This window comes from Alloprevotella sp. OH1205_COT-284 (assembly GCF_003859795.1).
Taxonomy (GTDB): domain Bacteria; phylum Bacteroidota; class Bacteroidia; order Bacteroidales; family Bacteroidaceae; genus Alloprevotella.
Map to the genome: position 1 here is coordinate 1 of NZ_RQYI01000012.1, position 57,671 is coordinate 57,671.

A 57,671-nucleotide genomic window follows, 5' to 3' on the forward strand; every position below is an offset into this window, starting at 1 on the left:
AAAATCACGGGATTTTCCAAACAAAATTGTCCAATCCGAGAAAAAGAACGGATTGGACAATTTTATAAGAGGATTTTGCAGAGGTCTCAAATCTTAATCTTTGGCATGTTTTTTTGATAAACCCTTCGTTTTTCATGACAGAAAACAAATCTCTCCCGAAGTCACCCTGTTTCAAACTACGATTTCCCCACTTTCCGGTCGTTGAAAACGGCCGGCGGCCGTCGATCGCCATTGCAAAGTTTGACGAATACAACATGGAGCTAAAAAAAACTGCCTCGCAGGTAGGAATTTCTTCCTCCAATGCCGTGACGTCCGCCTCTCTGCCAAAACGAAAATCGACCTTCTGCCCTCACGCGCGCGCGTGCGCATTCCCTTTATTGAAGTTTTTAGTTTCACTGCCTTCGCAAAACCTCATAACCGGCTGACTTCATGATGTTTATCTGTGAAGGCAAGTGAAGGCAAAACAAAAACGGAGTTTGCAATCCGCTGGAAAACAACGCATTGCGTCGATTTTTTGCCTTCACCACCCCCGAAAAGTGCATTTCTCGCAGGGAAGAGGCGGAAGGAGGTGAAGGCAAACCCCTTGTTTTGCCTTCACCGTAGTAATGATGATTTTCAGATAGTTGCATTTCCTGAAAAATGTTTGCCTCCGCTTTGCCTTCGCAAACAAGTCGCTGCTATTCAAGACGTTGACTCATTTTGCGGAGGCAAAAACGCAAAAACAACATTTTCGGGGTATATGATGCACAAAAACGGCGGTTTCATCGACACGTGCCTTTTCCCGACGGAGACGGCACGCATTCGTTCGATGAAAGCGGCCAGTTTTTGCTGTCGAGGGTTCTTTTTCGACCGAAAACAAGTTTTTTCAACATTTCTTTGCGAAAAATTTGGTCGTACCGTTGATAATGAGTAAATTTGCAGCGATATGAGTGAGGGGCTTGCAACAGGCTTCTCACTTCGTTTTTAAGACGCCGGGCAAAGACTTGCGTCTGACAACCACACTCGCAAACCCAAAATACAACAAAAAACGACACGCTGAATGATCAGTAAAGAAGTGGTTCAACAACTTGTCGACCGTTGGCTCGAAGGCAAAGACTATTTTCTGGCCGACCTTGCCATCAGTGCCGACGACCGCATCCTCGTGGAAATCGACCATGAAGAAGGCGTATGGATCGAAGACTGCGTTGCGCTCTCGCGCTTTATCGAAGACGGTCTTGATCGTGATGCCGCCGACTTTGAACTTGAAGTAGGCTCGGCCGGCATCGGACAACCTTTCAAAGTGCTCCGACAATACGAAATCCACATCGGCGACGATGTCGAAGTGCTCATCGCCGACGGACGAAAACTCATCGGACGTCTTGACAGTGCCGACGCCGACACCATCGCCGTCGTTACTCTCGAAAAAGTGAAAGCTCCCGGCGAAAAACGACCGCACATCCAAGAAGTGCGCACGGAAATCCCGATGAGCCAAGTGAAGTGGACGAAGCTCCACATCGACTTCAAATAAAAAAGAAACGCCACACACCTGTCGCATCCGTCCGACAAACAAGACGGAACACCTTGCGATCGGTCGGTGTACGCATCGGCGTGGCGGCCCCCGCATCGAAAAATAAAGAATACAACCTCATAATGGCCAAAAAGCAAACCGAAACCATTAGTCTCATTGACACCTTCTCGGAGTTCAATGACACAAAAAAAATCGACAACACGACCCTTCTCGGAGTCCTCGAAGAGAGCTTTCGCAGTGTCATCGCCAAAATCTTCGGCTCCGACGAAAACTTCACCGTCGTAGTCAATCCCGAAAAAGGCGACTTCGAAATCACGCGCAGCCGCGAAATCGTGGCCGACGGCGAAGTGGAAGACGAAAACAAACAAATCGCCCTCTCGGAGGCACAAAAAATCGAACCGGACTTCGAGGTGGGCGAAGAAGTGTCCGAACACATCGAATTTGCCAGTTTCGGACGAAGAGCCATTCTCACCCTGCGCCAAACCTTGGCCAGCAAAATTCTCGAACTCGAACACGACTCCCTCTACAACAAATACAAAGACCGCGAGGGCGAAATCGTTTCGGCCGAAGTCTATCAGACTTGGAAAAACGAAACCTTGCTCGTAGACGACGAGAAAAACGACCTGCTGCTGCCCAAATCGCAACAAATTCCGCGCGATTTCTATCACAAGGGCGAACATGTGCGCGCCGTCATCGACCGCGTAGACAACGCCAACGGAAACCCCAAAATCTATCTGTCGCGCACCAGCCCCATGTTCCTGCGCCGTTTGCTTGAACAGGAAATCCCCGAAATCGCCGACGGAGTCATTATCCTCCGCGGAGTGGCTCGCATTCCCGGCGAGAGAGCCAAAATTTCGGTCGAAAGCTACGACTCCAATATCGACCCCGTCGGTGCATGCGTGGGCGTGAAAGGAACGCGCATCCACAGCATCGTGCGCGAACTGAAAAACGAAAACATCGACGTCGTACAATACTCCTCAAACGCCATGCTCTACATCCAGCGCGCACTCAATCCGGCACGCGTGAGCAACATCGTACTCAACGAAGAGGAGAAAAAAGCCGAAGTATTCCTCCAACCCGATCAGGTCAGTTTGGCCATCGGAAAGGGCGGACAAAACATCAAACTCGCCTCCATGCTCACGGGCTACACCATCGATGTGTTCCGTGAAGTCGAGGGCGAACAAGACGTGGAAGACATCTATCTCGACGAGTTCTCCGACGAAATCGACCAATGGGTCATCGATGCCGTCAAAGCCATGGGACTCCGCACTGCACGCGAAGTGCTCAATGCACCTCGCGACATGATTGTCGAGAAGGCCGATCTCGAAGAAGACACCGTCGACCACATGCTTGGCGTATTGCGCGCCGAGTTTGAGGAGGGCGAGAGCTGACAGCATGTTTTGCCGACGAAAAACATCGTCGGCAAAGCTGCGTTTTAACAAGTTACGCGTTCCACCTCAATTTCACTCACTCCAAGAACATGAGATTAAGCAAAGCCATAAAAGAATTCAACGTCAGCCTCCAACGCGTGGTAGACACCCTCAAAGAGCAAGGCCACGAAGTCGAAGCCAACCTCAATTCCAAAATCAACGACGAGCAATACGAGTTGCTGAAAAAACTCTTTGCCGCCGACAAGGATCAGCGCACCGAAGCCGAAAAGCTCTTCAACCACCGACGCGAAGAAAAACGTGCGGAGCGGGAAGAAGAACGTGCCGAACGCGAAGCGGCCAAAGCCGCCGCACAAGAGGAAGACGACCGCCAAAGCGAAACGAAGACCGAGAGCGAGGCGAAACCAAAAGTTGCCGACGAACAAATGGAAAAACAAGAGCCGAAGAGCGAAGAAACCATAAAGGCCGAGGTGCCCGAAGAACTCCGCCCGTCGCTCCGCACCGTCGGACACATCGACCTCGAAGCACAAAAGGCACCCAAGGCCGCATCCAAAACCAAAAACCAAAAACAAGAAACGAAGACCGAAGTGAAAGCCGAAGCACCGAAAGAGGCGGAAAAGGCGGAAGCGAAGGAGGAAACGGAAACTGTTTCGAACACAAGTGATTCGAGTGCGGAAAAGAACTCGGTGGAAGCACGTGCAGCAGCCTTGGGAAGCGAAGACGAAGACGGCGTTTACAAACTCAACACCGAACCTCAACTTGCAGGACCCAAAGTGTTGGGAACGATCGATCTCAGTTCGATCAACCAAACCACACGCCCAAAAAAGAAAAGCAAAGAAGAACGCAAAAAGGAGCGCGACGAAAAACGTGCCTCCGGCACTGCCGACAAGAAAAAACGCAGTCGCATCGGCACGGAACGGGTGGACGTGACGGCCGAAGCCAAGAAAAACAACACTGCCGGCAGCGGAAATGCCAACAAAAACAACAAGGCCAACCGCAACGCCAACCAAAACCAAGGCAAAGGCAAAAAAGGCAAACACACACCGCCCGCAGCACCTTCGGACGAAGACGTGGCCAAACAAGTGAAAGAAACCTTGGCGCGCTTGCAAGCCAAAGGCGTGGGCAAGGGCAAAGGCTCGAAATACCGCAAGGAAAAACGCGATGCCGCACGCGAGCGTCAAGAGGAAGAACTCATGAAGCTCGACGCCGAAAGCAGCGTGTTGAAGCTCACAGAATTTGTGACGGCCAACGAGTTGGCCACGATGATGGACGTGCCCGTCAACAAAGTCATCGGAACATGCATGAGCATCGGCATCATGGTGTCTATCAACCAACGCCTCGATCAAGAAACAATCGAAATGGTGGCTTCGGAATTTGGTTTTTCCACCGAATTTGTTTCGGCCGAAGTGCAGGAGGCGATCATCGAAGAGGTCGACAACGAAGAAGATCTTCGCGAACGTGCCCCAATCGTGACCGTCATGGGACACGTAGACCATGGTAAGACTTCTCTTCTCGACCACATCCGCAACGCCAACGTCATTGCCGGAGAGGCCGGAGGTATCACCCAACACATCGGAGCTTACAACGTGCGCTTGAAAAACGGAAGAGAAATCACGTTCCTCGACACTCCCGGTCACGAAGCCTTTACGGCCATGCGTGCCCGCGGTGCACAAGTCACCGACATTGCCATTATCATCATTGCCGCCGACGACAACGTGATGCCCCAAACCAAAGAGGCCATCAACCATGCCGTGGCCGCAGGAGTGCCCATCGTTTTCGCCATCAACAAGGTCGACAAACCTGCCGCCAACCCCGATGCCATCAAAACCACCCTTGCCTCAATGAACTTCCTCGTCGAGGAATGGGGCGGAAAATATCAGTCGCAAGACATTTCGGCCAAGTCGGGACTCGGCGTCTACGAGTTGCTTGAAAAAGTATTGCTCGAAGCCGACATGCTCGAACTCAAAGCCAACCCCAACCGTCGTGCAGTCGGCACCATCATCGAGAGTTCGCTCGACAAAGGACGCGGTTATGTTTCAACGGTATTGGTGTCCAACGGAACGCTGCACCAAGGCGACATCCTCGTGGCCGGCACAAACTTCGGCCGCGTGAAGGCTCTCTTCAACGAACGCGGACAGCGTGTTGAAAAGGTGGCACCCTCGCATGCCGCCACCATTCTCGGTTTCAACGGAGCGCCGCAAGCCGGCGACCAATTCAATGTGATGGAAACCGAGCAGGAAGCACGCGAAATTGCCAACAAACGCCTGCAACTCCAACGCGAGCAAAACTTGCGAACCTCCAAAATGCTCACCCTCGACGAAATCGGACGCCGTCTGCAATTGGGCGACTACCAAGAGCTCAATATCGTTGTCAAGGGCGACGTGGACGGATCCGTACAGGCACTCAGCGACTCGTTCATCAAACTCTCGACCGAAACGATTGCCATCAATGTCATCCACAAAGGCGTGGGACAAATCTCGGAAAACGACGTCACTCTTGCCGCAGCATCAAAGGCTGTCATCATCGGTTTCCAAGTCAGACCTTCGGCAGGTGCAAGAAAACTTGCGGAAAAAGAGGGTGTGGACATCCGCCAATACTCCATCATCTACGATGCTATCGAAGAAGTCAAGGAGGCCATGGAGGGCATGCTCAAACCGATCGTCAAGGAAGAAATCACGGCCATGGTCGAAGTCCGTCAGGTGTTCCACATTTCCAAGGTGGGCTACATCGCCGGTGCCTATGTCGTAGACGGAAAAGTGTCGCGCCAAAACAAAGCACGCCTCATCCGCGACGGAGTGGTGGTGTTCACCGGAGAAATCGCCGCACTCAAACGCTTCAAGGATGATGTGAAAGAAGTGACGACCAACTTCGAATGCGGTATCTCGCTCCAAGGTTGCAACGACATCAAGGAGGGCGACGTGATCGAAACTTTCCAAGAAATCGAAGTGAAGCAAAAGCTCAATACTTAAACTGTGACACGACGAACCTCTCGTTCGTGTATAGTGCAAAAAAACAGCACCCATATCCTTGTGGTATAGGTGCTGTTTTTTATATCTGTGTGAGGAAATGGGTTTCGAGTTTCATCGCACGGCAAGACACTGTGGCAGTGTCCGAAAGACGGTGCCCGATAAAGTTTTCAGACAACAAAAACTTTATCGGACACCAATAGTAGAGGCGTTAACCGGCTTCAACTGCGACTTACCTGCAAACCTTTGTGAGAAAGTTTCATCTCGACAAAGCGAGAAGTGGGGGTGAGCGGAGATTCGTTGAGGAGAGTCTTGATACGTGCGGCGGCTTCGGGATCTTTGGCCACCATGTAGAGGTAGCCGCCCCCGCCCGCACCGGGAAGTTTGTAGCCGATACAGAGGTCGTCGATGCGGCGGCACAATTCGGCAACGGCAGGTGGCTCGGTGCCGGAATCGAGAGTTTTGTTTTGCTGCCAAGTTTTTCTGACAAGACGGCCGTACATGTCGAGGTCGCCGCGCTGCAAAGCGTCAAACATGTTGAGGGCGTGTTGCTTCATCTCGTCGAGCAGTTCCAGGTGCGTGGTGTTGTTGAGGAACATGCCACGCACGATTTCCGCCAAAATATGTTTCGCCGTTCGGGTGATGCCGGTGTAGTAGAGCAGATGACATGGGCGATATTCGGGGGAGGTAAAGAGGGTGTCTGGCAACCAGCGCGCCACGGGGCTTTGGTCGAAGCCGGAGGAGGTTTGAAGGAGTTTCACGCCGTGGAGCACGCCGCCGAACTGATCTTGCCAACCGCCGCCCGTGGTGAGCAGTTGTTCGAGAATGAGCGTTCTATTGCCTATCGTGGTCTTGTCCCAACCCAATCCGCAGAAATCGGAGAGTGCTCCCAACACGGTGGCGGCAAGGATGCTGCTTGTGCCCAGTCCCGAACCGGCGGGTATGGCGGCGAGCAGGGTGATTTCGATGCCACTGCCGAAAGCGGCGAGGCAATCGCGCAGAGTGGGGTGGGACTCCGTGGAAAACTGCGGTAGGAAGCCGCAAAGGGCGAGGGCGGCTTTGGGAATGGAGAAAGGAGAACCTACTTTGTTGAATTGCTGCAATTCCTCGAAGGTTTCGATCACTTCCAACGCACCGAGGTCGATGCTGCGACAGGTGATGTTGAGCATTTTCGAGGGTTTGACGTAGACTTGAAGCGGTTGCTGCCCGTTGAGCTCGATGGCGAGGTTCACCACATTCCCGCCGGCGTTGAGGCAATAGGGGGGCGTGTCTGTCCAACCTCCGGCCACGTCGATGCGAACGGCCGAACGTCCCCAAACGATTTGATCCTGACAGATGTCGAGATGCGGGGTTTGAAGGCTGTGGTGTGCGGAGGCGGTCAAACCGGTTTGCAGGAGTGAAAAAGCCCGTTGTTCCTCGGCTGTGCCGTCTTCTCCCCGAAGCACCTGCATGCGGGAGCGAAACATGGCGTCGCGTATTTGGTGGAGGAGCGCGACGTCTTCGCCCACGGGAGGCGGGAGTTCGATGTTGTTTTCAACAAATTTTTGAGCTGTGTCGTTGAGGTTGATCTGATAGAATACGCTCTTGCAATGATTTGTTGAAATCTGTATGAGGTTTTGTTTGCGGTAGGCGCGGCGTTGCTCTTCCTGTCGCAACAGGTTGGCTTCGGCGGCAATGCCGTCGGCACTGAGGCGTTTTTTGCTGCGCCACAGACCGGAGAGGTCTTCGAGAGGGCGGTCGGCCAGCATCCATGTCAGAAGTCGGTGCAGCTCGTCGGTGTCTTCGCATACGGGAAACAGAAGCGCGCTTTGAAGGTCGTCCGTGACGACTAAGTCCGAGGACGAAACGCCATGGGCTTCCAACCATTCGGGCATCGGGTGTCCGAGAAAATGAGTGGAGGGAGAAGTGACATCTCCTCTGAAAGCATCTTTGAAACCATAAGGGCGCAATACGTATTGGTGGGTGCCGTAGGGCAGAATGTCCACGCATTGCCCGGCTTTCAGGGTGAGCTTCCAGTTGTTTTCGGGCACGCCTGTTATGGCGTGACAGTTGGCAATCTTCCAGCCGGAAGAGATGTGGGAGTTTTCTATCCAGAGATGATTGTTGTCGGCCGTGAGGGAGATGTCTATCTTGGCGTTTTGGGTGAACATCGCGGGATGTTTCTTCACGTCTTTTTGAATGATGAGCCGCTGATCTTTCACCACGTTTTGAAGCGAGGCCGTGGAAGAGATGATTTCGGGAGTGGTGCCGAAGTGGTAGAACTCTCCGCCCGGCAGCGGCAGAATGGCCACCGAGAGGGTAGCGGTTTCGGCGTCGTGCCGTGTGGGGTGGGTGCCGAGAGAACAGCCGAATTCGGAATAGAGATCGTAGGGCGTGCGCCGGCCTTGCGGGTCGAGAGAGTGGCGACGGAGAATATCGACGGCTCTGTCGCTGAGTAACCAAATACCGATGTCCATCAGCGAGAGGTGAGTGGCGGTGAGTTCGGCAAGTTGCTCTATGCTCGGTTTTTGGAGCATGAAGGCCAAGCGTTCCGGACTGTTTCTATTCATCAGAAACACACCGTGGTTTTTGGCCAAAGACGGCTCTGCCCACAGCCCATAGCACACAACATCGGCTTGGGGAATGGCTTGTAGCGGCTCGGTCGAACGGATATAAACATCGCCGCTCGCGATGAGGGTGTGCAGCGAGTCGGGAGCTTGGTTCATGATCTTTTCATAAAGCGGCAATTGAAGATCAAGCAGGGTCTGATCGAGTTTCTGTCCTCTTGCCCAACGAAAAACGGGGATGGGCAACAAAACTTTTCCGCAAGAGGCATAGGCCGGCAGTCGGCGACTTTGTCCGCCGGCGTGTAAGAGTATCCTCTTCTCGCGGCCGAGCCATTGGAAGAAATCTTTTTCTTCGTCGGCTTTGAAGGCTTCGTCGAGCAACCATGTCGTGCCGCCGCCGCTTCCCAGCTTTTGGCCGACGGGGTCAGAAGTGCAGAAAAACTCATCGCGCGACAGACCGCTGATGTCGTGAAAATAATCGACAACGTTTGGAGGGAGAGATAGCAATTTTTGCATCATAGAGTCGTCTTTTTTGAATATGGCTACAAATTTATGTCTTTTTTGTAAAAGAGGCAAATTGTAGAGTTCTTATGAGAAGGGTGCATGTATTTTCATGGAGAAACGGGAAACGGAAAACGGTGCGTTTTTGGGAAAATCGAATATAAAAACGGTTGGGCAATCTGTTTTTTCACAGACTGCCCAACCGAGCCTATGAAAATAGGCTTAGAACTCTTTTACCAATTTGGGATCATAGTGAAATTCCACGAAATAGTGTGCCACTTCGGTGTCATCTTTCTGCAAGCTGATTTTCACCTTGTAGACATCGGCCGTGTTCACCTTTTCGTCCGAAATTAAATAGTGTACGGACAAGAATTGAGGGAAAGAAAGATTGTCGCCGATAGTGAAATCTTTGGTGGTTTGGGAGAAATCTTCGGAGGGGGAGCACAATCCTTCCGCGCATACTTCGGAAATGCCGCATTGCGCATCGTCGAGGTGGTCGAGCTTGGTGATGACGAGGCGGTAGCGTCCGTTTCCATGCACCTTGCCCGGATGCGGCACAAGTGCCGGCGTTTCTACCTGAGTTTGACCGAAACGTATCGCTTTTTCCGTCACTAAGGTTTCGCCATTGTAAAGCGATTGCGGATTTTCGCCCGTCGTCGAAAACCAAATGTTGTCATCTTTTTCCACTTCGGGTTTTACGGGAGGCTCCGGCGTTTCGGGAGTGTCTTCCAATATGCCTTTCCCAAGCGGACAAATGGCGGCTTCGAGCACTTCGCCCGAAACGCGATCGACCACAAAAGCCACGACCTTGGCATTGGCGGCCGCTGCCACGTTTGAAGGTATCGCCACACGGTGTTGCAGCGTCAAAGACTTTTCCGAGGAGGGAGTGAGCATCTCTCCCGACAGCCCGTTGAGCGCATCTCTGAACACGTTGTGATGAAAATAGTCTTGTCGCACTCCGCCGAGCGTGTATTGTGAGGCTCGTATGTCTTCCACCACCCAAAGCTGTAACGCTGCCGAATGCCATTTCGAACTGCGTCGCTGAATTTCGGTACGGATCTCAATCTGACCGTTTTTTATTTCTGCTTTCAGGTCGATGCGATAGTTTGCAGGAGTATGTACGGCGTGTAGAAGCGCACTTTCCCAAGCGGCTCGTTGCGTGAGATAGCGTTTTTCGCCATCAATCTTCTTGCGATTAAACGAAACGTGCGGAGCACTTTGGGGAATTTGAAGAGCCTTGGCGTAGTGGTCGGCATTCTTCGTTGCCAGCGCAGGGAGCGTTTGTCCCGACCGGGGGGCGTGCATACTGACGATGATGGCGTGTGGAGAGAGATTTTTGGCAATGCGTTGCAGTTCGGCAGCGGCTTCGGGGCAGTTGATGCAACGTTGCCCCGTAAACTCTTCCACCAAAATATGCGTGCGATCGGCCGAAGGAAGTTCCGTAAACGGTTCTTCCTCCCAACCTCCCGAAGTGTTGCAGGCAGCAAAGAGCAAAAGGGCTGAAAAGAAAAGGTTGAAAATTTTCATATGTGAGAGATCAAAGTTGAGTCTGACAAGATTTCATCTGTTTTTTTGAAAACAATAATCTTCCCGTCGGAAATTTAATGTAATCATTTTCAGAAGTATATTTGTCAGAGGTGATAATATCTCAATGTCAGAAATTTAGTGTGTAAGAAAGGTAAGCCCCTTCGGTGGCGGGCATGAGACGACATACTCCGCCGGAGCAATTGATGCCCTCGCGTGTTTTGCCTACTCCCAATTGCAGGCGGTGGGCTTTGTAAGTGCCTGCCACGGACAGCATGGGGTAGTGGCGGTTGCTCCGGCTGCTGTTCCATTGATCGGACACGGAAAACACCAAATAGGGTGCCACGGACAATTCCGCCATGCCATACAGCCAGTTGCCGTCTGCTTGTTTCGAGTGGAGATATTGGAGTTCGGTGCGCAGCGTGATTTTCTTGTTCAAGCGATGTTTGCCGTCATACACGAAAATATGGCTCTTCACGTGGTTTCCGTTGTCGGCATGCCCTTCAATGGCGCGCTGGTTGTAGTCCTGATGAGAATAGAGCGCGGTGAAAGAATAGGAGGCTGAAATCTTTTTGCTCACTTCAAACGTGAAGTCGTGAAACAGTTTTTCGCCGTGTCCGAAGTACGACGGTCTTCTGCCGTGGGTGTAAGCCTCTTGGCTTGTCGTTGCACGGTCGAGTGCATTTACGTAGGCCGCCGAGACTTTGAGCCGTGCACCATATCGACCGCCGAGAGCAGTCCCTCTTTTGAGTAAATATCGTCCTTCGGCCTGCCAAGCCCATTCGCTTTGCGGTTGTGTGGCATAGGGGTGCAAGGCAGCCAATGTGTATGATTGTTCCGGAGCAAAAGGAGGGAGGTGGTTGATGCGCTGGTCATTGCCCGTTTCCGTACGCAGGGAGTGGTTGTCGAAGTTGTCGGATCGTCTTGCACCCAGCATCACTCCCCAACCTCTGTCTGCATACGAAAAGGTCAGCATTTGCACCTGTCCGCTGCGCAGCGTGTAGAAATTTGCGGCGTTGGGATTTGCGGTTTTTGTGGCATGCTCGAAATAAACATCCGCTTTTCCGCCCGTGTATCCCAATCGTGCTGCCCATATTCCATGATTTTCCGGTTGCCGGAAGCGTTTTAACACACCGTTTTCAAATCGTTTAATCGGGGTTTGCTCCTCGTGCCAACCCACCATTGTCGCGCCCAAACTGAATTGTTGTCCGGACATTTCAAAACGATATTCGGCATCGGTCGCTCCGACGTATCCGCGTTGCGATTGAAAGATTTTTCCGTTGCGGTCGAAGTGCAAACGCTGTTGTCCGGCTAAACCTTTGAGTGTCAACCCTCGAAAGGGCATAATCACGATGCGACCGCCTCTCACGGCATTGTCGATGCCGAGCGCGCGGTCTTCGTAGGCTCTGAAAGCTATGCCGCTTCCCAATTGCTCATAGAAATCTCCTAAGGTAATTTCTCCCCAACCGCTGCGCCTCACTTTTGCATAGAGATGTGCCAACCCGTGCCCGCGTTCGGCTTCGTGTCCGGGTAGGGGTTGTGTGAGGTGTTCGTAGCGACCGCCGATTTCCACATATTTGTTTTGCACCGTTCCCACAACATAAGTATTGGCCGTGTTGCGCAGGGCATCTTTGCGTGTCGAGTGGTGCGCTTCGGCTTGTAGGCTTATGGCTGCATCCCATTTTGTCCACTCTCCACCTTTACGGTGTGTGGTGTCGGTTTGTGCAAACGCCGTTGTACCTAACACGAGTGCGAGAAAAAAAAAGCTATTCTTCATCGTTTCAGCGTTTTGCGAACTTGTGCAATGATTTCCTCTTCCGATCCTTCCGAATATCCGGAGTGGCGATAGACAATGTGTCCCTTTCCGTCGACTACGATCACTGTCGGAACCAACTGCACCTGCAATGCGCGTTTGAGATCGCTGTTGGGATCAAGTAAAACTTCATACTGCCAATCGAGCGATTGCGCCAAGGGTTTAACTTTCAGACTGGTTGCTCCCTCGTCGATCGAGACAGCTACCAATTTTACACCGGTTTCGGCTTGCCAATCTTCATACACCTCGTGAATGGCTGAAAGTTCGCGCAGGCAAGGTTTGCACCATGTCGCAAAGAAACTGATGATCACGGGACGTCCTTCTGTTGTGAGTTGCGATACATTCACTTCTTTTCCGCCGATGTTTTTGAGTGTGATTTGCGGAAGTTGTGCCCGTCCGGAGAGGGTGAAGAGCAAGAGAAGAAATAGAAACAAAGTTTTTTTCATGACGAACGATTATTTTCTAATGCGACGGATGCCGGTGGGAATAGAGGGAACATCGTGCGAACTCACACTCAACACTTTTTTGCTTTCAGCATCGAGCAGAATACCCAAAATCATGCAGTTCTCGAGGTTGATGGCTCTCCAACTATTCCCATTGTTGGTAGGATCTACTCTGAGATTTTTTTCGAACGTTTTGCCGAGTTGGTAGTGTTCTCCTTTATATCCATTCAGAGTGGCTCTGAACACGTTATGATGGGTGTAATTTGAGATGTAATTAAAACCATCTTTTTGTGATCCTATCAATTCTTTCTCGATCAACCAAAACATCACTCTCGTCTCAGGAGCAATTTCAGCACCTTCGAGACTTTTGCCTTTGAAAGTGGCTTTGACGGAGTTTTTGTCCAGACGTTCGAGTACAAAGCCTGAAATCACTTGCGGACGTTGGTTCAAAAGCATGTTAAAATCAGGGAAATGACCGATTTTTTGGTAATTGGTTACGACGTTGGGAAGTCCCCTGATTTTAAAAAAACCGGCATATTGTTCAGCATCGTAAGAATAAAAACTTGGAGAAAATTTGTAGAAGGGATGCATACTGACCAAAAAGATATTTTCATGCCCTTCTGCTGTTTCGCTTATTCTTTTTTGTAGTCCTTTCATAATAGGAGGACAATAAGGACAGTATTGCCCGGTGAAGTCTAATACCAAAATTTTACTTTTCCCATTGTTTTCCGATAGTTCGATGTCGCTTTGAGGAGTTACGGTGATGTCCGCATTTGCTTGTCTATTTTTTCGGATAGCAACTTCGTCGGTCATCTCTTTTTCACAAGCTGAAAATAAGCAGGTTGAGAGACCTCCGATAACGAAAAGAAAAAGGAAACGAGGATTGAGTGGTAAGTGTTTCATTGTCATAAATGGAAAAATGTATGCAGATGATTTTGGGGGGCGAAAGTAGTGTTTTCGTATCATCTTGCAATTTGAACTTAATGGTTGAAATAATAGAATGTTTTTTGTCTAAAAAGTGGCAGGAAAGACCACTTTCTTTCCTTTGATACGTAAAAAACAAACGCAAAAGTAGAACAATTTGCAAGATGGAGCAAGCTTCCTTCCGTTAAAAGGTGTTTTCCTTTAAGGCTTCTAAATGTTTGAAGCTCATGTTTTTTTGATTCTTTATTCGGAACGAAAATTATGTGTCGGGATTTTTTGTTGAGAATTGTTTTTGTATAATTATTGATACAAAAAACTATACATTACTTATTTTTCAAGGAAATAGCGATAAAGATAAAAAATGTCGCATAATTCCTGTTTTTTCTGCAAATAAATTTGGCTGAATCGATGAAAGAGTCTATATTTGCGGTATAAAATAAAAGAATGACAACCAAAAAACTCTTCTCTATACTGCTGCTCGGCAGCGTGCTTCTATCTTCGTGCAGCACACCGAGCAACGCTCTTACAGGTTCTATGTTTCAAAACACTGTGAGATCCGATTCCAAAGTGCAAAATACAGCAAAAACAGGCACAGGTATTTTGGAGAATGTCTTCTCTTCTTTACAAAGTGGTGTCGCGGTGACGGAGCAAGAACTTCTCGGCACATGGCATTACAATGGGGTTGATGCTGTGTTTGACAGCCAAAATCTGCTTGCGCAGGCAGGAGGAATGGTGATGGCGGCAAAACTCGAGAATCAGATTGACGAAAAGATGGAGGCTTTCGGTATTCGAAAGGGTACTACCACTTTCACTTTTAAAGCCGACAAAACTTTCACTGCCATTATGAACGGAAAAACATTCAGTGGCACCTATCAGTTGAACAAATCTGACAAAGTGTTGATTCTCTCCGCCATGGGAGGCTTCTTCATCTTTCGACCTCATATAGTGCGTACTTCCCGGGGGATCAGTCTCCTTTTCAAAGCCGACAAGCTGCTCGCTTTGCTCAATGCAACCTCCGGCCTGCTTGAACAGAGCGGTACGATCGCTTCCATGGGCGGTTTTACCTCTATGCTAAATAATTATACCGGTTTGCGATTAGGCTTGCAGCTCAAAAAGTAAAATCCTCCCCCCTCTTCAACATCGTCGACCCTCTTTTCACGAGGCGGCGTAATTTTTCTCAGAAAGCATTTCTCGTATTTATAGTTTCTTGAACGGACTCGTGTACAGTGGTACATCAGTTCCGTTCTTTTTTTTGAGAGAAAAAAGCGGTTTCTCGATTTTAACACGTACCTTTGCTTCGCAAAATTCAAAGAACCACAACATTATGTACGGTAAATTTCAGCAACATCTCCAAACCGAACTGTCCGCCATTCGCGAGGCCGGCCTTTACAAAACCGAGCGACTCATCGAAAGCCCCCAACAAGCCGAAATCAAAGTTGGTGGCAAGTCCGTGCTCAACTTCTGTGCCAACAACTATCTTGGCCTGTCCAATCATCCGCGCCTCATTCAAGCCGCCAAAGATGCCATGGACGCCCGCGGCTACGGCATGTCGTCCGTGCGCTTCATCTGCGGCACGCAAGATCTCCACAAGCAGCTCGAAGCCTCCATTAGCCGCTATTTCCGCACCGAAGACACCATTCTCTATGCCGCTTGTTTCGATGCCAACGGTGGTGTGTTCGAACCTCTCCTCACGGCCGAAGACGCCATTATCAGCGACGCCCTCAACCACGCCTCCATCATCGACGGCGTGCGCTTGTGCAAAGCCCAACGCTATCGCTATGCCAATGCCGACATGGCCGATCTCGAACGCCAACTCCAAGCCGCGCAGGCACAGCGTTTCCGCATCATCGTCACCGACGGAGTCTTCTCCATGGACGGCAATGTCGCTCCGATAGACAAGATTTGCGACTTGGCCGAAAAATACGACGCCCTCGTCATGGTCGATGAGAGCCACTCGGCCGGCGTAGTGGGTAAAACCGGTCGCGGCGTTTCGGAGTTTTTCAACACCTACGACCGCGTTGATATTTACACCGGCACCCTCGGCAAAGCCTTTGGCGGAGCCGTCGGTGGATTTACCACCGGCAAAAAAGAAATCATTGACATGTTGCGTCAGCGCAGCCGTCCCTATCTTTTCTCCAATTCCATTCCCCCTTCGGTCGTCGGTGCGGCCATCGAAACTTTCAAAATTCTCGACGAGAGCAATGAAATTCACGACCGTCTGGTCGAAAACGTCGATTATTTCCGCACGCGTATGCAGGCCGCCGGTTTCGACATCAAACCCACCCAAAGCGCCATTTGCGCCGTGATGCTCTACGACGCCAAACTCTCGCAGGTTTACGCCGCCAAGTTGCAGGAAGAGGGCATCTACGTCACCGGATTTTACTACCCCGTCGTGCCCAAAGACCAAGCCCGCATCCGCGTTCAGATCTCAGCCGGCCACACTCGTCCGCAGCTCGATCGCTGCATTGAGGCTTTCATCAAAGTCGGCAAGGAGTTGGGCGTATTGTCCTAATGTATTCTTCGGCATCAATGCCAATCTTCTCCGCATTGTTGTCCGTTCGGTGTTTATCTTTGCAAACACCCCTCACATTTTCGCGCGGCAAATCCCATGTGGGATTTGCCGCGCGAAAATCTTTTGGCCGTCCATCCGCTGCTTCCGCCCTTTCCTTTTGCCGAACCTGTTTCCGCTCTTGCTCACTCGCTCTTTCCGATGAAACCGCGCTTTTCGGGCGTTTTCCCACCCTGTTTTTTGTTTTTTGCCGTTTTGCCTTCGCAAAAACGCCTTTCTCTTTGACTGTCAACGTGTTCCTTGCGAAGGCAAGTGAAGGCAAACTTTTTTCGTGTATCGTAAGCTGCTGAAAAAGATGCTCTTACGGTGAAGGCAAAACTCTCTTTTGCTTTCACCTCCTTTCACCTGTTCCGCGAGAAAACCGCCCTTTTCGAGGATGGTGAAGGCAAAAAATCGACGCAACGGGGTGACTTTCAGATGATTGCAAAATAAAATTTCGTTTTGCCTTCACTTACCTTCGCACGAAAGTGTCAGAAAAACAGATAATTATCTCATTTTGCGAAGGCAGTGAAGGCAAAATTAAAACACAAGAAACGCGCGCGTGCGCGCGAGGGAGGAGTTTTCGCACGTTTGCCGACGAGGCAAAATTGTCTACCTCAAAGATAGAAACGCTTACCTCAGAGCCCGTTTTTTTTAGCTCCAATGCCGTGACGCTTTCTTCCCATTATGTTTTTGGGGTGGCTGCTTATGGTTTGCTTTTGCACTGTCTGCTCCCTGCCGCCGTCGGCGTGAACGCGTTGCGGAAACATCGGGGAAACGCTTCGGGAAGAGGCGCGTTGTTCACACGGAAGTTGCTGCCGGTGCGGCTATTCGCCCCAGTTGCCGCGATCGAGATTGCGGTAGCCGATGGCCTCGGCGATGTGCGACGGTTTGATGATGTCCGTCCCTTCCAAATCTGCGATGGTGAGTGCCACTTTGAGAATGCGCTCGTGCGCTCGTGCCGAGAGAGAAAGGCGTTGCATGGCGATGTCGAGGGAACGCCGGGCATGGTTGTCCAAGTGCACGAAAGTCTTGATGTGGCGTGCGCTCATCTGAGCGTTGCAGTGTACGCCGTCGATGTCGGCAAATCGTTTTGTCTGCCGTTCGCGTGCCGCCACCACCCGTTGGCGTATGGCGGCCGAAGGTTCGCCGTCGGGAGCGGTGGACAGTTCGCTGACCGAAACGGGCACCACTTCCACTTGCAGGTCGATGCGGTCGAGCAGGGGGCCGCTGATGCGGCTCATGTAGCGTTGCACCTGACCGGGGCGGCAGGTGCAACGGTGCGAAGGGTCGTTGTAGTAGCCGCAGGGACAAGGGTTCATGGCGGCAACGAGCATGACGGAACAGGGCAGGGTCACGTTGTAGCGTGCGCGGGAAATGGTGAGCTGTCGGTCTTCGAGGGGTTGCCGAAGGGTTTCGAGCGCATTCTTGCCATATTCGGGAAATTCGTCTAAAAAGAGCACGCCGTTGTGGGCAAGGCTCACTTCGCCGGGCTGCATGGTGGAGCCTCCGCCGATGAGTGCAACGTCGGAAATGGTGTGGTGAGGGGCGCGAAAGGGGCGTGTGGCGATGAGCGTGTCGCCTCGTTGAAGTTTTCCGGCCACGGAGTGTATTTGTGTCGTTTCGAGGCTTTCTGCCGGTGATAGCGGCGGCAGTATGGAAGGCAGGCGTTTGGCCATCATGCTCTTGCCGCATCCGGGACTGCCGACGAGAAGAATGTTGTGGCCGCCGGCTGCTGCCACTTCAAAAGCCCGTTTGGCGGCCGGTTGGCCTTTGACTTCGCTGAAATCGTGGGGAAAGTCGGTTTGTGCGGCGTAAAACTCGGCGCGGGTGTCTACCACTGTGGGGCGAATGAGGGTTGTGCCTTCCAAGTGTTGGACGACCTCGGAGAGATTGCGCACGCCGAACACTTGCAAGCGATCGACAACGGCGGCTTCACGCACGTTTTCTTCGGGTACGAAAAGGGCTTCGTAGCCCATGCGGCGTGCCAATATGGCCGTGGGCAACACACCTCGAACGGCGCGGAGCGTGCCGTCCAAACCCAATTCGCCGACAAACATGAACCGCTTCATTTGATCCGGCTCGCAGTGGAGAAGACCGTGTGACAAGAGGATGCCGATGGCCAGAGGGAGATCGTAGCCGCTGCCTTCTTTTCTGATGTCGGCCGGTGCGAAATTGACGGCCACATCGGCCGCTCCGCGAATGGAATAGCCGCTGTTTTCCATGGCCGAACGCACGCGGGTGCGACTTTCGCGGACGGCATTGTCGGGAAGGCCGACCATGAGGAAAAGCGGATCGCGAACGCCTTCGGTTTTTGTGACATTGACTTCGATCAACACGCGCGAAGCGTCAAGACCGTTGATGGAAACGGTGTGGATGGTGGAGAGCATGAGCAGAAAGAGGAGTGGGTACGAATAGGAGAAGCGAAGAAAGAGACGCCGGCAAAAATGCCGATGGGAGCTAATCGAAGAGGGGGGAAGAGGGGGGAGATTCCCGCAAAACGTATTGTTTGTAGTAGGCCACGAGAATGGTGGTGGTCGGCAGGGCGATGATCAAGCCGACAATGCCCAGCAGAAAGCCCCAGACGGAGAGAGAAAGAAGAATGACAGCGGGAGATAATCCCATGATCTTACCCATGATTTTGGGAGTGACAAACACGTCTTGAATGACTTGAACAACGACGTAGACGAGAAGCACCAACAGCATGATCAACCAAAAGGAACGTCCCGTTTCGGCCATTTGGAGCAAGGCCAAAAGAGCTGCCGGCAAAAAGCCGAGCACTTGAACGTAGGGAATGAAACTGATCAATCCCACAAAGCAACCCATGCCGATGGGCATCGGCAGGTCAATGAGCCAAAAACCAATGGAAAACATCACGCAGTTGGACAAGGCGATGAGTGCCTGTCCGCGAAAATAACCGCGCATGCCCGAAGCAACGTCGGAGGCCAAACGCGACAAGAAAGGCCGGTGGGCAACCGGAACGAAGTCGATCCAACCCGTGGAGGTGCGCTCATAGTCGATGAGGAGGAAGATGAGATAGAGCACGGCAATGGTGGAGGCGACGAAGCTGAGCAGAATGTTGGCCGTGGAGAGCACCATGTCCCACATTTGGGGAAGGGAATTGCGCACCACGTTGAAAAGGTTGTTTTCACGCAACACCTCCTCTACTTTGAGGGCGGAAAGGAGTTCGGCCACGTAGTGATCCATCCAGTCGGGAAGGTGCAGGGCATGGCTGCCGCTTTGAAGATAGAGCAAGGTGGCATCTTTGATGTGGGTGATGCTGTCGATCATCATCGGGACGAAAAAGCGAAGCACGCCCAACGTGGCCGCCGTCACGAGAATGAGAGTGACGACCACCGACAGCGCACGAGAACGAAGACGACACCGAAACTGGAAGAAACGCACGACGGGAATGAGTATCCAAGCACCGACCCACGCCACCAAAAAGGGAATGAGCACCGGACTCAGGTAGCGGAGAGTGTACAGAATGATGCCCGCGACGGATAAATACAAAATGCCACGCACGAAACGATCGAAGGTGATTTCCTGACGTAAAAACTGCATAACAGACAAGGGATTGTAACTCCTGCAAAGATAGCGTTTTTGAAAGCTCCGATGAAGTTTCACCCGAAATATTTGCATCAAACGGAAGAATCAATTATTTTTGCACACATGAAAAAGCGTGAAAGGCCATTAGGAAAAGGGCTTTTTGGCGCGCCAAACATCGAAGAAAATCATGTTATATCTCGTTCCGACCCCGGTGGGAAATCTGGAAGACATCACCCTTCGCGCAATGCGCATTCTCAAAGAGGTCGATCTCATTTTGGCCGAAGACACACGCACGAGCGGTGTGCTCCTCAAACACTATGACATCAGCACCCGGACGGCGAGCCATCATAAATTTAATGAACACCAAACGGCCGAGGCTTTGGCCGAACGTATGGCTGCGGGAGAGAACATGGCACTGATCAGCGACGCCGGAACTCCGGGCATTTCCGACCCCGGTTTTATGTTGGTCAGAGCGGCTATTGCCAAAGGGGTCGAGGTGCAGTGCCTGCCCGGAGCCACGGCCTTTGTGCCGGCATTGGTGGCGAGCGGACTGCCCTGCGAGCGATTTTGTTTTGAGGGCTTTTTGCCCCAAAAGAAAGGTCGCCGAACGAAACTCGAAGCCTTGCGGCAAGAGGAACGGACGATGATTTTCTACGAAAGCCCCTATCGGGTGGTGAAAACGCTCGAACTCATGGCCGAGGTTTTCGGCAAGGACAGGCGGTGCTCGGTGTGTCGCGAAATATCGAAACTCCACGAAGAAAGCGTGCGCGGAACGCTCGACCAACTCTCGGAACACTTCCGAGAACACGAACCGCGAGGAGAGTTTGTCATCGTCGTGGGAGGTTGTGCCTGCGTCGGAGAAAAGGAGGAAACGAACCCCGATAACCCCGATGCGCAACGAACGCGAAGAAAAGCGGTCAAGACAGACCCCGTCACCGGACAGCCGATCGACACGAAAAGCGAAACGATCGACAAAGCGGCTCTGAGAAAAAGCAAACGTCATCGGGAAAATGCGGAAGGATAGTCCGAAAGAATGTTTTCGGCCGACACCCTGCAAAAACCTCGGAGAAATAACCAAATACGAACAAAACTGCCACTTCAAAATAAAAATACCATGAAGAAAATTGTTTTTATCCTCCTTGCCGCCATTGGCATGGGACTTGTTTCAGCTTGTGAAACCAAAAAAGAACAGCAAAATGCCACCGCCCTGACGGCGGAAGACTCGTTGCAGCAAATTCTGGCGCAGAAAGAAAGCGAACTCAATGATATGGTGTCTACACTCAACGAAATTCAAGATGGATTTCGACAAATCAATGAGGCGCAGGGACGTATCAGTATCGAACGACAAAAAGGCGAACAAAATCAACGTGCTGCCATTATCGAGGACATGAAACTCATTCAGCATACCATTCGTCTGAACAACGATCTGATCGACAACCTCCGCCAGCAGGTGAAAGAGGCCAAGAGCAACGGATCGCGTCTGAAACAAACGTTGGAAGCCACTATCGCATCGCTCACGGCACAACTCGAAGACCTTACCAAACAAGCCGAAGACCTGCGGGCGCAATTGGCTCAAAAAGACATCAAAATTGCCGAACAGGGAGAGGAAATCACCAATTTGAAAGGAAATGTGAGCGAACTGTCGGTACAAAACGAAACCAAGGCTCGCACCGTGGCTACGCAAGACAAAGAACTCAATACGGCTTATTATGTGTTTGGCACGAAACGTGAACTGAAAGAACAAAACATTCTTAAAAACGGAGAAGTGTTGCGCACGGGAGATTTCAACAAAGACTACTTCACGCGCATAGACATTCGGGTCGATAAAATCATCAAACTCTATTCCAAGAGTGCACGCCTCATGACGACGCACCCCGAAGGCAGCTATTCGCTTGACAAAGATGCGAAAGGACAATATACGCTTCGCATCACCGATCCCACTCGTTTTTGGAGTGTGAGCAAATATTTGGTCATCACGGTGAAGTGATGCAAACGCCTCTCGTCCCCTCGTTCTTTCGGCAACGAGGGGACTTTTTGTTTTTATTGCTGTCCGATAAATTCCGCACTGCATAGTCCTATTTCTTACGAAACGTTAATCTCGCGAGCGTCGAACGAAGAGGGGAAAAGGAAGGAGCGAAGAAAAGTTTTCATTGTTTTTTGTGCTTGGAGTTTGCATAAAAGTATGTGTTGTCGTTTTATATCCAAATAATGAGAACGATGTTTGGAGAGCTGTCTTGAAAATTTTATATTTGTAGAATTGTGATGATTTTCAGGACGACTGCCATGGTCGTCGTTTAACTTTCTATCAAAATAAAACCGATATAGATGATACGTACTTCTATTTTTACTCGCATATTTTTTGTTCTTGCCGTATCTTTTGCCATTCAGCCGCTGACGGCCGCCCCTCTGTCTTTCGCAGCCGATCCGGATGGATTTTTGTTTTGGAGACGTAATAAGAAGAAAGTGGAGGAAAAGAAAGAGTCCGACTATCATCGTCTGACCGGGCGTGACTCCGTGGAGATGAAAGGAGTGGTCAATGTCATTTCCAAAAACGACGATATTTATTTTGAATTTCCTGCACGTTTGTTGGGACGGGAATTTTTGGTGGTCAATCGCCTGCAACAAGTGCCCAAGGAACTCAATGAGTCGGGGGTGAACAAGGGGGTCAACTACGAAACGCAAACCATACGTTTTGAATGGGACAAACCGCGTAAAAGACTACTCATTCGCCAACAAAGGCTCACACCCGAAGTGAACAAAGAGGCCGCCATGGCGCGTTCGGTGGCGGACAATTATCTCGATCCCGTTCTTGCGGCTTTGAAGATCGAAGCCCTCGCGCCAGACTCGTCTGCTTTCATCGTGAAGGTGAATGAACTGTTTGACGGTCGCAAAAACTGCCTCAACGATGTGTTCAACAACATCAACCTCGGCACGTCCGTCAATACGGATTTGTCGCGAATTATCGAAATCAAAGCCTTTGAGAAAAACATTACCGCCACTTCCGAACTGACCACTATCGTTCACGAAGGCAAGAGCAAGGTGAATGTCACGGTCGGGGTGAGTTGCACTTTGGCCTTGCTGCCCGAAGTGCCCATGTCGGGCAGAGAGGAAAATCAACGCGTGGGATACTTCACCACGCCACAGCTCAAATATGACGATTTCCAACAGAGCGTGGAAAAGAAAAACTATATCACGCGTTGGCGTCTCGAACCCCAAGACACCGCAGCCTACCTGCGTGGCGAACTCGTGGAGCCGGTAAAGCCGATAGTGTTTTATCTCGACCGCGAGGTGCCCGATTGGCTCAAACCCTATATGCGGAAGGGCATCTTGGACTGGAACGCTGCTTTTGAAAAAGCCGGTTTCCGAAATGCCGTCCGTGTGGAGGAATACACCGATAGCCTTGCTAAAATCGGCGATGATCTGGGCTACTCGGTGCTGACGTATGCCGCCTCGATGAAAGCCAATGCCATGGGACCTTCGGTGATCGACCCTCGTTCGGGGGAAATCATCGAAGCCGACATTATATGGTGGCACAACGTGCAGTCGCTCATCCGGGAGTGGATCATGGTGCAGACCGGAGCGGCCAATCCCGAGGCACGGTCGCTGACTTTGCCTCGTGAGTTGATCGGTGATGCCGTGCGTTTTGTGGCTTGCCACGAAGTGGGACACTCGCTCGGGTTGCGCCACAACATGATAGCCTCCAATGCTTATCCTACCGACTCCCTGCGCTCCGAGGCGTTCACCACACGCATGGGAGGCACGTCGGCTTCGATCATGGACTATGCACGTTTCAACTACATCGCACAATCGGGCGACGGCGTAAAGGTCGTTTCTCCCAACATCGGGGCTTACGACCTGATGGCGATCGAGTGGGGGTATCGTTGGTATCCCGAAGGGGCGGACGAAAAAGCGGAGTTGAATGCTTTTCTCGCCCGACACACCGGCAAAGAATACAGATATAGCGAGGCACAGCAGCAACGCAGTGCCATAGATCCGCGTGCGTTGAGCGAAGACTTGGGCGATGATGCCGTGAAATCGGCACGATTGGGCATTGCCAACTTGAAGCGTATCGTGCCCGAAATCGTGGAATGGACACGCACGGGCGAACCGGGACAAACCTATGATGAGGCCTCTAAACTTTATTCGGCCGTGATGTTTCAATGGAGCTTGTTTCACTATCATGTCATGGCCAATATCGGGGGCATGTATTTGGATCACGCCACCCTCGACACGAAACATCCGGCATTCTCTTTCGTGGAGAAAAATAAGCAACAGGAGGCCGTTCGCTTTTTGTTGGAAGAAGTGCTCACCTATCCCCAATGGCTGTTTGCCGCCCCACTTACACGTTACACCTATTTCCACCGCAACACTCCCCTCGGCACGGAAGAGCAACACCCTCATCTGGTGTTGAGAAATCAGCAAAACTATGTGTTGTGGGATTTATTGGACAATGGCCGGTTGATGCGCATGTTTGAAAACGAAATGCAGCAGGGAAAGCAGGCTTTCACGGCGGTTGAAATGATGGACATGCTGCACAAACATATTTTTGCAAAGACCATTGCGGGAGCAACGCCGAATGTTATGGAACGCAGCTTGCAGAAAAGTTTTGTAGACGCCCTCATCACGGCGGCCGCCGAGAGCGAAGGGGTTAAGATCAACAAACGATTGTATGACGATGCCGCTTTCTCGGACGCCCAATTCTATCGTTTGCCATGTCGCGAAACGGTGTGCGGCTGCGATGCACACGGTCGCACCTTGTCTTCCGCACCGCGGCGCATCGAAATGAGCAGTACGCAGGTGGGACGCAACAGCGATGCGATCAGCGTGAAGCGTGGCGAATTGATACGAGTGATGGCGTTGCTTAAAAAGCGGCTTTCCGGAAGCGAAACTGCCGCACGTCTGCACTACGAAGACGTCATTTTGCGCATTCAAACGGCATTGGGAATTAACAAATAATCTTCATATTGAACGACAGTTTCATCGTTTCGGCGTAGTTACACGCTTCCCATGATGCGTCGTGTCAAAATCTCCACATCATAACAACGAACACAAACATCTATGAAAAGAATAGCATTCATCTTTTGCGGTCTGCTCCTCATTCTGCCCCTTTTGGCGCAGGAGCGAACGGTGAGCGGTGTGGTCTACGACGGCGAGACGGAAAAAGAACCGCTGATCGGTGCCACCGTTTCCACTGTCGGCGGAAAGGGAATAAAAGGCATGCAGACGGACGAAAACGGACGCTTTCGCCTTTCCGTTTCGTCCGAAGTCAAAAGTTTGTTGGTGAGATATTTGGGATACCTTCCTACCACCGTCAAACTGCAACCCGGTGTGCAGAATTATGAAATCAAGCTCATGCCCAATAATGAGGTTTTCGGAGAAGTCGTGGTCACGGGCTATCAGAAGATCGATCGCCGCAAACTCACGGCCTCTGTTGCGTCGCTTCAAGTGTCGGACGAAGTGGTGGGCGCGGTGAAAAGCGTCGATCAAGCTCTTGTCGGACAGATTGCGGGATTGAGCACCGTGTCGGCCAACGGCGCACCGGGCGCACCGGTCAAAATCCGCATTCGCGGAACGGCCTCCATAAGCGGCACGCAAGAACCGCTTTGGGTGCTCGACGGCATGCCCCTCGAAGGCACCGACATTCCTTCCATGGAAGACCTGAAAGACATCGACAATATCTATCAGACCTCCATTGCCGGAATTAATCCCTCCGACATTGAAAACATCACCGTCCTCAAAGACGCTGCTGCTACCGCCATCTATGGAGCGAGAGCGGCCAACGGAGTGATTGTCATCACCACAAAGAAAGGAAAGGAAGGACGGCCGATAGTGAATTTTTCGAGCAAGATCACCCTCACGCCGACTACCGACATCAAGCGGCTCAACCTGCTCAACGCCAACGAAAAAGTGGATCTCGAACTGGCGTTGCTGTCTTCCGACTATAAGTATCGCGCCAACAAAGGAGCGGTGGCTCGGATCTTGGCGGAAAGCGGTGAAACTGCCACATACGCCACCGGCGGTTGGACGGCCTTGTCGTCGGCGACACAAGCGCGCATCGACGCGTTGCGCGGCATCAATACCGATTGGAACGATGTGTTGTTTCGCAGTGTGATCAATCAGGAATACAACGTGAGCCTCTCGGGTGGTTCGGAGCGTGCGAGCTACTATTCCTCCGTCGGCTATCACAATCAGTCGGGCACGGTGAAAGGAGTGGAAAACAACCGTTTCAACCTCACGCTCAAAGGCACTTACAGTTTGAACAAAATCCTCAAAGTCGGTGCGTCGGTCTTTGCCAATCAACGCGAGCAGGAAAGTTTTCTTGCCGACATGAACGGGTTTACCAATCCCGTTTACTATTCTCGATTGGCCAATCCTTATTTCCAACTGCTCAATGGCAACGCTTACAACTATGACACCAATGTGCAGGGCAAAGAAGACTCTTCGCTCGATTTCAATATCTTGGAGGAGCGCAACAATACCTCCAACCGCCGCACCGACCGCGCATTGATGTCTATCTTCGATGCAGAGCTGAAATTGAACGATTTCTTGAAACTCACCACTCAAATGGGCGTTCAGTACGATCAATATACGCTCAAAAAATATGCCGGTCATGACAGCTACGCCATGCGCAAAGAGAAGTTGTTTGCCACTTTCTCTTTCCCCGACGGGAAGCGCAGCATCCTCCCCGATGGCGGTATGCACAAAGTGACCGAATACCACAACAAGCAATGGACGTGGAAAGCGATGCTCGAATTTGCCCGCCGCTTCAATCAAATTCACGATTTGGAATTGATGGGCGGAACGGAAGTGCGTCGTTCCGAAACCGAAGCGATCTTCTCGGCCGCTTACGGCTACGACAATCGCACGCTCACCACTCAACCCGTGCTTTTCCCCTCGGAAAACATAGCCGAACTCTATCCGCTTTATAAAGAAACGCATCAGGAAAACGCTTTTGTTTCGTGGTTTGCCACTGGTTCCTATACGCTCTCTTACCGCTACACGCTCGGCGGAAGCATACGTTTCGACGGCTCCGATGTGTTTGGTGTGGCCAAGAAATATCGCTATCTGCCGCTCTATTCGGTGAGTGCCTTGTGGCGTGCGGCGCAAGAGCTGTTTGTCAAACGCTTGAAGTGGATCAACGATCTTAGTTTTAGAGCCTCTTACGGTTTGCAGGGCAATATCGACAAAAACACGTCACCCTATCTGATCGGAACTTTCGATCGCGTCACGATCCTCCCCGGAACACCTGAAAAAGTCATTGAAGCCGAAAATGCCCCCAATCCCGATTTGCGTTGGGAAAAGACCAAAAACATCAACCTCGGGCTCAACCTTTCCGTGCTTGACAATGCCATAACCTTCACATTGGATCACTACTATCGTCGCAGCACCGATTTGATCGGCATGCGCATGCTTCCGCTCGAAACCGGCTTCTCCATGACCACCATTAACTGGGCAAGCATGGAAAATCGCGGTTGGGAAATCGCCATTGCCACTCGAAACGTCAAAACGAAGCATTTTAAGTGGACGACACAACTCAATCTTGGTTTCAATACCAATAAAGTATTGAAGGAAACCGTGGCCGAAAATTCCACTTATCCCGGCCGTGAGGGCTACCCCATCGGAGCCGTCTTTGCCTATAAAACCGCCGGCCTCGACGCCCAAGGCTATCCTCTCTTTGTGAATGCCGAAGGAAATGCCATGACCGCCACCGAGTTTTTCAAACTCAACCGCCACGGCGCAAGCACGCTGACGGCCGAACAGCAAAGAGCTCTTTACTCCTACGTCGGAACGACCGATCCCAAATGTTCGGGTGGCTTCAACAACAGTTTTGAATATAAAAACTGGCAGCTGCATGTCAATTTTATGTTCAACCTCGGTATGAAAGTGCGCGTTGTTCCGTCTTATTCGCCCACCAACTACGATAGAGGGCTCAACACCAACCGCGACATTCTCAACCGCCGAACTCCCGCCAACCCTGCCGGCCTTTTCCCTTCGTTGATGGTGAGCACGGATCGTCCGGCCGAATACATTCGCTATTCGGAATACAATCTTTACAGCATGCTCGACACATGGGTGCGCGACAACAACTATCTCCGCCTCCAAAGTCTTCGTCTGGCTTACAAGTTCGAGCCGTCTTTGCTTTCCAAGTGGGGCATCAGCGGTCTTTCCGTTTCTTTGGAGGGGCGCAACCTTTGGGTGACCGGCAGCGACTATCACAATTATCTCGATCCCGAGACAATGGGCAACCCCTTTGCACAACCCATACCCAAAAGTGTGATCTTCGGGCTCAATATGAATTTCTAATCCTCAAAACCTTTCAAAACGATGAATACAAAATATATCATGATCGTGGCCATACTCGTGATCGGGTTGCTGAGCGGATGCGACGATTTTCTCGACATCACGCCGACGGGAAAGGTGATTGCCAAAACGGGCGAAGAATACAGGGCTTTGCTCACTTATGAATATAAAAACTTTCCCGAAGACCGGGGGCTTGCCACCCTGCGATCCGACGAAATGACGCTCGACAAGGCTTCGACCAATGCCGAAGACTACGATTCTTTCTTTGACATTTGGTCGTGGAACGATGACGCCCCCTCTGCCACAACGGTGTCTTTCGGATGGCGACGTTATTATCACGTAATCTATATTGCCAACTACATCATCACCCACCAAGCCGACATCACCCAAGCCACGGCCGCGGAAATATCGCAATTGGTCGGCGAAGCCCACATGATGCGCGCCTATGTCCATTTCTTACTGGTCAATCTGTATGCCACTCCCTATACCCACTGCGACCCCGGCACGACACGCGGCATTCCCGTTCAGTTGAAAGCAGACATCAATCAGCTCCCTCGCAGCAGCAGTGTCGAAAAAGTGTATGAACAGGTGTTGGCCGACATCGAAACGGCGCGTGCTCATCTCAACGTAAAGCTCTGGCCGAAAGGTTATAACTATCGCTTTTCAACCGTTGCGGCCGATGCGTTGCTTGCCCGGGTGCTCTTGCACATGGGACGTTGGGATGCCGCACAAGCCGCCGCCGAGGCCGTTTTGAAAGAGCGTTCCACTCTCGAAAATATGAATCTCGGCAACTCCGTGTTGCCCTGCCATTATACGTCGGTGGAAAGCATCGTCGCTTTGGAACAAGTCATGACGCATGTCTACAAAAACATCGGGATACCCTCCAAGGAAATTCTCTCCTTATACCGTTCTGGCGACATGCGCAAAAATAAGTATTATCGCCAAGTGACATCGAGCCGAAGCGAATTGCGCAAGGGCGGAAGCAATGAATATTCTTGTTCATTCCGCACGGCGGAATTCTATTTGACCGCCGCCGAAGCCGCTGCACGTCTCGGACGTTTTGAGGCGGCATTCAATCACTTGTTTCCCCTCATCGATCATCGTTACAACACCACCGCGGCCGCTCAGTATAAGACCGAACTGCGCGGCATGAACCAAGAACAACTCTTGGTTGAAATCCTTGCGGAGCGTGCGCGCGAATTGGCGTTCGAGGGGTTCCGCTGGTTTGACCTTCGCCGTACGTCACAACCTTCTCTCCGAAAGACTTATGGAGAAAACACCTATCAGCTCTCGCCGGCCGATGCCCGCTACACACTGCGCTTCCCCAGCGAAGCCGTCGAGGCCAATCCCGGTTTGGAACTGTGGCCTCTGAAATAAGAAAAAACAACTTTTAATTTATCCATCTCATCATTCAAAAGCTTATGAAAAAGTTTTTACTTTCAGCTTGCACGCTTTTTGTCGTGACGGCTTCCGTAGCCCAACTGCCCGGCACACAAACTTGGCAGCAAAAACTCACGCCTGCCACCGAAGCCAAAGCCATTTATCGTTTTGCTCCCGTGGCTGTCGGAACCGACGGCAGCGTGATCTCCACCGGCACGTTCGATCAGCCCATCACCATTGGTGCCACTCAACTTGAAAACGTCGCCACAAGTGCCTATTTGGCCAAATTCAATCCTGCCGGACAGGCCGTTTGGGCGGTGGCTTTGGCCGGAGCGGCCACCATCACTTCCGTAGACGTGGATACCGAAGGCAATGTCTTTGCGGCCGGAACTTTTGCCGAAAGCGTTGTTGTGGGTTCTGTCGACGGCAAAACACAAAACATCACCGGCATGCCCGACGTGACGACGGAGGTTGCGGCCTTTATGGTCAAATATGATGCCGCCGGCAATTTGAAGGCTGTGCGCACCTTTGTGCCCAAAGCCAAAACGGATATAGAAGGATATTTCTACGAAGCAGGCGGTGTATTTTTCCGCCCCGGCAAAATTCAAGCCGCCAATGGTCGGGTTTATCTTTCGGCCTACTTCACCGGCGACACGAAGATCGACAACGTGAACTGGACGGGACACTACAACGGCATTCCCGGTGTTTATTATGTGGAAATGTCTTCTGCCGGCATTTTGTCGTTCAATGCCGCCGATCTCACCGACGGCAAAGAGGTGGCTTTGTTGCAGAGCAAGGAGATGCTGGAAGAAAACGGCATTCCCGTAGAAGATGTGAATTTTGCGGTAGACGGCGAAACCGTGTACGCTTCTTTTGTGAGTAGCGGCCTGCAAATGCTGACCACTCCCTCTTCCGTCACCGAGCTGCCTTTGACCGATAAAGACGGAAAGAAAGAACATCCTTTCATTTTGGCAGCCATCAATGCCGACACGAAAGTAAAGGTGTTTACGACCGAAGCCCACGACAAACTCTTCACGGCCGATCGTGTGAAAAACATGTCTGTCATTGGCGATAAACTCTACTTGGCCGGAACTTTCTATAACAAACTCGGTTTCAATACCGAAATTGTTTCCCAAGGCGGTTCCGACATCTTCGTGGCTTGTCTTTCCAAAGGAGATTTCTCTGTGAACTGGGCGAAAGCGAGTGGCGAAAACGAAGGCGACATGAACAAGAAGCAAGAAGTCATGACCGGCATGCTGGTTCAAAAAGACAAGGTTTTCGTGACCGGTTATGTTGAAGACAAAGGCAATCGCAACATCGACGCCAACCTCTCTTTCAACTTCTCGGCCGACGGAGTAGCGGCGGCCGGCGACAATGGTTTTGTGGCCTCTTCCGACGCCAACAGCGCCGTCTATGCCGTCATGTCGATCAACGATAAGGAAACGACACTTTCCGCTTATAAATTAGAAAACGAAACCTCCGTTGCCTCCATCAATGCACTTTCCGATGAAAACGGAACGATTTACGGCCTCGACGGAAAAATCGTTGCCACCGACGGCAACATCTCCGCTTTGCCCAAGGGAGTCTACATCGTGAAAACTTCAAGCACTGCACGCAAGTTCATTGTTCGCTAAGTGACTGGTTTTTGAGAAAGGCGGCTCTTGCCGGGCATCATCTCGCAAGTGTTCAGACTTTCCTGTTGAAAGCCTGCGTCGAAATCCCGATGATCTCGACGCAGGCTTTTTGGTGTCGAAATCATCGTAAAAAAACGAGAAAACACCGGAAATCCGCTTTTTTTGAACGAAAGCAAGAAAAAATAAGATAAAGAATTGGTACATCTTTACCTTATGATGTAATTTTGCATCCAAAATAAGGCAAATCGAAAGAAAACCAACTTCAAATTGGTCGATTCGTCAAATCACCCCAATCCCAATCTTTCTCCACCCATGAGTTATCTCATCAAGCCTGAGGGCTACACACCTTTGCTCAATCTTGCCGAAACGGAACAAGGCATCAAAGTCATCAAAGAGTTTTTCTCCGACAATCTCTCGACCGGTCTTCGTTTGCGCCGTGTCACGGCTCCTTTGTTTGTGCTTCGCGGTTTGGGCATCAACGACGATCTCAGCGGAACGGAGCGCGCCGTCAATTTTCCGATCAAAGATCTGAAAGACGCTCGCGCCGAGGTTGTCCACTCCTTGGCCAAATGGAAACGCCTCACACTGGCCGAATACGACATTCCCGAAGGCTATGGCATCTACACCGACATGAACGCCATACGTGCCGATGAGGAGTTGGGCAACATCCACTCCCTCTATGTGGATCAATGGGATTGGGAGCGCGTCATTGCCCCCGAACATCGCAATGTCGAGTTTTTGAAGCAGGTGGTCGAATGTATTTATGCCGCCATGCAGCGCACGGAATATCTCGTTTGTGAGCGTTTCCCGCAACTGCGTCCCCAGCTCCCCGAACACATCACCTTTATTCATGCCGAAGAGCTTCGTCGTCGTTACCCCCAACTCTCGTCCAAGGAGCGGGAAGACGCCATTTCTCGCGAATGGGGAGCGGTCTTTGTCATCGGCATCGGTTGTCCGCTCGACGATGGAGAACCCCACGACTTGCGTGCGCCCGACTACGATGATTACTCCACGCCCTCTTCTCTCGGATTTCCCGGTCTGAACGGTGATCTCCTCGTGTGGAATGAACTGTTGGGACGCAGTTTTGAACTCTCCTCCATGGGTATCAGAGTTGACAAAGAGGCTTTGATACGGCAGCTTCGCGAAAGCGGAAAGGAAGATCGTGCCCAACTCTATTTTCATCGCCGTTTGCTCGACGAAACACTTCCTCTCAGCGTCGGCGGAGGCATCGGGCAAAGCCGCTTGTGTATGTATTATCTCCAAAAGGCACACATCGGCGAAATTCAAGCCTCGATCTGGCCGGAAGACATGCGCCGCGAATGTAAGGCCGCCGGCATTCCCCTCATCTGATGCAAAAAGCCTGTCGCCGGTCAGACGACGAATGAGCATATACCCATAGGCTTTTTCTCGCAAATCGAAACACAACGTAGCCCACACCGAAAATAAATGGTGTGGGCTACGTTGTGTTTAAGCGTTTGGCGTCAATTCCCCGAATGCGTTTGCCGATCCGTTTTTGGGGAGAACGAGAAGAAACGATGTCGGCCGGCGCGCAAGCGGTCGAGATTGTGAAAACGGAAGGCCGGGTAGGAAAGTCGGCATAACGAGTAGAATTTTCTGCATAACGAGTAGAAAATTCTGCGAGCCATATAGGAAATTTTAGCTCCAATGCCGTTTTTTCTGCGAGCCGTGTAATTTCAACCGCAACCCTTCGGTTTTTTCCCGATCAGGGTCGCCCCTTGCTTTTGTCCGATCGGGGACGCAGCAGCGGCACGTGGCGCATCTGTCGTTGAATCCATTTTTGCCGCCTTCTCATATAAGGCGTGGGGCGTGCACTGTCGTATTTTCGCGGATTGGGCAGCGTCGCCGCAATCAAGGCACATTCGGCGCGTGTCAGTTGTGACGCGCTGCAAGCAAAGTTTCTTTGTGCCACGGCTTCCGCACCATAGAGCCCGTCGCCCATTTCTATGCTGTTGAGATACACCTCCATGATGCGCTCCTTTGACCAAAACGTTTCGATCAGAAACGTGAAATAGACCTCAAAACCTTTTCTTGTCCATGAGGAAGCCGGCCAAAGAAAAACGTTTTTGGCCGTTTGTTGCGAAATCGTGCTGCCTCCGCGTTGGCGTTTTCCCGTTTGCCGTTCCTGCAATGCCTGCCCTATGGCTTCTGTGTCGAAACCGTTGTGGTACATAAATTTCTGGTCTTCCGAAGCGATCACCGCCACGGGGAGATATTTCGACATCTCTTCCAGCTTCACCCAGCGGTGTCGCAGTCGTGGTGCTTCGCCCGAAGCGATTTGCTCTATGCAGCGGATGCCCATCAGCGGAGTGAACGAAACGGGATACCACTTGTAGTACAATGTTGCCCCCACGGTGGATACAAAAAACAGCAAAACAATCCAACGCAGGAAACGATATATCTTTTTCATGCTTCAATCAAAAACATTCCGCCGCTTCGAGGGCGGATTTCGTCGCGTCGCGAAAAGACGGAAAAACTTCCTCTCCGCATGCTCGCATTTTTCGGATGCAAATCAAAAAGCGGCATCGTTCCCCGAAGAGTTGCGATGCCGCTTTCCGTGTGTGTAGGCACAGACGATGCGCGCTTTTGTCAGAAGGGCAGATCGTCGGCTCCGCCTTCTTCGGGTGCCGGTGCCGGAGCGGTGGGATAGGTCGGTGTGCCGGCAACGGGAGCCGGTGCGACAGGAGCACCATAAGCCGATGCACCGGCAGGAGTGCGTTCCACTTTCCAAGCACGAACAGAGTTGAACCAGCGTCCGTTGTATTCGCGAGCGTCAATGTCGAAGCTCACGGTCATCTCCTCGCCCACCTGAATATTGAATTCGCGCAAACGATCTTCGCCAAACACATCAAACACACAGCGACGGGGATATTGTTCGTGAGTTTCAATAACAAACGATTGAGATTTCCATTCGTTGCCGGTGCGGGTGGATGTGCCGCTGCGGAGTTCGAGAGCATGCGTGATTTTTCCTGTAATTTCCATTTGATAGTCAATTTGAGTTTGAGAGCAAAAGTACGCCTTTTTTTTCAAAATCGGGCAAAAGGTTTCGCAAAATTCGATTTCGGAAACGAAAAACCCCACCTTTGGGCATGACACAAGGTGAGGATTTCCTTAAAAAAGAGGTTCTTGGGCAAACCGCGTCATCCAGCTTCGACGTTTCCGGTGATCGTACCCGATTTATACTTGTATGTGCCGCCGACCCTGATGTCTTTGGATTTTTTGCCCGATGAGGTGACTTTTACCGTTCCGCCGTCGAGCGTGAAGTCGTGGTCGGCTTTGATGCCGCGTGTTTTGGATTCGTCGATCTCTCCGGGGTGAAACACATCGCCTTTGGCCGAAACGGTCACCATGGTGGGCGTCGGCGTTTTTTGACTGATAAGCAGATTGCCGTCGCAGCTGATGCCTTTCACACCCAGTCCGCTGACATCGATCGTGATGTTGCCTGCGGCAATGGTGGCGTGGCTTTTGGTTTTGATGCCTTTCACGTCGTCGGCATTGATGCGGATGTTGAGGGTTCCGCCGTTCATCAGCAACTCGCCGTTGTTTTTGTCGATCATATTGACGGTGCCGTCGTTGTTGAGTGTTTTGCTGATGTCGATGCCATCGCCGCCCACGCCCGAAACATTGATCGTGCCGCCATCCATTTGCAAGTATTGGTCGATGTTCAAGGCATCGGCCACGGCGGCGGTGACGTTGATCGTACCAAATCCGGTGCGAATCCACGTATATTCGTTTGATGAATAGGCGTGTCGGGCGTTGCCGACAATGTTGAGCGTTCCGCCACCCTTAAACTCGGTGTGTCCTTTCACGAAAAGCGCGCTTTTGCGCTTGTTGGTTTTTGCGTCGGCAATGTGGCTCACGGTGCCGACGGGCACGACGATGTCAATGCGTTTTCCGTTGTTGATGTGGAGTGCGGGAATGGTGTCTGTCCCCGTGAGGTGGAGGTTGTTGAGTTCGACGACACATTTGTAGCTGCCGTTAAGCACGACGTTGCCCTTGGCTTTTCCCGTCAGTCGATAGGTCACTTCCGAGTTCAGAGTCGGAGCAGCTGTGATTTCCACCGATGTCGGTGTGCAGCGAATGGTCAGATGAGGGGCGAGCGCGCCGTCGGCGACAATGGCCGTTTCGCCCGATGCGAGGGCGGCTACGTCGATCTGCACGACGCCCGGTTGGTAGGCACTCTTGTCGATGACCACTTCTTGAATGTCGGCCGTGTTAAACGTGGTTTGGCCTATGGTCATCGTAGTTGAGGTTGCCGTCGAGGCGAAATCAAGGGGCATTTCCAAGAGGTCGGTCGCGGCATATTTCCAAAGGGTTTGCTTCTGTTTCACGCCGAGGCTTTGAGCCGAGGCCATGGCAAAGATGCCCGTAAAGAGCAGGAGAGTATGGAGTCGGCGTATCATGGAGCGATGATCTTTTTTATGGTTTTGTCCGAACTTTTGAAAATATAAATTCCTTCGGGGAGTTGCGGCTCGTTGCCTTTGCTTTGTGTGAAGGTGGCGGCGAGTCGTCCGTCGAGGGTGTAGACGCTGACAAGGCTTCCTTCGGCGAAGCCATCGTTTGAGCGAATGTCATTGATGACGGTGGGCGTGGCCGAGAGCCACATACGGCTCATTTCTGTCAGCGGCCTTACGAAAGTCTTGCTGCCGGCAACGACTTTGATTTGTCCGTTGTCGAAAGTGATGCGAATCCCCTCCGACAAGGAAAGGCTGCTCTCTGTTCCGTCGGTGGTGCGGAGGGTGAGGTAGTCTGCCTTTTGTGCGGCAACGGAGAGGGAGAGCAAGGTTGCGGCAATGAGGAGGTAGCGTTTCATGCGGGAGAAAGTTTAGAATTTGAATTTGTAGCCGATGTCGAGCACATGGAGGTGTCCCTTGACGCCTTTGTCGATCGTGCCGGTTTGGTAGAGGTAGCCCATGGAGAGCACGTGTTTCTTGGTGATTTTCCAATCGGTTCCGAGGGTGAAGCGGTGGCGGACGACAGACAGCTTTTCGGTCAGATTGTTGGTCATTTCATAGGTGAAATAGGGGTCGAGCGGCAGTCCCTTGATGTCATATTCCACGCCGATGCGCGAACGGAGGTAGTGGCGGTTGCGCGAGCGTTTGTTTTCCACCTCTTCGGTGCGTTTGGTGAAGTCCGTGCCGTTGTAGGTATATACGGCTCCCGTATGCCCGGGGTTGTTGGCAAGAGGTGAGCGATATTTGCTTTCTACGGCCGTCGTGGAGAGGTTGTGTGTGTATTGATAGCGTTCGCGCAGCGAAATGCTCCAACGTTTTGAAAATTTGTGTTTGAGTGTGGCGTCGAAATAGCTGCGCAGTTTGTTGCGCCAGAAGGGTGCGTCTACGTTGTAGCCGTTGATCTGTCCGGCGTTGTTGTATTTCGGGGTGGCTTCTTCGGCGTTGTAGTCGCGAATGAAGATTTGTCCGCCACTGAGTTTGAGCCACGGTGTGGCCTTGTAGCTCAGTCCGATCGAGGCGTCCCAGCGCGAGGGTTGCGAGAAGTTGTCTTCGAGGCGGTGTCCGAGTGCTCCCTCCACGCTGAAACGGGCGGAGAGATTTTTTTCTGCCGCGGCTTCAAACCATGCTCCGCCTTCGTGGTGGGCGGCAATGGGGAGTGTGGCGGCGGCAAAGAGGAGAGATAAGAGCGGTCGTTTCATGAAATGGTTGCAATTAGGGTTGAGGTATTTTGAATTCGCGATCGACGGATTTGATGTGTCCGTTGCTGTCGTTGTAGAATACTTTGAGCATCGTCACGTCTTGCAGGAAATCGACGGCACCGACTTCGACGTCGCTGATTTCGATGCCGAGGCGTTGGGTGAGGTCGGCGATGAGATCTTCTTTGCGATCGGGGCGAATGAGTTCGATGTTGTCGTAGCGCACGTATTTGCAGCCCTGCGTCGAGGGCAACATTTTCTCGCTGATGGCGATGCTGAGCAGGAATACGCCGTTCACGGTCAGCACCGTGCTCCATGCTTCGAGTGCCGGAGCCGACGAGGTGAGTGCACTCTCCCCGAGTTTTCCGTTGAGCACGCTGAGGGCAACGAGCAGAAACAGATAGGTCATTTCGCGAATGGGCACACTTTCCGTGCGATAGCGAATGATGCCGAAGATGGCAAACAGACCGAGTGCCGCTCCCATGCCGATGTCGGCCGAGACGTTGCCCAGCAGCAAATAGATGAGCATGAAGATGCTCACGCTCAGGAGGAGATATGTGAAGTAGTAGTCGCGACGACGACTCTTGGGGTAGTAAAAGAAATGAACGATGCACCAAACCACGGTGGTGTTGAGAAAGAGGGAAAGGAGTAGGTTTAAGGTGGGTGACATACCGATAAAAGTCTTTTTTAAGGTGTTGAATGTGAGATTATTGTCCTTGTTGTATGCGTTTGTGTATGCGTTGCAGGTTTTTCTTGTAGCGATTGACGCGCAGCCCCGAACCGGTCATGACCGTCCCGACGCAATATTTTGAAAACCCTCCGGGGTGGATGCGCAGTTTTCTGAGCAGCGGCAGAATGGGCGATGCCGCTCGTCCGTCGCGTTTGAGTTCGATGACCACGGCGTCGTCAAAAGAGGTTTCGGCGCCGGTTTGCAGGTCGCGAAAACGTATGTCGAAGTCAATGGTGAGCCGTTCCGTCTTTTCAAAATTGACGAGGGTGATTCTTCTGAACCGATTGGCCACGGTCGGTTGCAAATCGGCAAAGGTCTTGCCCGTGTTGAGTTGCAAAAAGTCCTCTCCGACGCCGTCGTTGAGCACGTCTTCGAGCGAGGGCACCTGCATTCTCACCTTGTGGGTCTTATTGCGATTGTCTTTGCGTTTGATTTCCAAAAACGTTTCGCCGTCGTTGGTGTAAGATCGCACACGGACTTTCATTCTCGGCCGCGATCCGCATTGATGAATGCGAAACATGAAGCGGTCGCGGCTGTCGAAATAGGTCGTGGCGTATGGACTGAGCATTTCGCCTCTCACCTTTTGCACAAAATAATGTCCTTGCGCCATGGCGAGCAGTTCCAGCAGTTTGTTCATGTGGGTCACAAACTTGGTGTCTGTCCGCTTCATCAGGCGTATGGACTTCATTTCTTTCAGCGTGATGGTGGGCATTTGCTCTACAAGTTCACGAAGAGAGAGCGATTGTGTCATCGTTAGATTGATTTGCCCACAAAAATAACACATTATTCTTGTTCACGGAAATTTAATCGTAACTTATTGTCGAAACCTCCCACTGCTTGCTCATACACATTGATTGCCGACTGAAAAAGGCATAGACGAACTCCACGGAGGCTTGTTGGAACGGTGGCCGAAAGTGTTTCTTTTTCGTTGGAGTGCGGCAAGGGTGTCGCCCTTTCGTCGCGCCGTTCTTCCGCCTTCGCTGTTGCCGCCGTTCCGTTTTCGATGAAACCGCCCTTTTTCGACGTTTTCTTACCTTATTTTTTATTTTTTGCCGTTTTGCCTTCACCGAAACGTTCAACATCCTGAAATACAGCGAAATGTGTGCGAAGGCAAGTGAAGGCAAGACTTCTGAGAGGATTTGTAAGCGATTGAAAAACAGGGATGATACGGTGAAGGCAAAACCTTCTTTTGCTTTCACCTCCTTTCACTGCTTGCGGAGCAAAAACGCACATTTTCGAGATTTGCGGAAGAAGAAAATACAATGAAATAATTGATTTTCAGCAAACTGCAATCCGTCTTTGCATTTTGCCTTCGCTTTTTCCGTGCTTTGCCTTCACTTGCCTTCGCACACATTTCGCTGTTTTTCAGCTTGTTGCTTGTTTTTGCGGAGGCAGTGAAAGCAAAATTAAAACAAGTGACGCGCGCGTGCGCGAGAATGAGGAGGCGAAACGGATCACCGGCGGCCGAAGCTACATCGCCTCCCATGCGGAAACGACCGGCTCTGAGGTAAAGATTTTTATCTCCAATGTAGAATGTTCGGCACGGCCGTTCCGCAAAAAAAATATCGGCAAATCTTGCGAGAAGTGAGGAATGGGAAAAGGCCGGTCTTCTTCCGGTTTTGAGGGTGTCGCCCTCACGGCCGGAGGCTGCGTCGGGTGGAAAACGGGAACCGCGATTGGGAGCACGCCGCTCTTGAATTGCCGACGGCGGATTGCAACGAGGTGCTAAAATATATTTTCCGCTTTTGTGCTTCGCGAAAAAAACGCTACCTTTGTCCATCTTTCCAATGACGAAAACCGCTGCCGATGAAAAAACTTCTCATGTTCTTGTCGAGAGGATTTTGCGGCGTTTTTGTGTCTATCTTCAAAATCATGCTTTATGAGCGCAAGACTCCTTTGGGTCGATGACGAAATCGACCTCCTCAAACCCCATTGCATCTTTCTCGAAAAGCGAGGCTATCATGTCACCACCGTTTCCAACGGCCGCGATGCGATAGACCTCTGTCGGACGGCGGTGTTCGATCTGATGCTGCTCGACGAGAACATGCCCGGTCTGTCGGGGCTCGAAACGCTCAATGCCATTAAAGAAATACAGCCGACGCTGCCGGTGGTGATGGTGACGAAAAACGAGGCGGAAGACCTGATGGATCAAGCCATCGGCGCAAAAATTGCCGACTATTTGCTCAAACCCGTCAATCCGATGCAAATTCTTCTCACCTTGAAGAAGAACATCCATTCGCGCATCATCGTGCAGGAACAAACCGAAACGAACTACCGGCAGGAGTTTGCGCAGCTCTCCCGACAAATCGACGAGGCAAAAGATGCCGCGGCGTGGAAAGAGCTCTACAAGCGGTTGGTGCGCTGGGAGTTGCAGCTCGAAGAGAGTGCCGACGCCCCGATGAACGACATGCTTCGCCTTCAAAAAGAGGAGGCCGATGCGGCTTTTGCCAAATGGGTGAAGCGCGACTATGAGAGCTGGCTGCATGCGCCGGAAGATCCGGAGTGTCCCTTGCTTTCGCCCGATGTGATGAGGCGCGTGGTGTTTCCGCGATTGGGAAAGGGGCGGCGCGTGGTGTTTCTCGTGCTCGACAATTTTCGCTATGACCAATGGCGCGTGCTTTCGCAGGAGCTGGCCGAGGAGTTCGACATCGAGGAGGATCTGTATTATGCCATTTTGCCCACTTCCACGCAATATGCCCGAAATGCCATTTTTTCGGGATTGATGCCGCTGCAAATCAAAGAGCAATATCCCGATCTGTGGGTGGAAGAAGATGAAGACGAGGGGAAAAACCTCAACGAAGAAGCCCTCATTGCCAAACAAATGCAGCGACATCGGCGAAAAGAAACGGTGTCGTATCACAAACTCAACGATTCGGCCGCGGTCGAAAAGCTGTTGAACAATTTTTCGGCCTTGAAGCATCATGACTTGAACGTCTTGGTCATCAACTTCATCGACATCCTTTCGCACGCACGCACCGAAAGCAAAATGGTGCGCGAATTGGCTTCCAACGAGGCGGCCTATCGTGCCATAACGCTGTCGTGGTTTCGCAACACGGCCATGAGGGAGCTGTTTCGGAAATTGGCCGAAGACGACGCCCAAATCATCATGACCACCGACCACGGATCCATACGCGTCGATACCCCTTGCAAGGTGGTGGGCGATCGAAATGTCAATACCAATTTGCGCTACAAACTGGGCAAAAACCTGAGCTATCCCCCGAAAGAGGTTTTCGAGGTGAAAACGCCCAAACGCTTCTTGCTGCCGGCACCCAACCTCTCGACGACCTATATCTTTGCCACCGGGGCACGCTTTTTTGCCTATCCCAACAACTATAACTACTACGTACAATATTATCGCGACACGTTTCAGCACGGCGGCATATCGATGGAGGAAATGATCGTCCCCATCGTGTGTCTGCGTTCCAAACAAAATCTCGACTGAGGGCGAATGCAGAGAAAGAATAGCCCTATCGACACAGCGAGAGCAAACTTGTCGTTTGACACAAAACGCTCTATCATGAAAAAAATCGTCATCGCCATCGACGGCCACAGTTCCTGCGGCAAAAGCACGATGGCCAAACAGCTCGCTCGCGAGGTGGGCTATATCTATGTGGACAGCGGTGCCATGTATCGCGCAGTCACCCTCTTTGCACTGCGTGCCGGTTTGTTTGAACCCGACGGCACAATTCGGCACGCCGAACTGCGGGCACGCATGCCGGAAGTGAAAGTGTCTTTTCGACTTGACGAGGCGAGCGGACTTCCTCGCACGATGCTCAACGGAGAAGACGTGGAAGAGGCCATTCGCACGATCGAAGTGAGCAACTGCGTCAGTCCCATAGCCACCCTCGACTTTGTTCGCGAGGCCATGACTTCGCTGCAACAAGAGATGGGCAAGAGCAAAGGTATCGTGATGGACGGTCGCGACATCGGAACGGCCGTTTTCCCCAATGCCGAACTGAAAATTTTTGTCACCGCTTCGGCCGAAGTGAGAGCGCGTCGTCGTTACGATGAACTGCAAGCCAAAGGAATGCCGGCTACTTTTGAGGAAATCTTGCACAATGTGCAAGAAAGGGATTATATCGACTCGCATCGCGAAATCAATCCGCTGCGACAAGCTCCCGACGCCCTCGTGCTCGACAATTCTACACTCACAATCGAAGAACAAAATGAGTGGTTGCACTACCAATTCAAACAAGCCGTGGGCGAATAGAAACGGCGCAAGTTTCTACGCCTCGGCATTTTAACGTGTATGAAATTATCTGAACTACGCAATCAAGAAACGGGCTTTGTCGTCACGCTCGACGGAAGCCCGTCTTTTCGACTTCGCCTTGAAGAACTCGGTTTTGTGCCCGGACAAGAGGTGAAGCGGCTTTATGCCTCTCCTGTCGGTTCGCCGATCGTTTTTGCCATGTTGGGACAGCGGGTGGCGTTGAGGCGCATTGAGGCGGAATTGATAGGCATTACCACCGAGCGACCCGACGAAAACTATGCCGATGAGCAACGAGTGGCCAAAAACGCTGCTACGGCAACCCTGCGTCGCGACCGAAAGGCCGCGCCCTTCAATATCGGCCACCGCCACGCGCCCGGAGAACCCACGCATCCCGACGATTTCCACGCCATGAGTTGCTCGCCGGCATCGTGTGCCGGATGTGCCGGATGTGCACCGCGAAAAAAACTTGCACCCAAACAGGAGGGCACGATCACCATTGCCCTCGTGGGCAATCCGAACTGTGGAAAGACCACCGTGTTCAATGCGGCTTCGGGAGGACATGAGCGAACGGGAAACTATGCCGGAGTGACGGTGTCGAGCGTGGTGGGCGAAACCTGTTTTGAGGGACGCACAATCCGCTTTGTCGATTTGCCCGGCACGTACAGCCTGCGGGCATATTCGCCGGAAGAGGCCTATGTGATGAACGAATTGCAAAAGGGAGAAATTGATGTCGTGCTCAATGTGCTCGATGTCAATAACCTCGAACGCAATCTGTTGCTCACCCTCCAACTTCGAGAACTGGGCATTCCGATGGTGGGAGTGCTCAATATGTATGATGAGTTTGAAGAAAGCGGTTCGAGCCTTGATCTCGAACGTCTGGAAACGCATGTCGGCATGCCTTTTGTGCCGTGTGTGGCGAGTCGCCGCCGTGGCATTGATGATGCTATCCGATCGGCGTTGAAATTGGTCGATGCCCGGGAGGAGGCGTTGCGATCGGGAGAGAGCGATCCCCTCTCTTCCTCGCTTCGTGACGATCCCCATAGCCATGCCGATCCGCACGCCCTCGTGCACCACTATCTTTCTGACATCTACCGATTGCGGGAAGGCCGCGCCGTTCGTCTGTCGGAAATGCTCGACAAGTGGCTGGCCAAGAGTGGTTTGGCCTACTTGGCATTTTTCGTCGTGATGTTTCTTGTGTTTCATGCCACTTTCACGCTCGGAGCCTATCCCATGGACTGGATGGAACTCGGCATCGGAAAGCTGGGAGAGGTGATCGGTTCGGTATTGCCGGACTCTTGGGCGACAGATCTTTTGGTCGACGGCATCATCGGCGGTGTGGGAGCCGTCATTGTCTTTCTCCCCAACATCTTGATTTTGTACTTCTTCATCTCGATACTCGAAGATTCGGGCTATTTGGCACGTGCGGCATTGCTGTTTGATCCGCTTCTGCGCCGGGTAGGCTTGCACGGCAAATCGTTCTTCCCGATGCTTACAGGTTTCGGGTGCAACGTGCCGGCGGTTATGGCCACCCGAACCATAGAAAGTCGCAAGAGCCGGCTGATTACGATGGTCACACTGCCCTTCATGTCGTGTTCCGCCCGTCTGCCGGTTTACGTCGTGTTTACCGCAGCTTTCTTTCCCGATTCGGCCACTTATGTGATGTTCGGCCTTTATGTGGGCGGTATATTGGTGGCGTTTGCTTCGGCATGGATGCTCAATTTTGTCATTCGCCGTCGTGAAGAAAGCCATTTCGTAATGGAAATTCCCCCTTATCGTCGCCCCGTTCCGACGAGTGTGTTGCACCACACTTGGGAGAAAGGTCGTCAGTATCTTCGCAAAATGGGAGGCCTCATTCTTGTGGCTTCGGTGGTGGTTTGGCTGTTGGGCTATTTCCCGCGTGCCGAGGGGGATGTCACGCCTGCTCAACAACAAGAACAATCGTATCTCGGACGTGCCGGACATCTTTTGCGCCCCATCATCGAACCGCTCGGCTTCGATTGGCGCATGGGAGTGGGCATCTTGGCCGGTGCCGGAGCAAAAGAGCTGATGGTGTCCACGCTTGGCGTGTTGTATCAGCTCGACGAAGAGAGTGCGGCGGCCGTGGGAAGCGGTGACGACGAAGAGGCCGACGGAAAACTGGTGGAGGCCATTCGTGCCACGACACCGCCTGCTGCCGGATTGAGCTATGTGGTGTTTGCTTTGCTCTACTTCCCCTGCTTGGCGACTATTGCGGCGATTCGGGGCGAGAGCGGCCGTTGGCGATACGCTCTTTTCTCTGCCTTTTATTCCACCTCTTTGGCTTATGTGGCGGCATGGCTGGCTTTTCGCCTCGCTTCGTAAGTCTGTCCGTTTTCGTAGAGTCGGCCTCGCACTTCTTGCCAATGATCGCGTCTTTCCCGTTTCGGCATGTCGAGGTATGGACGACGAACATGTCGAGCACATGAAAATTGCGCCGATCGTTTCCGAGAAGGAGGCGATCGGCGCAAATTGTTTGTCGTCACAAAGCAATCGTTTGTCGTTACAAAGAAGTGCGGACGAATGGTGAGAAGAGGGCTATTTCAACAGCACTTTCTTTCCGTTCACAATATAGAGACCGGTGTGAGAGGGGGCAACCCGACGTCCCGAAAGGTCGTGGATGGTTTGGTGGGAAGGTTGCCCGACAAGCGGGGAGGATATGGCATTGGGAGCGGAATAAAGACAACGCACGGTGGTATGCTTCGATACGCTCTTCAAATCGTCGGCGTTCTCAATGGAGCGCAATTCCTTGCCGGCGATGAGCGGAGCGACGAAGGTAAAGGAGTGGCCGGCCGGAACGAGGTGGAATTTCTGATCGAGGGTGCTGTTGTCATCGCCGGAAACGGCCAAGAGGGTGACGCCGAAATAAGGGGCTGCGAAATAGCGATGTAGGCGATAGGGGTGACCATAGGTGTGCCAACCCGTCATACTGTTCTCCGCACCATCCCAGTAGAGTCCGTTGCTGCCTTGCACCTTCCACGTTTCTTTGTCGGCATTGAGGGTGAATTGAAACGAACCGGGAGTTTTCGAAACGATGATGCTGCCCGATCTTTTCATTTCGGGAATGTATTTATTGACCACTTCGTTTTTGATTTTCCATTTGGCACCGCTCTTTTCAAACACCCATGTGAAATAGGGGTCGGCCTCCCCAAAGGTGAGGTTTCCGCGCATGATTTGCAGGGTGGAGGGATTGAGGTTGCGGTAGCCGGCGCGTTCGGGGTTGTTGCTCGAAGTGTCGTAGATGACGAGGCCGATGCCGTCTTCCAAACGGCTCACGGGTTCGGCCAAAGCCTTGACACCCGAATAGGCTTCGGTGGAATAGACGATGACGATGTGTGTGTCGGCCTTTGGCGTTTGGGTGAGTGCTTCGGTCGGCACGTCTACGGCCGTGTAGTAGGGGATTTCGGGCACTTTGATGTCGGCGGTAGTTCCAATGGGCACATGGATTGTGTCGCGACGCAGGAGAGCACCGTGCTTGTCTTCGCAGGAGAGATAGACGAGGTTTGACACACGCTCGTAACTGAGATTGAAAGTGGCGTCCTCGGTGGGCGATACGTTGTCGGGGAGTTGAGTTTTGAGTTTGTATCCGGCGAATGAAGGCGGGGTGAGCGTGATGTCGCCTTGTGCGATAATCTCTTTAACTTTACCCAACTCTTTGTTTTCCGTGTCGGTGCAAACGTAGGTGATCGTTCTTGCCGGTATCAGTTGCCAAGCCGCACCCTGAGGGCGCACGGCATTGCCGAGACCTTCCTTGTTGCCCGCGCTGACGATGCCGGGAAGAGCCGGGGATTGATGAGGCACGGGGAAGAGGTTTTTGTTGGAAACGGAAATGGTGAAATCCTTGTGGGCAGGGTTGTAGGAGAGGGTGAGCGGAGTTGCATTGCCCATGGAAAGAGGAAAGCCCAATGTGCCTTGGAGGTTGGAGGCGGCATTGCCGATGCTGCGGCCGGTGGTGACGTTTTTCAGACGGAGTTTGAGCTGGCGCGTGGCAGGATCGTAGGGGGTGACTTCGGTGGCCATCCAACCGATGTTGGCACGAGAGTCTGTGGTGTGCATCGGGTGTTGCGATTTGCCGTTGTCGGAAATGGCCGTTCCCTTGAAACGATCGATGGCGCAGCGCACGATGTAGGTTTTTCCGTTTTCGGGAATGACGGCCGGCGGTGTGTCGTCAATGGGAGGAATGGGCGAGGGATTGGTGTTGAGGAAGTGGCGGCCGTATTGATAATTGTTGTAGTTGAGCATGACGGTGTCGGCCCTCATGCGCTCCGCGAAGTTGTTGAAGTTGCGCAGCGATTGCGGCGTCCAGCCGGCTTCGGCCACGGCAATGAGCCGGGGGAAGGTGAGGTATTCGAGAAGGTCGTCGTTGCCCACGTGTTCTGTCCAGAAGGTCGCTTGTACGCCTCGTGTGTAAGCATTTGAAACGGGAGCATGGTTGTAAACGGCTTTCAGGTGGTCGCTTCCGTCGCCGGGGAGCGAAATCTCCCACGGTTCGTTGCCGGCTTGTCGGTTGATGTAGTAAGGTCTTTGAGGCGTGTAGATGTGTGGCAGTTTGAGCTGAGCGGCTTTTTTGGCGGCTTCTGCGGCTCCGATCCAGCAATAGACGGTGGCACCGGTGGCTTTCATAATGTCGAGATCGGTGCCGTTTGCGGTAATGGCCTCGTTCCAAACGGCCAGTTTACGACCGCGTGCTTTGACGTGTTCGTTCATCTCTTTGATGAAGTGGCTTTGCAGCTGACGATAGGATTTGAGGCCGAGTTTGTTGTAGAGCGCTTTGCAGAGGGCGTTGTTTTCCCAAGCGGACGTGGGGCATTCGTCGCCGCCGATGTGGATCGTCTTCGAGGGGAAAATGTCCATCAGCTCGGTGAGGATGTTTTTGGCAAATTGCACCGAACGGGGATTGGCCACGTTGAGGATATGGGTGGAGATCCCTCCGTGTGTCCATACCGTGGGCGGATTGTCGGGATTGCACGAAAATTCCGGATAGGAAGCCATGGCGGCAACGAAATGGCCGGGCATGTCGATTTCGGGGATGATCTCAATGTGGCGTTCGGCGGCATAGGCCACGATGTCGCGAAGTTCCTCTTGTGTGTAGAAGTAGGGGCCGTATTGCTCGTTTGTCCAATAGGCTCCGTGATACATGGCGGTCAGATAGGTGTTTGCCGCCACCGAACCGATGCGCGTGAGGTTGGGATATTGTTTCACCTCCCAACGCCAACCTTGGTCGTCGGTCAGGTGAAAGTGGAAAGCATTCATCTTGTAGGCTGCCATGACGTCGATGATGCGTTTGATTTGTTTGGCCGAGAAAAAGTGACGGCTCACGTCGAGCATGAAACCTCTATATTTGTAGCGAGGAGCATCGGTGATGGACACATAGGGCAGGGTGTAGGTCGTGACTTTGCTGTCTTTCACTCCGGCCATGATGCAGGCCGGAAGCATCTTTTTCAGACTCACGAAACCATAATAAAAACCTTTTTGCGTTCCGCTCTCAATCGTCACGCCTTTTCTGCTGACGGTGAGTTTGTAGCCTTCTTCTCCCAAAGAGGTGCGCAGTTTTTGATTGAGAAGGAGCTGAATGGCCGCATCGGCGGCATTTTCGGTTGCAACGGCTTGCACGCCGCTTGCCGCCCGATTGAAATCGGCCGCGAATTTGGCAATTTCGAGCGTAATGCTGTCGCCGAGTGCTTCTCCACCCACCGTGAGGCGTTCGGGCAGGGTGTAGGTGCCTTGTTGTTGCGACATCCACTTGGGACGGGGGGTGAGATTGACGAAATCGGCCGCTTTTCCGAAAATCGGGAAGAAAAACAGTATGAGCAGAAATAGGGGCGTGTAAATGCTTTTTCGCATGTGAAAAGGAATTAAGGATAGATGTTGATGCTGATTTACGAGCACAAAGATAAGTTTTTTTCTTGAAATGAGCGCATTCTGTCAAGAAGATAAGGTGCTGATGCAAAACAACGCTTTCTCCGACGAAGCCTCTGCAAACCGCCCTTGTTTTTTCGTGGTGTGGCCGAACGCACCTTTGAATGTAGGTCAAACGTGTTTTTAGGAGGGGGATGGTTCATCGTGTGGGATTCCTTCATGATCATTTCGTAAAAACGTCGAAAAACCTACACTTTTTGTTTTATGTTGTTGGATATCAGTGGAGTGTGAGTGTAGACAGTCGGTTTGCTTATATACACTGAAAGAAGTTAAGTTCATGATGCACAGATAGAAAGGAATGTAGACAATTTTTCTCAAAACCTACTCATCCTACATCCTGCCTTTTATGCTGCACGATTGCGATTTCGAGCTTCTGCATGCCCCCCCCGCTCCGATGTGTAGGTTGTTGCAACGAATGTAGTTGATTTTCTGCGTTGTCTACATTCGCAACGGTTTATATATCTGTGACTTAAAAAGGATAGTGTAGACAATGTAGATAAAAAGAATAAAAAATCCCGGTAGGGGTGGAAAAAGTCGCTTTTTTACGAAAAATGGCTTCACCTCCTCTTCGGCTTGTCCGGATATGTTTTCAAGGCGTCGGAGCGTATCCTACCCAAGGAGTAGAATGAAGGGAGTAACGAGTAGAAAAATCTGCTCGTTACTTAAATTTTTCTGCATAACGAGTAGAAAACACGATCACTGACCTGCGTTCCGCAAGTTCCTGCCTTGTGTCGAGAGTTTTTTGGAGCGTATGCGGAGATAGAGAAATGTCGCTCTGTGCCCATCAAGCGAGAAAAATGTATTTTCCGTGTATCGAGTGAATATTTCGGCGACAAACAAAAAATATTGCCCGAAACGCTTGAACAATCCAAAGAAAAGCGTATTTTTGCGCTCAAAAATAAGTTATTATCCTATTTCCACCTTCGAAATGATGAGATTTTCAGGCCATTTGCGGAGGTCGCTAAAACTTTTGTAAATTATGTATTGGACACTCGAATTGGCTTCAAAGCTCGAAGATGCCCCTTGGCCAGCAACAAAGGAAGAACTGATCGATTATGCCATGCGTTCCGGCTCACCAATGGAAGTAGTTGAAAATTTGCAAGAATTGGAAGACGAAGGAGAAATCTATGAAACCATCGAAGATGTATGGCCGGATTATCCGACGAAAGAAGACTTCCTTTTCAACGAAGACGAGTATTAGAGAAACGATGTCGGCAATCCCTTTGCGCATCCGTGCATGATGAAACCGCATGATGAATGAGCGGTTTGTCGGCTCGACTGTAAAAATACAAAAATAGGCTGTCCTTATGAGGATAGCCTATTTCGTTTGTTTATTATTGCGGTCTTTGTCCGTCAGATCATCGGCAGTTGCTGTCCGTTGATTTTTCGATAGAGGTCGAGCGCATAAATGTCGGTCATTCCCGAAAGATAGTCGGCCACGGCCATGATGCGCGTGGAGAGGTCGGGAGCCGATAGCTCGTAGCGCGATGACACTTGCTTCATGAGCAATTCGGAATACTTCTTTTCGGGAAACTCGACGGCCTCGGTCATGAGGTCGAGCAGGGTGTGGATGATGTGGTAGCCCGACAGTTCGATGTCGGTCACTTCTTTTGAGGAATAGATCTTTCTTTTTGCCACCTCCGAACAGCGGCGATAAGCCTCGGCCAAGCGTGAAGGCAGGCGACGGATGAGCGTGCCTTCGAACGTGCCGGAGAGAATGGCCTCCTCGTTGTCTGCGAACACGCGGACGCAGGCACGCTCCAAAGCGTTGATCACACACGAACGGAAGTAGACGATGCGGTCGCCCACGTCGGTGTTTTCGGGGTAAGCCGAACGGATTTCCGCACATTCGTCGTCGTCGAAAAAGCCGAGGTACAGACTGATGGTTTCTTCGGCCGAGAGCAGCCGCAGTTTGTGGGCGTCTTCGATGTCCATGATTTGGTAGCAGATGTCGTCGGCAGCTTCCACAAGATACACCAGCGGGTGGCGGGCATAGCGCAAGGGGGCTCCGTCGGCCGACAAGCGTTTTACGCCGAGTGTGTCGAAGATGCGTTGAATGGTTTCGCGTTCGCTGTCGAAAAAACCGAATTTCGGTTTCCCACCGGCCAAGGTCGAGGCGAAAGGATATTTGACGACCGAAGCCAAAGTGGTGTAGGTCATGACGAATCCTCCTTTTCGGCGTCCGTTGAACTGATGAGTGAGCAGGCGGAAGGTGTTGGCGTTGCCGTCGAAGTGGGTGATGTCTTCCCAAACGACGGAGGGGAGCCGATCGTGAAATCTTTGTCCGCGGCCTTCTTTGAAAAACGAACGAATGGCGGCTTCTCCGGAGTGGCCGAAAGGAGGGTTGCCCATGTCGTGAGCCAAACAAGCCGCACTCACGATAGAGCTGATGCTGTCGATGAGCGAAGGGTCGAGGTGGGCGTGTTTGGCGAGAAGTTCGCGAGCAACGTCGGCTCCGAGCGATCGCCCGACGCTTGACACTTCGAGAGAGTGGGTGAGGCGGTTGTGTACGAAAATGCTGCCCGGAAGCGGAAACACCTGCGTCTTGTTTTGCATACGTCGAAACGGCGCCGAAAAGATGAGGCGATCGTAATCGCGTTGAAATTCGGTGCGCTGTTCGGTGGGAGCTTTCAAGCTGTCTTCTTTGCCCAAACGGCGGGAAGAGATGAGATCTTGCCAATTCATGCTGCAAAAATAGTGTTTTTAAGGAAAAACAAGCGCAAAGTAGCTCGTAATCTGCACATTTTTTGTACTTTTGCTTATCAATCTCGTGATTTCTATGAACGTATCCATCGTCAATCATTCTTCGCATCCGCTTCCTGCCTATGCCACTTTGCTGAGTGCCGGAATGGATTTGCGTGCAAATCTCCCGTCTCCGATTGTGTTGCAACCCGGCGAGCGAACCATCGTCCCGACCGGACTGTTCATTGCGCTGCCGCCGGGCTTCGAGGCGCAGGTGCGCCCCCGGTCGGGACTGGCGGCCAAACACGGCATCACCGTGCTCAACGCTCCCGGCACCGTCGATGCCGATTATCGGGGAGAGATCGGAGTGATTTTAATCAATCTCGGTCAAGAGCCTTTTGTGGTGGAAAACGGCGAACGCATCGCGCAACTGGTCGTGGCACGTCACGAAACGGTGGAATGGACGCTTGTCGATTCTCTCGAAACGACCGACCGCGGAAATGGTGGATTTGGACATTCCGGCACACGATGAAGCAGCAGTTTTCCCCCTTCTTCGCAAACGCACGACGTTTTCGCGGTTTTTCCGTCTGCTCCCATCGGTCTGCTCATCTTTTCCGCAGAATAGCAAGCGGTGCTGTGCTGTTGGGGATGTTGATGATCGTGTCGATGTCTTGTGCCGACTATGCCCGCCAATATCATGCACCGCTGGCCGCCGGCACTTTTCGTTCGAGAGCATTGCTCAGTGTAGAGCAACGCCGCGCTTTCACCACGTTCTTTTTGGACGCTTTGTGCGAAAAACACAAAGGCAATGCCGAAAGGGCGTGTAGCTTGCTCGATAGTGCTCTGGTCATCAATCCCAACGCTTCGGAAGCTCTCTACGAACAGGCGCAAATCTTGCTCGAAATCATGCAGACGGCCGACAGTCTGCTCATCAAAAAAGGAGAAGAACAGCTCCTCAAAGCGCATCAGCTCGAACCGGCGAACCCCTTCTTTCGCAAAAAACTCGCAGATCGGTTTGTGGAAACGGGGAAATATGCCCGCGCCGCACGGTTGTACGAAATCATCACCGCCGAACAGCCCAAAAGCGAAGATCTCGCTTTGCTCATGCGGCTTCACGAACTTTCTCGCAATTACACCGCCGCTCTCGCCGCTCTCGACCGCCTCGAAACCATCGAAGGGCGCAACGAAGCCACGGCTTTGCAGCGATTTTCTATTTTGAGAGATATGGGCAACAAGTCGCGGGCGTTCGATTCGATGCGCCTCTTTTGCGAATCTCACCCCGACGATTTGCGACTGCGTGTACTTTTGGGAGATCTCTATTTGCAAGATGATTATCGCGGTTTGGCTTTGGCCATTTATGACGATGTCACCGAAACCAGCCCCGACAACCCTTACGTGCCGCTTTCGATGTTGCAATACTATCGGATGACCGACAGCACCGCCCTGTTTCACCGACAGCTGTCGCAGGTCTTGTCGCATCCGAAGATAACTGCCGATCAGAAGTTTAAGGTCATGCAGCGTTTCGTAGCAGAGGCTTTGCAGGGAGAACTCGACAAACTTGCCGTTTACGAACATTTCAGAGAAGCACTCTCGCAACCGCAAACCAACCCCTACTTGGGAGAATTGGCCGCATTCTATGTCGATGCCGCCAAACTTCCGAAAGACTCCCTCGAAATGCCGGCACGTGCCATTTTGAGAGATAATCCCGACAACGTGCAGGCACGATTGATCGTGTTGCGCTACGAGTTGGAGCGTCGCCGCTACGGCGCGTTGGCCGAGTTGTGTCGGGAGGGACGGCGATTGCACCCCGAACAGCAGGTGTTCGGCTACTATGAAGGGGTGGCTCTGTACAACAGCGAAGAACCCCAAGCGGCGATCGACGTGTTGCAAGAAACCGCAAAAAGCATCACCGAAGAGAGCGATAGGGAGTTGGCCTCGGAACTGTATGGCCTGTTGGGCGACGTCTGTCATGAAAACAAACGGGAAGAAGAGGCCTTCGCCGCCTATGAGCAAGCGTTGAAATACAATCCCGACAATGTCGGGTGTCTCAATAACTATGCTTATTTCTTGTCGCTGAAACAACGGCAACTGCAAAAGGCCTTGAAGATGAGCGAGCGAGTCGTGAAACTCGAACCTCAAAACCCGATCTATCTCGACACCCACGCTTGGGTGCTTTTTCAGTTGAAGAGATACCGACAGGCGCAAATCTACATCGAGCAAACGATCAAGTATTTGGAAGCCAAAGGCGAACTGTCTTCTTCTGATGCGGGAATGTTTCACCACGCCGGCGATATTCATTTCAAAAACGGACAACACCAAGTTGCCGTTGAGTTTTGGAGAAAAGCTCTCCGACTGACCGAAGATCCGAAACAAAAAACGATCATCAAACGAAAAATTCGGAACAAGAAACTTTAATCGTGCCGTCTTGACTTAATGCTGACAGATCATGCCCATGAAAAAACTCATATTGTGTCTTATCGCGTTGCTCACACTGACCGGTTGCGCTTTGTTTCGCACGGCGGGCGACGCCTATCGCCCCGACCGGCCATTGAGCCTCACTGCCAAAATATCGACCACGTTCACCGCCGGAACCGATGCTAAAAACTTCGGGGGAATGCTTCGTATGCGGCGCGACAGCATGATTGTGCTCTCGGTCGCAAAATACGGCATAGAGGGAGCAAGAGTTTTCTTTTCGCCCGATAGCATATTGATACTCGAACGCTTGAACAAGCATTATATCCTCCTCGATTACGCCGATTTCAACCGCTTGTTTTTCTTAGAAAAAGAAGTGACTTTCGCCAAAATACAATCTTTCTTTTGGAACGGAGAGAATAACTCTTCCGAAACTTCGAGAGGATATTGGGGAATGATCTTCCCATTCGAAGTACAGGTTCGGCGTGCGGACTTTGAGCGTATCCGAAACTACAATATCCCGAAACACACGCAATTCCGCCTCAAATGTTTTGAGGCTGATCTGCGACTTGACGTGAAGCTCACGAAAGTTAAAATCAACTACGACTGGTCGGCTTCGTTCTCCATTCCCAAAGGGTACACCCCGATAGCTACCCGAGAGCTTCAAACCATTATTCCCGAACTCTTCGTCATGCCTCAATGATGCCACTTCGTATTCTTTCCGCCATGCGTTTATTTTTGCTTTCTTTTTGTTTACTTTTTGCGCTTTCGCTCTCTGCTCAAGAACAGAAAAAGCCTTCTCGTAGTCATCGCACCGCCGTGGGAGCGACCAAAAGGAACGCGGCCGCCGCTCCTCAAAAGGAAAAGTCTGCGAAAAAATCCGGAACGAAAGTCGCTACGAAAACTACCACCAAAACTACCACGAAACCCGGCAGAAAAACCTCGGGCAGAAATAGAGAAACGGCCTCGAATAAAACCGTCGTGCCCGCCACCGAAGGCATAAAGAAACTGCAAAAAGAGCAAGCCACACTTAAACAGCAGATTTCCGAATCGCAGACACAATTGGCCACGACCAGAAAGAATGTCAAGTCGCAACTGGCCAATCTGCAAGTGCTCAACGGGCAGATCAACAAACAGCAACAGATCATCACCGACATACAGCTGGAAGTAGACACGTTGAACAATCGCATCTGTCGCCACGAGAAAGAGCTGAAACTCCTCGAAGCCGATCTCTCCGAGTGCAAACGCAAGTATTCGCGCGGAGTGCTCTACATGCACCGCAATCGATTGACGCAGAACAAGCTGACCTTCATCTTTGCCGCCGAGAATTTCCGGCAAATGTATCGCCGTTTGCGCTACACGCAGGAGTACACCAAGTATCAGCGTGTGCAAGGCGAAATCATTCGCCACAAAGAAGATGCCGTGCGCGAGAAGAGAGATTTGCTGACTTTGGCTCGGACCTCCAAAAACCGTTTGTTGCAAGAAGGAAAAATGCAGCAGACGCAACTCGAAAACCGCAAGCAGCAACAGCAGATCGTGGTCAATGATTTGAGCAAGAAGCAAAAACAGCTGCAAACCACCATCGCGCAACAGCAACAACGCTACAATGCGCTCAACAACCGCATCGAGCAACTCATTCAAGCCGAAATCGCCGCCGCCGAGCGTAGAAGAAAAGCCGAAGAAGCACGTCGCCGTGCCGAGGAGGAACGCCACCGAAGGGAAGCCGAGCGTGCCGCTGCCCGAACCTCGAAAAAACAAGGCAAATCCTCGTCCGCATCTACCGAAAAAGAACGTGCGAAACGAGAGGAGAGAACAAAAGACTTCAAATATCTCGCACCCGACGATACCGATCGTCGTCTGTCGAGCAACTTCGCTTCCAATCAAGGCCGGCTTCCCGTGCCCATTACCGGATCATATGTCATTTCAAGCCATTTCGGAACCTACAATGTAGACGGGCTTCGCGGTGTCCGATTGGACAATAAGGGCATCAATCTCACCTCTCCCGGCGGAGCACAGGCTCGTTGTGTGTTTGACGGAGAAGTGACAATGATTTTCACCATGGGCGGTTTCTCCAACATCATCGTGCGTCACGGGGCCTACATTTCCGTCTATTGTAATCTGTCGAATGTTTCTGTCCGCCAAGGGCAGCGCGTCCGCACCCGCCAGTTGCTGGGAGCTGTCGGTCGTGACGCTTCGGGCAACTGCACCCTTCATTTTCAGCTTCGCCACGAAACGACCAAGCTCAACCCCGAGCGTTGGATCGGCCGATAAAGCTTCTCACTCATCTCGCATTCGTGTTCGCGACACTGCCTCCCGACCACCTCTGCATCAAAACGACTTTTATGAAAAAACATTTTTCCCTTTTCTTCGCACTCCTCTTTCTTTTGAGCAGTTGCACCTCTTACGACGCTTGGCATCGTACCACGACGGGCATGTCGCTCGGTGCCTTGTTCGGTTCTACGGTCGGCGGCATCATCGGCGGTGCCGATGGTGCAGATGCCGGTATGCTGATCGGTGGGGCAATGGGCGGCGCAGTGGGTGCGGCCAGTGCCAAAGCGGCCGAAGAGCAACGACTGGATCGCTATGAAGATCGGAAAACCGCCGCCTATGGCGATCGTCGTTATTCCAACGGCGATGTCCGATACGGACGTTACGGCGATGATGACTACGCGCCGTTTTCTTCACTCGAAATCAACCGCCTCGTCTTTGCCGACGCCAACGGCAACCACGTATTGGAACCCGGAGAACGCGCTTACATTTCTTTTGAAATCCATAATCGCAGCAACCAAATGCTTCGCAATGTCGCCCCCATCGTGATGTGCAACTATAAGCGTGTTCACGTTTCGCCGACGGCCATTATCGGCGATCTGTTGCCCGGACAAGGCATGCGCTATCGGGCTGCCGTTGTGGCGCAGACCAATGTGCGCGACCGCAATGTCAGGTTCGACATCGCTTTTCCCGATGCCGACGAGAATGCCGTTGTTCATAAAACCTTCACCATTCGCACTGTCGGTCGATGAGGCATCATCGTGAGATTTTGAAATTGGGATTACCGATTGCCATAGGGCAGTTGGGCACAATCATACTGACCTTTGCCGACACCATGATGGTGGGGCGTTATGGCACGTCGGAATTGGCCGCGGCGTCTTTTGTGAACAGCGTTTTCAATCTGCTGACAATGATTCTTCTCGGATACAGCTATGGCATCACCCCTTTGATCGCCATGCACCACGGACGTGGAGAGCTGTCCGAAGCGGGAGCCGTGTTGCGACGAGGTTTGAAAGTCAATTTGCTTTTCGGCGGAGGGCTGATGACCTGTTTCGCCCTTTTCTATTTCGCCCTTGACCACGTCGGCCAACCCCTCGAATTACTCCCTTTGATGAAGCCCTACTACCTCACCGTGTGGATGTCCGTGTGGTTTGTCATTGTGTTTGGCGCCATTCGTCAGTTTGTCGATGGCACCGCCGCCACGCGTATTCCCATGTGGTTTCTGCTGTCGGGCAATCTTCTCAACATTCTGCTGAATTGGCTCCTCATTTTCGGCGTCGGCATTTTCCCCGAATGGGGGCTTTTCGGTGCCGGTGTTGCCACGTTGGTCAGTCGTGCCGCCATGGCCGCAGGATTGGCGGCTTTGGTCTTTTTCGGACGGAAATATGCCCCCTATCGTTCCGCGCCCTCACGCATGGTCTGCACCGGTGTCGAAATTCATCGTCGTTCGTGGCCGGTGGGAGCACAGTTGGGGTTGGAAACCTTTGCTTTCACCTTTTCGGCCGTCATGGCGGGCTGGTTGGGCAGTGTCGAACTGGCGGCCTATCAAGTGCTGATCACCTTGGGCATGCTCGGCTTCACGCTCTATTATAGTTTCGGCGCGAGCCTAAACATCCGCATCTCCCATTTTCTCGGTCTTTCCGATCTCTCCCAAGCCGCCTCCGCCTGCCGATCGGGTCGAAATGTACTTTTGGGAAATGCCACCTTTTCTTCTTTGTTGTTCTTTCTCGGCGGCGGAACGCTGATCGGATTTTTCACTCCCGACATCGCCGTGGTTTCCACAGCCGTGGGCATCATTCCCGCCCTCATTCTGTATCAGTATGCCGATGCGATGCAAGTATGCTATGCCAACGCCCTTCGTGCCACCGGCCACGTCATGCCCATGACGTGGATCGCCTTTTTCTCTTATCTCGTCGTCGGCATCCCTTCGTCCTATGTACTGGCCTTTTCGTTTGGTTGGGGTTTGTTGGGCATTTATCTCTCTTTCACCCTCTGTCTGTTCGTCGCCGCCGTGTCTTTCTTCTTGTTTTATCGTAGAGGCCTGCAACGATATGCCTCCTCTCCGAGGTGAAGTTTCAACTTCGGGGTTGAGGCTTCGATTTTTCAGAGAAAAAGCGCATAAAGTGATCATTCCTCGATAATAATGAGTAACTTTGCGCCGAAAGACAAGGACTTCCTTTTCATTGTCGAAATCCATTCAAACATATCTCTATATCATCATGAAACCCACTCTCTTTCTTCTTGCTGCCGGCATGGGCAGTCGTTATGGCGGTTTGAAACAGCTCGACACATTGGGGCCTCAGGGGCAAACCATCATGGACTATTCCATTTACGATGCCATCAACGCCGGTTTCGGAAAATTGGTCTTTGTCATCCGTAAGGATTTTGAAGAAGATTTCCGAAAGATCGTTCTCTCCAAATACCAAGACAAAATACCTTGCGAACTGGTGTTTCAATCGCTCGACGCCCTTCCCGAAGGCTTCACCTGTCCCGAAGGACGCGAAAAGCCATGGGGCACAAACCACGCCGTGATGATGGGAGCAGGTGTCATCAAAGAGCCTTTTGCCGTTCTCAACTGCGACGACTTTTATGACCGCGATGCTTTCATGGTGATGGGCAAATTCCTTTCTTCGCTTCCCGAAGGCAGCACGGGGCGTTATGCCATGGTCGGCTTTCGCGTAGACAATACGCTTTCCGAAAGCGGAACCGTGAGTCGCGGCATCTGTGCGATGGACGAAAACAA

General features: G+C 51.9%; 40 protein-coding genes (1 of these 40 running past the window's edge). 24 read left to right on the forward strand and 16 right to left on the reverse strand.

Features of this window, described 5'->3' with window-relative positions; genetic code table 11:
• The first annotated feature begins 442 nt into the window (after window positions 1-442).
• The 4 genes from EII14_RS04480 (at window position 443) to infB (ending at window position 5,864) form a co-directional block, all read left to right on the forward strand.
• Window positions 443-913, forward strand: coding sequence for a hypothetical protein (locus EII14_RS04480; RefSeq protein WP_124931367.1), 471 nt, complete (start codon window positions 443-445; stop codon window positions 911-913).
• 126 nt (window positions 914-1,039) lie between these two features.
• Window positions 1,040-1,507 (forward strand): ribosome assembly cofactor RimP, encoded by a 468-nt coding sequence (gene rimP, locus EII14_RS04485; protein WP_124931368.1) that lies wholly within the window; start codon window positions 1,040-1,042, stop codon window positions 1,505-1,507.
• Window positions 1,508-1,626: 119 nt separating this feature from the next.
• The gene (gene nusA, locus EII14_RS04490; protein ID WP_124931404.1) at window positions 1,627-2,898 is read left to right on the forward strand and encodes a transcription termination factor NusA; all 1,272 of its coding nucleotides are present in this window, start codon (window positions 1,627-1,629) and stop codon (window positions 2,896-2,898) included.
• Window positions 2,899-2,987: 89 nt separating this feature from the next.
• Complete coding sequence (gene infB, locus EII14_RS04495; RefSeq protein WP_124931369.1) at window positions 2,988-5,864, forward strand: translation initiation factor IF-2; 2,877 nt, start codon at window positions 2,988-2,990, stop codon at window positions 5,862-5,864.
• 218 nt (window positions 5,865-6,082) lie between these two features.
• Here the strand turns inward: infB and EII14_RS04500 are convergent, their stop codons facing one another.
• The 5 genes from EII14_RS04500 to EII14_RS04520 form a co-directional block, all read right to left on the reverse strand.
• Window positions 6,083-8,926: a bifunctional fucokinase/fucose-1-phosphate guanylyltransferase gene (locus EII14_RS04500; RefSeq protein ID WP_255422097.1), complete on the reverse strand. Its 2,844-nt coding sequence runs from the start codon at window positions 8,924-8,926 to the stop codon at window positions 6,083-6,085.
• Window positions 8,927-9,130: 204 nt separating this feature from the next.
• Window positions 9,131-10,435, reverse strand: coding sequence for an Omp28 family outer membrane lipoprotein (locus EII14_RS04505; RefSeq protein WP_124931370.1), 1,305 nt, complete (start codon window positions 10,433-10,435; stop codon window positions 9,131-9,133).
• A 127-nt stretch (window positions 10,436-10,562) separates the two neighbouring features.
• A complete protein-coding gene (locus EII14_RS04510) occupies window positions 10,563-12,209 on the reverse strand; it encodes a DUF6029 family protein (protein WP_124931371.1) in 1,647 nt (548 codons plus the stop codon).
• Window positions 12,206-12,691 (reverse strand): TlpA disulfide reductase family protein, encoded by a 486-nt coding sequence (locus EII14_RS04515; RefSeq protein ID WP_124931372.1) that lies wholly within the window; start codon window positions 12,689-12,691, stop codon window positions 12,206-12,208. The genes EII14_RS04510 and EII14_RS04515 overlap by 4 nt, the downstream gene beginning before the upstream one ends.
• A 9-nt stretch (window positions 12,692-12,700) precedes the next feature.
• Window positions 12,701-13,597 carry an Omp28-related outer membrane protein gene (locus EII14_RS04520; RefSeq protein WP_158608322.1) on the reverse strand — a complete coding sequence of 299 codons (897 nt, stop codon included), beginning with the start codon at window positions 13,595-13,597 and terminating at the stop codon, window positions 12,701-12,703.
• Between the two features lie 459 nt (window positions 13,598-14,056).
• Here EII14_RS04520 and EII14_RS04525 point away from each other — a divergent pair, with 459 nt between their 5' ends.
• Window positions 14,057-14,731 (forward strand): lipocalin-like domain-containing protein, encoded by a 675-nt coding sequence (locus tag EII14_RS04525; RefSeq protein WP_124931374.1) that lies wholly within the window; start codon window positions 14,057-14,059, stop codon window positions 14,729-14,731.
• A 205-nt stretch (window positions 14,732-14,936) separates the two neighbouring features.
• Complete coding sequence (gene kbl, locus EII14_RS04530) at window positions 14,937-16,124, forward strand: glycine C-acetyltransferase (protein ID WP_124931375.1); 1,188 nt, start codon at window positions 14,937-14,939, stop codon at window positions 16,122-16,124.
• Between the two features lie 863 nt (window positions 16,125-16,987).
• On the opposite strand, the gene EII14_RS04535 is transcribed toward kbl, so the two are convergent.
• Both EII14_RS04535 and EII14_RS04540 read right to left on the reverse strand, forming a co-directional pair.
• Window positions 16,988-18,550 (reverse strand): YifB family Mg chelatase-like AAA ATPase, encoded by a 1,563-nt coding sequence (locus tag EII14_RS04535; protein WP_124931376.1) that lies wholly within the window; start codon window positions 18,548-18,550, stop codon window positions 16,988-16,990.
• Between the two features lie 70 nt (window positions 18,551-18,620).
• The gene (locus tag EII14_RS04540) at window positions 18,621-19,724 is read right to left on the reverse strand and encodes an AI-2E family transporter (RefSeq protein WP_124931377.1); all 1,104 of its coding nucleotides are present in this window, start codon (window positions 19,722-19,724) and stop codon (window positions 18,621-18,623) included.
• Between the two features lie 172 nt (window positions 19,725-19,896).
• On the opposite strand from EII14_RS04540, the gene rsmI reads away from it, so the two are divergent.
• From rsmI to asnA, 7 genes are all read left to right on the forward strand, one after another.
• Entirely contained in the window at window positions 19,897-20,733 is an 837-nt protein-coding gene (gene rsmI / locus EII14_RS04545; RefSeq protein WP_124931378.1) for a 16S rRNA (cytidine(1402)-2'-O)-methyltransferase, read from the forward strand.
• 90 nt (window positions 20,734-20,823) lie between these two features.
• The gene (locus EII14_RS04550) at window positions 20,824-21,696 is read left to right on the forward strand and encodes a hypothetical protein (RefSeq protein WP_124931379.1); all 873 of its coding nucleotides are present in this window, start codon (window positions 20,824-20,826) and stop codon (window positions 21,694-21,696) included.
• 338 nt (window positions 21,697-22,034) lie between these two features.
• On the forward strand, window positions 22,035-24,665 hold the full coding sequence (locus EII14_RS04555) for a zinc-dependent metalloprotease (RefSeq protein WP_124931380.1): 2,631 nt from the start codon (window positions 22,035-22,037) through the stop codon (window positions 24,663-24,665).
• 102 nt (window positions 24,666-24,767) lie between these two features.
• Entirely contained in the window at window positions 24,768-28,013 is a 3,246-nt protein-coding gene (locus tag EII14_RS04560) for a SusC/RagA family TonB-linked outer membrane protein (protein WP_124931381.1), read from the forward strand.
• A gap of 21 nt (window positions 28,014-28,034) precedes the next feature.
• Window positions 28,035-29,387 carry a RagB/SusD family nutrient uptake outer membrane protein gene (locus tag EII14_RS04565; protein ID WP_124931382.1) on the forward strand — a complete coding sequence of 451 codons (1,353 nt, stop codon included), beginning with the start codon at window positions 28,035-28,037 and terminating at the stop codon, window positions 29,385-29,387.
• Window positions 29,388-29,431: 44 nt separating this feature from the next.
• On the forward strand, window positions 29,432-31,024 hold the full coding sequence (locus tag EII14_RS04570) for a cadherin (protein ID WP_124931383.1): 1,593 nt from the start codon (window positions 29,432-29,434) through the stop codon (window positions 31,022-31,024).
• Between the two features lie 312 nt (window positions 31,025-31,336).
• Window positions 31,337-32,374, forward strand: coding sequence for an aspartate--ammonia ligase (gene asnA / locus EII14_RS04575; protein WP_124931384.1), 1,038 nt, complete (start codon window positions 31,337-31,339; stop codon window positions 32,372-32,374).
• 373 nt (window positions 32,375-32,747) lie between these two features.
• Here the strand turns inward: asnA and mtgA are convergent, their stop codons facing one another.
• The 7 genes from mtgA to EII14_RS04610 form a co-directional block, all read right to left on the reverse strand.
• Entirely contained in the window at window positions 32,748-33,452 is a 705-nt protein-coding gene (gene mtgA, locus EII14_RS04580; protein ID WP_124931385.1) for a monofunctional biosynthetic peptidoglycan transglycosylase, read from the reverse strand.
• A 179-nt stretch (window positions 33,453-33,631) separates the two neighbouring features.
• Window positions 33,632-34,024 carry a DUF3127 domain-containing protein gene (locus EII14_RS04585; protein ID WP_124931386.1) on the reverse strand — a complete coding sequence of 131 codons (393 nt, stop codon included), beginning with the start codon at window positions 34,022-34,024 and terminating at the stop codon, window positions 33,632-33,634.
• Window positions 34,025-34,182: 158 nt separating this feature from the next.
• Window positions 34,183-35,445 (reverse strand): carbohydrate-binding domain-containing protein, encoded by a 1,263-nt coding sequence (locus tag EII14_RS04590; protein ID WP_124931387.1) that lies wholly within the window; start codon window positions 35,443-35,445, stop codon window positions 34,183-34,185.
• A complete protein-coding gene (locus tag EII14_RS04595; RefSeq protein ID WP_124931388.1) occupies window positions 35,442-35,855 on the reverse strand; it encodes a T9SS type A sorting domain-containing protein in 414 nt (137 codons plus the stop codon). The genes EII14_RS04590 and EII14_RS04595 overlap by 4 nt, the downstream gene beginning before the upstream one ends.
• Window positions 35,856-35,867: 12 nt before the next feature.
• Complete coding sequence (locus EII14_RS04600; protein WP_124931389.1) at window positions 35,868-36,695, reverse strand: DUF2490 domain-containing protein; 828 nt, start codon at window positions 36,693-36,695, stop codon at window positions 35,868-35,870.
• Between the two features lie 13 nt (window positions 36,696-36,708).
• Window positions 36,709-37,362, reverse strand: a complete 654-nt coding sequence (locus tag EII14_RS04605; protein WP_124931390.1) for a DUF4956 domain-containing protein — start codon at window positions 37,360-37,362, stop codon at window positions 36,709-36,711.
• 37 nt (window positions 37,363-37,399) lie between these two features.
• Window positions 37,400-38,173 carry a polyphosphate polymerase domain-containing protein gene (locus EII14_RS04610; RefSeq protein ID WP_233569369.1) on the reverse strand — a complete coding sequence of 258 codons (774 nt, stop codon included), beginning with the start codon at window positions 38,171-38,173 and terminating at the stop codon, window positions 37,400-37,402.
• 1,128 nt (window positions 38,174-39,301) lie between these two features.
• On the opposite strand from EII14_RS04610, the gene EII14_RS04615 reads away from it, so the two are divergent.
• From EII14_RS04615 to feoB, 3 genes are all read left to right on the forward strand, one after another.
• Window positions 39,302-40,864, forward strand: coding sequence for a bifunctional response regulator/alkaline phosphatase family protein (locus EII14_RS04615; protein ID WP_124931391.1), 1,563 nt, complete (start codon window positions 39,302-39,304; stop codon window positions 40,862-40,864).
• 75 nt (window positions 40,865-40,939) lie between these two features.
• Window positions 40,940-41,632, forward strand: a complete 693-nt coding sequence (cmk, locus tag EII14_RS04620) for a (d)CMP kinase (protein WP_124931392.1) — start codon at window positions 40,940-40,942, stop codon at window positions 41,630-41,632.
• 39 nt (window positions 41,633-41,671) lie between these two features.
• Window positions 41,672-43,972, forward strand: a complete 2,301-nt coding sequence (gene feoB / locus EII14_RS04625; protein WP_124931393.1) for a ferrous iron transport protein B — start codon at window positions 41,672-41,674, stop codon at window positions 43,970-43,972.
• 213 nt (window positions 43,973-44,185) lie between these two features.
• Here feoB and EII14_RS04630 read toward each other — a convergent pair whose 3' ends face one another.
• Complete coding sequence (locus EII14_RS04630) at window positions 44,186-47,491, reverse strand: beta-N-acetylhexosaminidase (protein ID WP_124931394.1); 3,306 nt, start codon at window positions 47,489-47,491, stop codon at window positions 44,186-44,188.
• A 1,054-nt stretch (window positions 47,492-48,545) separates the two neighbouring features.
• Between EII14_RS04630 and EII14_RS04635 the strand changes: the two genes are divergently transcribed.
• The gene (locus tag EII14_RS04635) at window positions 48,546-48,767 is read left to right on the forward strand and encodes a DUF2795 domain-containing protein (protein WP_124931395.1); all 222 of its coding nucleotides are present in this window, start codon (window positions 48,546-48,548) and stop codon (window positions 48,765-48,767) included.
• A 152-nt stretch (window positions 48,768-48,919) separates the two neighbouring features.
• Here EII14_RS04635 and dgt read toward each other — a convergent pair whose 3' ends face one another.
• Window positions 48,920-50,251: a dGTP triphosphohydrolase gene (dgt, locus tag EII14_RS04640; protein WP_124931396.1), complete on the reverse strand. Its 1,332-nt coding sequence runs from the start codon at window positions 50,249-50,251 to the stop codon at window positions 48,920-48,922.
• Between the two features lie 94 nt (window positions 50,252-50,345).
• On the opposite strand from dgt, the gene dut reads away from it, so the two are divergent.
• The 7 genes from dut to EII14_RS04675 all read left to right on the forward strand — a co-directional run.
• Window positions 50,346-50,780 (forward strand): dUTP diphosphatase, encoded by a 435-nt coding sequence (gene dut / locus EII14_RS04645; protein WP_124931397.1) that lies wholly within the window; start codon window positions 50,346-50,348, stop codon window positions 50,778-50,780.
• Window positions 50,777-52,663 carry a tetratricopeptide repeat protein gene (locus EII14_RS04650; protein ID WP_158608323.1) on the forward strand — a complete coding sequence of 629 codons (1,887 nt, stop codon included), beginning with the start codon at window positions 50,777-50,779 and terminating at the stop codon, window positions 52,661-52,663. The genes dut and EII14_RS04650 overlap by 4 nt, the downstream gene beginning before the upstream one ends.
• 37 nt (window positions 52,664-52,700) lie before the next feature.
• Complete coding sequence (locus tag EII14_RS04655; RefSeq protein ID WP_158608324.1) at window positions 52,701-53,363, forward strand: DUF4292 domain-containing protein; 663 nt, start codon at window positions 52,701-52,703, stop codon at window positions 53,361-53,363.
• Complete coding sequence (locus EII14_RS04660; RefSeq protein WP_124931400.1) at window positions 53,360-54,931, forward strand: murein hydrolase activator EnvC; 1,572 nt, start codon at window positions 53,360-53,362, stop codon at window positions 54,929-54,931. Before EII14_RS04655 ends, EII14_RS04660 begins: the two co-directional genes overlap by 4 nt.
• A 71-nt stretch (window positions 54,932-55,002) precedes the next feature.
• Window positions 55,003-55,680, forward strand: coding sequence for a hypothetical protein (locus EII14_RS04665; RefSeq protein ID WP_124931401.1), 678 nt, complete (start codon window positions 55,003-55,005; stop codon window positions 55,678-55,680).
• A 17-nt stretch (window positions 55,681-55,697) separates the two neighbouring features.
• Entirely contained in the window at window positions 55,698-56,999 is a 1,302-nt protein-coding gene (locus tag EII14_RS04670; RefSeq protein WP_233569370.1) for an MATE family efflux transporter, read from the forward strand.
• A 148-nt stretch (window positions 57,000-57,147) separates the two neighbouring features.
• Window positions 57,148-57,671, forward strand: the 5' portion of a protein-coding gene (locus EII14_RS04675; protein ID WP_124931403.1) for a nucleotidyltransferase. The gene runs 388 nt beyond the window's last position; only the first 524 of its 912 coding nucleotides appear in the window; it begins with the start codon at window positions 57,148-57,150; its stop codon lies off the right edge, out of view.

What these genes read in the sequence shown, in the direction of transcription:
- rimP (WP_124931368.1), top strand. Translation starts at nt 1,040, where the DNA reads ATGATCAGTAAAGAAGTGGTTCAACAACTTGTCGACCGTTGGCTCGAA.
- infB (WP_124931369.1), top strand. Translation starts at nt 2,988, where the DNA reads ATGAGATTAAGCAAAGCCATAAAAGAATTCAACGTCAGCCTCCAACGC.
- EII14_RS04500 (WP_255422097.1), bottom strand. Translation starts at nt 8,926, where the DNA reads ATGATGCAAAAATTGCTATCTCTCCCTCCAAACGTTGTCGATTATTTT.
- EII14_RS04505 (WP_124931370.1), bottom strand. Translation starts at nt 10,435, where the DNA reads ATGAAAATTTTCAACCTTTTCTTTTCAGCCCTTTTGCTCTTTGCTGCC.
- EII14_RS04510 (WP_124931371.1), bottom strand. Translation starts at nt 12,209, where the DNA reads ATGAAGAATAGCTTTTTTTTTCTCGCACTCGTGTTAGGTACAACGGCG.
- EII14_RS04515 (WP_124931372.1), bottom strand. Translation starts at nt 12,691, where the DNA reads ATGAAAAAAACTTTGTTTCTATTTCTTCTCTTGCTCTTCACCCTCTCC.
- EII14_RS04520 (WP_158608322.1), bottom strand. Translation starts at nt 13,597, where the DNA reads ATGACAATGAAACACTTACCACTCAATCCTCGTTTCCTTTTTCTTTTC.
- EII14_RS04525 (WP_124931374.1), top strand. Translation starts at nt 14,057, where the DNA reads ATGACAACCAAAAAACTCTTCTCTATACTGCTGCTCGGCAGCGTGCTT.
- kbl (WP_124931375.1), top strand. Translation starts at nt 14,937, where the DNA reads ATGTACGGTAAATTTCAGCAACATCTCCAAACCGAACTGTCCGCCATT.
- EII14_RS04535 (WP_124931376.1), bottom strand. Translation starts at nt 18,550, where the DNA reads ATGCTCTCCACCATCCACACCGTTTCCATCAACGGTCTTGACGCTTCG.
- EII14_RS04540 (WP_124931377.1), bottom strand. Translation starts at nt 19,724, where the DNA reads ATGCAGTTTTTACGTCAGGAAATCACCTTCGATCGTTTCGTGCGTGGC.
- rsmI (WP_124931378.1), top strand. Translation starts at nt 19,897, where the DNA reads ATGTTATATCTCGTTCCGACCCCGGTGGGAAATCTGGAAGACATCACC.
- EII14_RS04550 (WP_124931379.1), top strand. Translation starts at nt 20,824, where the DNA reads ATGAAGAAAATTGTTTTTATCCTCCTTGCCGCCATTGGCATGGGACTT.
- EII14_RS04555 (WP_124931380.1), top strand. Translation starts at nt 22,035, where the DNA reads ATGATACGTACTTCTATTTTTACTCGCATATTTTTTGTTCTTGCCGTA.
- EII14_RS04560 (WP_124931381.1), top strand. Translation starts at nt 24,768, where the DNA reads ATGAAAAGAATAGCATTCATCTTTTGCGGTCTGCTCCTCATTCTGCCC.
- EII14_RS04565 (WP_124931382.1), top strand. Translation starts at nt 28,035, where the DNA reads ATGAATACAAAATATATCATGATCGTGGCCATACTCGTGATCGGGTTG.
- EII14_RS04570 (WP_124931383.1), top strand. Translation starts at nt 29,432, where the DNA reads ATGAAAAAGTTTTTACTTTCAGCTTGCACGCTTTTTGTCGTGACGGCT.
- asnA (WP_124931384.1), top strand. Translation starts at nt 31,337, where the DNA reads ATGAGTTATCTCATCAAGCCTGAGGGCTACACACCTTTGCTCAATCTT.
- mtgA (WP_124931385.1), bottom strand. Translation starts at nt 33,452, where the DNA reads ATGAAAAAGATATATCGTTTCCTGCGTTGGATTGTTTTGCTGTTTTTT.
- EII14_RS04585 (WP_124931386.1), bottom strand. Translation starts at nt 34,024, where the DNA reads ATGGAAATTACAGGAAAAATCACGCATGCTCTCGAACTCCGCAGCGGC.
- EII14_RS04590 (WP_124931387.1), bottom strand. Translation starts at nt 35,445, where the DNA reads ATGATACGCCGACTCCATACTCTCCTGCTCTTTACGGGCATCTTTGCC.
- EII14_RS04595 (WP_124931388.1), bottom strand. Translation starts at nt 35,855, where the DNA reads ATGAAACGCTACCTCCTCATTGCCGCAACCTTGCTCTCCCTCTCCGTT.
- EII14_RS04600 (WP_124931389.1), bottom strand. Translation starts at nt 36,695, where the DNA reads ATGAAACGACCGCTCTTATCTCTCCTCTTTGCCGCCGCCACACTCCCC.
- EII14_RS04605 (WP_124931390.1), bottom strand. Translation starts at nt 37,362, where the DNA reads ATGTCACCCACCTTAAACCTACTCCTTTCCCTCTTTCTCAACACCACC.
- EII14_RS04610 (WP_233569369.1), bottom strand. Translation starts at nt 38,173, where the DNA reads ATGACACAATCGCTCTCTCTTCGTGAACTTGTAGAGCAAATGCCCACC.
- EII14_RS04615 (WP_124931391.1), top strand. Translation starts at nt 39,302, where the DNA reads ATGAGCGCAAGACTCCTTTGGGTCGATGACGAAATCGACCTCCTCAAA.
- cmk (WP_124931392.1), top strand. Translation starts at nt 40,940, where the DNA reads ATGAAAAAAATCGTCATCGCCATCGACGGCCACAGTTCCTGCGGCAAA.
- feoB (WP_124931393.1), top strand. Translation starts at nt 41,672, where the DNA reads ATGAAATTATCTGAACTACGCAATCAAGAAACGGGCTTTGTCGTCACG.
- EII14_RS04630 (WP_124931394.1), bottom strand. Translation starts at nt 47,491, where the DNA reads ATGCGAAAAAGCATTTACACGCCCCTATTTCTGCTCATACTGTTTTTC.
- EII14_RS04635 (WP_124931395.1), top strand. Translation starts at nt 48,546, where the DNA reads ATGTATTGGACACTCGAATTGGCTTCAAAGCTCGAAGATGCCCCTTGG.
- dgt (WP_124931396.1), bottom strand. Translation starts at nt 50,251, where the DNA reads ATGAATTGGCAAGATCTCATCTCTTCCCGCCGTTTGGGCAAAGAAGAC.
- dut (WP_124931397.1), top strand. Translation starts at nt 50,346, where the DNA reads ATGAACGTATCCATCGTCAATCATTCTTCGCATCCGCTTCCTGCCTAT.
- EII14_RS04650 (WP_158608323.1), top strand. Translation starts at nt 50,777, where the DNA reads ATGAAGCAGCAGTTTTCCCCCTTCTTCGCAAACGCACGACGTTTTCGC.
- EII14_RS04655 (WP_158608324.1), top strand. Translation starts at nt 52,701, where the DNA reads ATGAAAAAACTCATATTGTGTCTTATCGCGTTGCTCACACTGACCGGT.
- EII14_RS04660 (WP_124931400.1), top strand. Translation starts at nt 53,360, where the DNA reads ATGATGCCACTTCGTATTCTTTCCGCCATGCGTTTATTTTTGCTTTCT.
- EII14_RS04665 (WP_124931401.1), top strand. Translation starts at nt 55,003, where the DNA reads ATGAAAAAACATTTTTCCCTTTTCTTCGCACTCCTCTTTCTTTTGAGC.